Source organism: Streptomyces sp. AgN23, from assembly GCF_001598115.1.
In the GTDB taxonomy this organism is placed as follows: domain Bacteria; phylum Actinomycetota; class Actinomycetes; order Streptomycetales; family Streptomycetaceae; genus Streptomyces; species Streptomyces antimycoticus.
Map to the genome: position 1 here is coordinate 3,668,293 of NZ_CP007153.1, position 55,735 is coordinate 3,724,027.

The 55,735-nt window shown below is 72.3% G+C and carries 55 protein-coding genes, 3 tRNA genes and 1 pseudogene (2 of these 59 running past the window's edge); 28 read left to right on the plus strand and 31 right to left on the minus strand.

From position 1 onward, the window contains the following. Window positions 1-533: the 3' portion of a GNAT family N-acetyltransferase gene (locus AS97_RS16145; protein ID WP_210567224.1), read on the plus strand. It extends 256 nt beyond the left edge of the window; only the last 533 of its 789 coding nucleotides appear in the window; its start codon lies beyond the left edge, outside the window; it ends in the stop codon at window positions 531-533. 86 nt (window positions 534-619) lie between these two features. Here the strand turns inward: AS97_RS16145 and AS97_RS16150 are convergent, their stop codons facing one another. After that, on the minus strand, window positions 620-2,146 hold the full coding sequence (locus tag AS97_RS16150) for an alpha-N-arabinofuranosidase (protein WP_210565161.1): 1,527 nt from the start codon (window positions 2,144-2,146) through the stop codon (window positions 620-622). Window positions 2,147-2,420: 274 nt separating this feature from the next. Further along, window positions 2,421-2,819, minus strand: a complete 399-nt coding sequence (locus AS97_RS16155) for a hypothetical protein (protein ID WP_210565163.1) — start codon at window positions 2,817-2,819, stop codon at window positions 2,421-2,423. Between the two features lie 398 nt (window positions 2,820-3,217). Here AS97_RS16155 and AS97_RS47370 point away from each other — a divergent pair, with 398 nt between their 5' ends. Continuing rightward, window positions 3,218-3,613, plus strand: coding sequence for a hypothetical protein (locus tag AS97_RS47370; protein WP_247204389.1), 396 nt, complete (start codon window positions 3,218-3,220; stop codon window positions 3,611-3,613). Window positions 3,614-3,714: 101 nt separating this feature from the next. On the opposite strand, the gene AS97_RS16165 is transcribed toward AS97_RS47370, so the two are convergent. Further along, on the minus strand, window positions 3,715-4,734 hold the full coding sequence (locus AS97_RS16165; RefSeq protein WP_059147828.1) for an NADP-dependent oxidoreductase: 1,020 nt from the start codon (window positions 4,732-4,734) through the stop codon (window positions 3,715-3,717). Between the two features lie 88 nt (window positions 4,735-4,822). On the opposite strand from AS97_RS16165, the gene AS97_RS16170 reads away from it, so the two are divergent. Then, window positions 4,823-5,251: a MarR family transcriptional regulator gene (locus tag AS97_RS16170; RefSeq protein WP_059147827.1), complete on the plus strand. Its 429-nt coding sequence runs from the start codon at window positions 4,823-4,825 to the stop codon at window positions 5,249-5,251. Window positions 5,252-5,302: 51 nt separating this feature from the next. Here the strand turns inward: AS97_RS16170 and AS97_RS16175 are convergent, their stop codons facing one another. The 3 genes from AS97_RS16175 to AS97_RS16185 form a co-directional block, all read right to left on the minus strand. Continuing rightward, complete coding sequence (locus AS97_RS16175) at window positions 5,303-6,058, minus strand: hypothetical protein (RefSeq protein WP_210565165.1); 756 nt, start codon at window positions 6,056-6,058, stop codon at window positions 5,303-5,305. A 130-nt stretch (window positions 6,059-6,188) separates the two neighbouring features. Continuing rightward, the gene (locus tag AS97_RS16180) at window positions 6,189-7,055 is read right to left on the minus strand and encodes an SMP-30/gluconolactonase/LRE family protein (protein WP_059147825.1); all 867 of its coding nucleotides are present in this window, start codon (window positions 7,053-7,055) and stop codon (window positions 6,189-6,191) included. Then, a complete protein-coding gene (locus AS97_RS16185; RefSeq protein ID WP_059147824.1) occupies window positions 7,052-7,828 on the minus strand; it encodes an IclR family transcriptional regulator in 777 nt (258 codons plus the stop codon). Before AS97_RS16185 ends, AS97_RS16180 begins: the two co-directional genes overlap by 4 nt. 123 nt (window positions 7,829-7,951) lie before the next feature. Between AS97_RS16185 and AS97_RS16190 the strand changes: the two genes are divergently transcribed. Then, window positions 7,952-8,575: a hypothetical protein gene (locus AS97_RS16190; protein WP_086707591.1), complete on the plus strand. Its 624-nt coding sequence runs from the start codon at window positions 7,952-7,954 to the stop codon at window positions 8,573-8,575. Here AS97_RS16190 and AS97_RS16195 read toward each other — a convergent pair. From AS97_RS16195 to AS97_RS16210, 4 genes are all read right to left on the minus strand, one after another. Next, on the minus strand, window positions 8,550-8,975 hold the full coding sequence (locus AS97_RS16195; RefSeq protein WP_059147822.1) for an OsmC family peroxiredoxin: 426 nt from the start codon (window positions 8,973-8,975) through the stop codon (window positions 8,550-8,552). The two genes, AS97_RS16190 and AS97_RS16195, sit on opposite strands and share 26 nt — an antisense overlap. Before the next feature lie 124 nt (window positions 8,976-9,099). Beyond that, window positions 9,100-9,747, minus strand: coding sequence for a histidine phosphatase family protein (locus AS97_RS16200; protein ID WP_125758457.1), 648 nt, complete (start codon window positions 9,745-9,747; stop codon window positions 9,100-9,102). Beyond that, a complete protein-coding gene (gene trxA, locus AS97_RS16205) occupies window positions 9,740-10,180 on the minus strand; it encodes a thioredoxin (protein WP_059147857.1) in 441 nt (146 codons plus the stop codon). Before trxA ends, AS97_RS16200 begins: the two co-directional genes overlap by 8 nt. Before the next feature lie 116 nt (window positions 10,181-10,296). Next, window positions 10,297-10,917, minus strand: a complete 621-nt coding sequence (locus AS97_RS16210; protein ID WP_210565166.1) for a hypothetical protein — start codon at window positions 10,915-10,917, stop codon at window positions 10,297-10,299. A 313-nt stretch (window positions 10,918-11,230) separates the two neighbouring features. Here AS97_RS16210 and AS97_RS16215 point away from each other — a divergent pair, with 313 nt between their 5' ends. After that, on the plus strand, window positions 11,231-11,506 hold the full coding sequence (locus tag AS97_RS16215; protein ID WP_210565169.1) for an SDR family NAD(P)-dependent oxidoreductase: 276 nt from the start codon (window positions 11,231-11,233) through the stop codon (window positions 11,504-11,506). A 9-nt stretch (window positions 11,507-11,515) separates the two neighbouring features. On the opposite strand, the gene AS97_RS16220 is transcribed toward AS97_RS16215, so the two are convergent. After that, a complete protein-coding gene (locus AS97_RS16220) occupies window positions 11,516-14,524 on the minus strand; it encodes a SpoIIE family protein phosphatase (protein WP_210565171.1) in 3,009 nt (1,002 codons plus the stop codon). 430 nt (window positions 14,525-14,954) lie between these two features. After that, window positions 14,955-16,466: an FG-GAP and VCBS repeat-containing protein gene (locus tag AS97_RS16225; protein WP_210565172.1), complete on the minus strand. Its 1,512-nt coding sequence runs from the start codon at window positions 16,464-16,466 to the stop codon at window positions 14,955-14,957. Window positions 16,467-16,748: 282 nt separating this feature from the next. Between AS97_RS16225 and AS97_RS16230 the strand changes: the two genes are divergently transcribed. Beyond that, complete coding sequence (locus AS97_RS16230) at window positions 16,749-17,390, plus strand: CatB-related O-acetyltransferase (protein ID WP_125758461.1); 642 nt, start codon at window positions 16,749-16,751, stop codon at window positions 17,388-17,390. 196 nt (window positions 17,391-17,586) lie between these two features. Here AS97_RS16230 and AS97_RS16235 read toward each other — a convergent pair whose 3' ends face one another. Further along, window positions 17,587-18,342 (minus strand): GNAT family N-acetyltransferase, encoded by a 756-nt coding sequence (locus AS97_RS16235; protein ID WP_059148086.1) that lies wholly within the window; start codon window positions 18,340-18,342, stop codon window positions 17,587-17,589. Window positions 18,343-18,742: 400 nt separating this feature from the next. On the opposite strand from AS97_RS16235, the gene AS97_RS16240 reads away from it, so the two are divergent. Further along, window positions 18,743-19,537: a polysaccharide lyase family 7 protein gene (locus tag AS97_RS16240; protein ID WP_210565174.1), complete on the plus strand. Its 795-nt coding sequence runs from the start codon at window positions 18,743-18,745 to the stop codon at window positions 19,535-19,537. A gap of 44 nt (window positions 19,538-19,581) precedes the next feature. Here AS97_RS16240 and AS97_RS16245 read toward each other — a convergent pair whose 3' ends face one another. Next, window positions 19,582-20,028 carry a protein-tyrosine phosphatase family protein gene (locus tag AS97_RS16245; protein WP_086710215.1) on the minus strand — a complete coding sequence of 149 codons (447 nt, stop codon included), beginning with the start codon at window positions 20,026-20,028 and terminating at the stop codon, window positions 19,582-19,584. A gap of 112 nt (window positions 20,029-20,140) precedes the next feature. Between AS97_RS16245 and AS97_RS16250 the strand changes: the two are divergent. Further along, window positions 20,141-20,251: pseudogene (locus tag AS97_RS16250) on the plus strand (carbohydrate ABC transporter permease); the annotation flags it as partial. A gap of 30 nt (window positions 20,252-20,281) precedes the next feature. Here AS97_RS16250 and secD read toward each other — a convergent pair. From secD to AS97_RS16270, 4 genes are all read right to left on the minus strand, one after another. After that, the gene (secD, locus tag AS97_RS16255; protein WP_210565175.1) at window positions 20,282-22,579 is read right to left on the minus strand and encodes a protein translocase subunit SecD; all 2,298 of its coding nucleotides are present in this window, start codon (window positions 22,577-22,579) and stop codon (window positions 20,282-20,284) included. A gap of 72 nt (window positions 22,580-22,651) precedes the next feature. Continuing rightward, window positions 22,652-23,056, minus strand: a complete 405-nt coding sequence (locus tag AS97_RS16260) for a hypothetical protein (protein WP_086710214.1) — start codon at window positions 23,054-23,056, stop codon at window positions 22,652-22,654. A 121-nt stretch (window positions 23,057-23,177) separates the two neighbouring features. Next, complete coding sequence (locus AS97_RS16265; protein WP_059148081.1) at window positions 23,178-23,885, minus strand: response regulator transcription factor; 708 nt, start codon at window positions 23,883-23,885, stop codon at window positions 23,178-23,180. 2 nt (window positions 23,886-23,887) lie between these two features. Beyond that, window positions 23,888-24,850 carry a HAMP domain-containing sensor histidine kinase gene (locus AS97_RS16270; protein WP_185929895.1) on the minus strand — a complete coding sequence of 321 codons (963 nt, stop codon included), beginning with the start codon at window positions 24,848-24,850 and terminating at the stop codon, window positions 23,888-23,890. 394 nt (window positions 24,851-25,244) lie between these two features. Here AS97_RS16270 and AS97_RS16275 point away from each other — a divergent pair, with 394 nt between their 5' ends. The 6 genes from AS97_RS16275 (at window position 25,245) to AS97_RS16300 (ending at window position 29,195) form a co-directional block, all read left to right on the plus strand. Next, on the plus strand, window positions 25,245-25,574 hold the full coding sequence (locus AS97_RS16275) for a TraR/DksA C4-type zinc finger protein (protein WP_059148079.1): 330 nt from the start codon (window positions 25,245-25,247) through the stop codon (window positions 25,572-25,574). A gap of 51 nt (window positions 25,575-25,625) precedes the next feature. Then, window positions 25,626-25,994 (plus strand): TraR/DksA C4-type zinc finger protein, encoded by a 369-nt coding sequence (locus AS97_RS16280; protein WP_059148078.1) that lies wholly within the window; start codon window positions 25,626-25,628, stop codon window positions 25,992-25,994. Continuing rightward, window positions 25,991-26,830, plus strand: coding sequence for a rod shape-determining protein (locus tag AS97_RS16285; RefSeq protein ID WP_210565177.1), 840 nt, complete (start codon window positions 25,991-25,993; stop codon window positions 26,828-26,830). Before AS97_RS16280 ends, AS97_RS16285 begins: the two co-directional genes overlap by 4 nt. 170 nt (window positions 26,831-27,000) lie before the next feature. Beyond that, window positions 27,001-27,639, plus strand: coding sequence for a DUF3592 domain-containing protein (locus tag AS97_RS16290; RefSeq protein WP_059148076.1), 639 nt, complete (start codon window positions 27,001-27,003; stop codon window positions 27,637-27,639). A 105-nt stretch (window positions 27,640-27,744) separates the two neighbouring features. Beyond that, the gene (locus AS97_RS16295; protein WP_210565179.1) at window positions 27,745-28,602 is read left to right on the plus strand and encodes an NAD(P)-binding domain-containing protein; all 858 of its coding nucleotides are present in this window, start codon (window positions 27,745-27,747) and stop codon (window positions 28,600-28,602) included. A 152-nt stretch (window positions 28,603-28,754) separates the two neighbouring features. Beyond that, complete coding sequence (locus AS97_RS16300) at window positions 28,755-29,195, plus strand: VOC family protein (protein WP_125758466.1); 441 nt, start codon at window positions 28,755-28,757, stop codon at window positions 29,193-29,195. 457 nt (window positions 29,196-29,652) lie between these two features. Here AS97_RS16300 and AS97_RS16305 read toward each other — a convergent pair. The 3 genes from AS97_RS16305 to AS97_RS16315 all read right to left on the minus strand — a co-directional run bounded on the left by AS97_RS16305 (window position 29,653) and on the right by AS97_RS16315 (window position 30,054). Beyond that, window positions 29,653-29,729, minus strand: a tRNA-Ile gene (locus tag AS97_RS16305). 174 nt (window positions 29,730-29,903) lie between these two features. After that, window positions 29,904-29,976, minus strand: a tRNA-Asn gene (locus AS97_RS16310). 5 nt (window positions 29,977-29,981) lie between these two features. Then, window positions 29,982-30,054: transfer RNA gene (locus tag AS97_RS16315), tRNA-Asn, on the minus strand. Between the two features lie 247 nt (window positions 30,055-30,301). On the opposite strand from AS97_RS16315, the gene AS97_RS16320 reads away from it, so the two are divergent. Together AS97_RS16320 and AS97_RS16325 are read left to right on the plus strand one after the other, a co-directional pair. After that, window positions 30,302-30,571: a hypothetical protein gene (locus tag AS97_RS16320; protein ID WP_014060441.1), complete on the plus strand. Its 270-nt coding sequence runs from the start codon at window positions 30,302-30,304 to the stop codon at window positions 30,569-30,571. 25 nt (window positions 30,572-30,596) lie between these two features. Then, entirely contained in the window at window positions 30,597-32,198 is a 1,602-nt protein-coding gene (locus tag AS97_RS16325) for an FGGY family carbohydrate kinase (protein WP_125755731.1), read from the plus strand. 164 nt (window positions 32,199-32,362) lie between these two features. On the opposite strand, the gene AS97_RS16330 is transcribed toward AS97_RS16325, so the two are convergent. The 5 genes from AS97_RS16330 to AS97_RS16350 form a co-directional block, all read right to left on the minus strand. Beyond that, entirely contained in the window at window positions 32,363-33,640 is a 1,278-nt protein-coding gene (locus tag AS97_RS16330; protein WP_210565182.1) for an RNA polymerase sigma factor, read from the minus strand. Between the two features lie 359 nt (window positions 33,641-33,999). Further along, window positions 34,000-35,997: a DNA primase gene (dnaG, locus tag AS97_RS16335; RefSeq protein ID WP_210565184.1), complete on the minus strand. Its 1,998-nt coding sequence runs from the start codon at window positions 35,995-35,997 to the stop codon at window positions 34,000-34,002. A 75-nt stretch (window positions 35,998-36,072) separates the two neighbouring features. Next, complete coding sequence (locus AS97_RS16340) at window positions 36,073-37,368, minus strand: FAD-dependent oxidoreductase (RefSeq protein ID WP_059148070.1); 1,296 nt, start codon at window positions 37,366-37,368, stop codon at window positions 36,073-36,075. Window positions 37,369-37,653: 285 nt separating this feature from the next. Continuing rightward, window positions 37,654-39,012 carry a deoxyguanosinetriphosphate triphosphohydrolase gene (locus AS97_RS16345; protein ID WP_210565185.1) on the minus strand — a complete coding sequence of 453 codons (1,359 nt, stop codon included), beginning with the start codon at window positions 39,010-39,012 and terminating at the stop codon, window positions 37,654-37,656. Further along, complete coding sequence (locus AS97_RS16350) at window positions 39,009-39,968, minus strand: sirohydrochlorin chelatase (protein ID WP_247204390.1); 960 nt, start codon at window positions 39,966-39,968, stop codon at window positions 39,009-39,011. Before AS97_RS16350 ends, AS97_RS16345 begins: the two co-directional genes overlap by 4 nt. Window positions 39,969-40,128: 160 nt before the next feature. Between AS97_RS16350 and AS97_RS16355 the strand changes: the two genes are divergently transcribed. Beyond that, on the plus strand, window positions 40,129-42,348 hold the full coding sequence (locus AS97_RS16355; RefSeq protein WP_210565186.1) for a molybdopterin oxidoreductase family protein: 2,220 nt from the start codon (window positions 40,129-40,131) through the stop codon (window positions 42,346-42,348). A 10-nt stretch (window positions 42,349-42,358) separates the two neighbouring features. Here AS97_RS16355 and AS97_RS16360 read toward each other — a convergent pair whose 3' ends face one another. After that, window positions 42,359-43,348 carry an adenosine deaminase gene (locus tag AS97_RS16360; protein WP_125761969.1) on the minus strand — a complete coding sequence of 330 codons (990 nt, stop codon included), beginning with the start codon at window positions 43,346-43,348 and terminating at the stop codon, window positions 42,359-42,361. Between the two features lie 420 nt (window positions 43,349-43,768). Here AS97_RS16360 and AS97_RS16365 point away from each other — a divergent pair, with 420 nt between their 5' ends. Continuing rightward, window positions 43,769-44,464 (plus strand): ElyC/SanA/YdcF family protein, encoded by a 696-nt coding sequence (locus tag AS97_RS16365; protein ID WP_059148066.1) that lies wholly within the window; start codon window positions 43,769-43,771, stop codon window positions 44,462-44,464. 124 nt (window positions 44,465-44,588) lie between these two features. On the opposite strand, the gene cutA is transcribed toward AS97_RS16365, so the two are convergent. Then, the gene (cutA, locus tag AS97_RS16370) at window positions 44,589-44,912 is read right to left on the minus strand and encodes a divalent-cation tolerance protein CutA (protein ID WP_059148065.1); all 324 of its coding nucleotides are present in this window, start codon (window positions 44,910-44,912) and stop codon (window positions 44,589-44,591) included. 124 nt (window positions 44,913-45,036) lie between these two features. Between cutA and AS97_RS16375 the strand changes: the two genes are divergently transcribed. Then, on the plus strand, window positions 45,037-45,396 hold the full coding sequence (locus AS97_RS16375; RefSeq protein WP_059148064.1) for a hypothetical protein: 360 nt from the start codon (window positions 45,037-45,039) through the stop codon (window positions 45,394-45,396). 84 nt (window positions 45,397-45,480) lie between these two features. On the opposite strand, the gene AS97_RS16380 is transcribed toward AS97_RS16375, so the two are convergent. From AS97_RS16380 to AS97_RS16390, 3 genes are all read right to left on the minus strand, one after another. Next, a complete protein-coding gene (locus AS97_RS16380; protein ID WP_125761499.1) occupies window positions 45,481-45,831 on the minus strand; it encodes a hypothetical protein in 351 nt (116 codons plus the stop codon). A 256-nt stretch (window positions 45,832-46,087) separates the two neighbouring features. After that, on the minus strand, window positions 46,088-46,750 hold the full coding sequence (locus AS97_RS16385) for a 1,4-alpha-glucan branching protein (protein ID WP_086711218.1): 663 nt from the start codon (window positions 46,748-46,750) through the stop codon (window positions 46,088-46,090). A gap of 108 nt (window positions 46,751-46,858) precedes the next feature. Continuing rightward, window positions 46,859-47,470, minus strand: a complete 612-nt coding sequence (locus AS97_RS16390; protein ID WP_125761497.1) for a hypothetical protein — start codon at window positions 47,468-47,470, stop codon at window positions 46,859-46,861. A gap of 172 nt (window positions 47,471-47,642) precedes the next feature. Here AS97_RS16390 and AS97_RS16395 point away from each other — a divergent pair, with 172 nt between their 5' ends. The 9 genes from AS97_RS16395 to AS97_RS16435 all read left to right on the plus strand — a co-directional run. Continuing rightward, complete coding sequence (locus AS97_RS16395) at window positions 47,643-48,320, plus strand: response regulator transcription factor (RefSeq protein WP_086708841.1); 678 nt, start codon at window positions 47,643-47,645, stop codon at window positions 48,318-48,320. A 4-nt stretch (window positions 48,321-48,324) separates the two neighbouring features. Further along, window positions 48,325-49,755, plus strand: a complete 1,431-nt coding sequence (locus AS97_RS16400) for a HAMP domain-containing sensor histidine kinase (RefSeq protein ID WP_125761495.1) — start codon at window positions 48,325-48,327, stop codon at window positions 49,753-49,755. Window positions 49,756-49,872: 117 nt separating this feature from the next. Then, entirely contained in the window at window positions 49,873-51,282 is a 1,410-nt protein-coding gene (locus AS97_RS16405) for an ATP-binding protein (protein ID WP_210565187.1), read from the plus strand. Further along, the gene (locus tag AS97_RS16410; protein WP_059148058.1) at window positions 51,282-51,731 is read left to right on the plus strand and encodes a roadblock/LC7 domain-containing protein; all 450 of its coding nucleotides are present in this window, start codon (window positions 51,282-51,284) and stop codon (window positions 51,729-51,731) included. Before AS97_RS16405 ends, AS97_RS16410 begins: the two co-directional genes overlap by 1 nt. After that, window positions 51,728-52,093 (plus strand): DUF742 domain-containing protein, encoded by a 366-nt coding sequence (locus AS97_RS16415; protein ID WP_059148057.1) that lies wholly within the window; start codon window positions 51,728-51,730, stop codon window positions 52,091-52,093. The genes AS97_RS16410 and AS97_RS16415 overlap by 4 nt, the downstream gene beginning before the upstream one ends. Beyond that, window positions 52,077-52,811, plus strand: coding sequence for an ATP/GTP-binding protein (locus AS97_RS16420; RefSeq protein ID WP_232546411.1), 735 nt, complete (start codon window positions 52,077-52,079; stop codon window positions 52,809-52,811). The genes AS97_RS16415 and AS97_RS16420 overlap by 17 nt, the downstream gene beginning before the upstream one ends. Next, a complete protein-coding gene (locus AS97_RS16425) occupies window positions 52,808-54,169 on the plus strand; it encodes a cytochrome P450 (RefSeq protein WP_059148056.1) in 1,362 nt (453 codons plus the stop codon). Before AS97_RS16420 ends, AS97_RS16425 begins: the two co-directional genes overlap by 4 nt. Beyond that, complete coding sequence (locus tag AS97_RS16430) at window positions 54,166-55,431, plus strand: cytochrome P450 (protein WP_210565188.1); 1,266 nt, start codon at window positions 54,166-54,168, stop codon at window positions 55,429-55,431. The genes AS97_RS16425 and AS97_RS16430 overlap by 4 nt, the downstream gene beginning before the upstream one ends. A gap of 81 nt (window positions 55,432-55,512) precedes the next feature. Then, on the plus strand, window positions 55,513-55,735 hold the beginning of the coding sequence (locus tag AS97_RS16435; protein ID WP_210565189.1) for an FAD-dependent oxidoreductase. Its footprint extends 1,157 nt past the window's final position; 223 of the gene's 1,380 nt are visible here — the first part of the coding sequence; its start codon is at window positions 55,513-55,515; its stop codon lies off the right edge, out of view.

Sequence of the window (55,735 nt, forward strand, 5' to 3'; positions counted from 1 at the left end):
ACCTCGAGAGGCGGCTGACGTCGGCCGGGTTCACGCCCGAGCCGCAGGAGGCAGTGATGGTCGCGCCGGTCCGGGACCTGCCCACAGACGCGGCACTGCCCGAAGGTGTCCACCTGCGTCCGGTGACCGACCCCGCCGGGGTGGACCTCATGGCGGACGTCCACGAGCAGGCCTTCGGCACCAGCAGCGCTCACCTGCGGCAACGGCTGCTCGCCCAGCTCGCCCAGAACTCCGAAACCATCAGCATGGTCGTCGCTATGGCCGGCGACCTGCCCGTGTGCGCGGCGCGGATGGAACTGAACCCAGGCACCGACTTCGCCAGCCTTTGGGGCGGCGGCACCGTGGCTGCCTGGCGAGGCCGGGGCATCTACCGGGCTCTGGTCGCCCACCGCGCCCGGACCGCCGCCGACCTCGGCTACCGCTACCTTCAAGTCGACGCCACCGACCAGAGCCGCCCCATCCTGCAACGACTCGGGTTCACCGTGCTGAGCACCACGACTCCATACATCTACGCCCCCCACCGCGAGGCGTAACCCGAGGACGCGGCTGCCGGACGAACCAAAAGTCACCTACGTCGTCCGTGGCAAGGCGCTCAGGGCAAGGCGCTCAAGCCAAGCGCTCAGGCCAGGCGGATGACGTTCCACGACATCGGCTCGAGCGTGGCGCTCAGGGCGCCGTCCGCGAGCGCCGTGCCCTCGCCGGGGTGCGGGGTGACGCGCTCGGGGTCCGTGAGGGTGTTACGGGCCTCGGGGTCGGCGTCGGCGAGGACGGTGTGCTCGACCACGCGGGTCACCGGCAGGGCGTGCAGGGCGATCTCCAGCGGGAGGGGGCGGTGCTGGTCGCGGTTGACCGCGAAGACCGTCACCGCGCCGGTGGACTCGTCGAGGACGGCGGTGGCGTGCAGCAGCGGGACCGCGCCGTAGACGGCCGTCTCGTACGTCGGGCTGTCGACGTTGACCCGCAGCACCCTCCCGCGCCCGTGGGCCGCTGCCTGCGCGAAGGGGTAGAAGGTGGTCTGCCGCCACGCCGGGCCGCCCGGTTCGGTCATGATCGGGGCGATGACGTTGACCAGTTGGGCGAGGCAGGCGACGGTGACGCGGTCGGCGTGGCGGAGCAGGGCGATCAGCAGCGAGCCGACCACGACGGCGTCGGTGACGGAGTAATTGTCCTCCAGGAGGCGCGGGGCCTCCTCCCAGTTGAGCGGCTCGGCGTGGTGGTAGCGGGTCTGGTACCAGACGTTCCACTCGTCGAAGGACAGGTTGATCTTCTTCTTCGACTTCAGCCGCGCGCCGATGTGATCGCAGGTGGCGACGACGTTCTCGATGAAGGACTCCATGTCCACGGCCGAGGCGAGGAAGGAGTCGCGGTCGCCGTCGCGCTCCTCGTAGTAGGCGTGCAGGGAGATGTGGTCGACCAGGTCGTACGTCTCCCGCAGGACCGTCGCCTCCCAGGTGGCGAACGTCGGCATCGACTGGTTGGAACTGCCGCAGGCCACCAGCTCCACGTCCGGGTCGATCTGCCGCATCGCGCGGGCGGTCTCGGCGGCGAGCCGTCCGTACTCCTCGGCGGTCTTGTGCCCGGTCTGCCAGGGGCCGTCCATCTCATTGCCCAGACACCACAGCCGGATGCCGTACGGATCCTTGTCGCCGTGGCCGATCCGGAGGTCGGCGAGGGCGGTGCCGGACGGGTGGTTCGCGTACTCCTGCAGCTCAAGGGCGTCCGCGACACCGCGTGTGCCGAGGTTGAGCGCCATCATGGGCTCGCTGTCGACCTTGCGGACGAAGTCGATGTACTCGGAGAGACCGAATCGGTTGGTCTCGGTGGAACGCCACGCGAGATCGAGCCGGCGCGGCCGCTCCTCGACCGGCCCGACGCCGTCCTCCCACTTGTAGCCGGAGACGAAGTTGCCACCGGGATACCGGATGACGCTGACGCCCAGCTCGCGGATCAGCGCGAGGACATCGGTCCGCAGCCCGGCCTCATCGGCGGCCGGGTGGCCGGGCTCATGGATTCCGGTGTAGACGCAACGGCCGAGGTGCTCGACGAACGAGCCGAAGAGGCGGGGGTTGACCTCGCCGACGGCGAAGGCGGGGTCGAGGGTGAACCGGGCGGAGGCGGCGGCGGAGGCGGAAGGGATCTGCGGCATGGCGGCCCATCTCTTCGGGTGCCGCGACTACGCGACGTCGCGGTTTCGTGGCTATTCGGCATATCGACCAGCGCTCGTTTCTTCGAACGCGACCGTAAGATCTCGCCGCCACGTGCGTCAATGGCGGGGCGGGGTGCGTTGTTTGGGGTGGGCGGCTTGGTCGGGCGCGGGTTTCGTCTCGCGCCTTCGGCGCACACAACCACACCGCTCAGCCACACCGCTCAGCCACACCGCCCGACCGCGCCGCCCGGCCGCGCCGCCGACCGAACACCACTCACTCCGGGCGCATCCCCGTGCTGGACAGCCGCAGCCGCAGCTCCCGCTCCTGGTCGCCCGCCACCGCACCCTGCTCGCGGACCTCGAAGGCGCGGGCCAGGACGTCCGCCACCTGTTGCACCTGGCGGGGGCCGCCCTGGAGGTCGGCGGCGACGGGGGCCGTCAGGGAGGCGGGGCGGGGCTCTTCGCGGGGGTCGGCCACCTCGAAGACGGAGGTCCACACCGTGGGCCGCCCCTCCCCCGCGTCCTGCGGAAGGTTCGTGGTCGCCTCGTCGGACTCGTAGCACGTGCGCAGCACACCGAAGACGGCCTCGGCGTCGTAGCGCGAGATTCCGCTCACCGCCACCAGCACCTGCGAGGCGGACTGAGGCTGTTCCGGACCGGCCATCGTGGACATGGGGCCACCTTTCCGTTCGGTCTCTTCCGGCTGTTCCGGCTGTTCCGGTTCTTACGGTTCCGGCGAACGCCGGATCTCCTCGGGTACCCACCACCCCCGGGCACATCACCTCATGAGCGCTCCCCGGTCCCTTGACCCACCCGACCGCCGCCTCTACCCGTGCGGCCGACGTTACGGAAACCAGGCGTTCCAGCGCGCCGCTGTGCCGCACGGCGCGCAGGGCCTGACGCCGCAGCGCCAGCGGGAGGTGCTGGATCTGCTGCTGAACCGCGCCACGGGCGCCGGGTTGAGCATGCTGCGGCTCGGCATCGGCTCGTCCTCCGGCGAGGTCTACGGCCATATGACGTCCATCCAGCCCACCGACCCGGGCGGTCCGGACCCCGTGCCAGGCGGTCGAGGTGGTCAAGGCGATCGGCACCACGGTGCGGCGGGCCGGGATCAATCTGGTGTGCCGCGATGCGGCGGGATGGGACGAGCAGGCGTCGTACTCCGCCGCGATCGAGGCCGACAAGGAAGCGGCGGACCAGGTGGCGGTGCACACCGGCCATCCGTATGTCACCCCCTCCGACCAGCCGTTGCCGACGAGCCGCCGCACCCGGAGGTCGGAGTGGAGCCCCAGCGGGACGGCGTGGAACCAGGCGTGGGACGACCAGAACAAGGCAGCAGCGCGAAGCGCTACGGCCGAGGGTGGTGGTGGGCGACGGGCGGGAGGATACGACGGTTTCGCGGTCGCGGAGGCAGATCACGGGTGCGCGACGGGCGGCTGGCGGTCGAACTGCCGGGGCGTTCGCTGACGACGGTGGTGTTGCGGTAGCCGACCCGCCGACGCCCCCTGCCGACGGGTGGCAGGGGGCGTCGGATCCGTGGCCCGGGTGCTCGCCGGGCCCTCGGTTCGTCAGTCCTCGAAGGCGACGATCATCTTGCCGGTGTTCTCCCCACGGAGCATGCCGAGGAAGGCGTCGACCGCGTTCTCCACACCCTTGATGACGGTCTCGCGGTAGTGCAGCTTGCCCTCGCGGATCCAGCCGCCGACCTCCTCGAAGAACTGCCCCTGCAGAGCCTGGTGGTCCCCGACCAGCATGCCCTGCATCCGCAGCCGCTTGCCGATGACCATCGCGAGGTTGCGCGGGGCGGCGGGCGGCTCGGTGACGTTGTACTGCGAGATCATGCCGCAGACGGTGATCCGGCCGTGCACCTTGAGGCGGCCGATGGCGGCCTCGAGGTGCTCGCCGCCGACGTTGTCGAAGTAGACGTCGATCCCGTCGGGCGCGGCCTCCTTGAGCTGCTCGGCGACCGGGCCGTTCTTGTAGTTGAAGGCCGCGTCGAAGCCGTACTCGTCGAGCAGCAGCCGGACCTTGTCGTCCGAACCGGCGCTGCCGATCACCCGGGAGGCGCCCTTGAGCTTGGCGATCTGGCCGACCTCGCTGCCGACCGCGCCCGCCGCACCCGAGACGAAGACCGCGTCGCCCTCCTTGAAGGACGCGACCTCCAGCAGCCCCGCGTACGCGGTGAGGCCGGGCATGCCGAGCACGCCGAGGTAGGCGGGGAGGGGGGCGACCTCGGGGTCGACCTTGACGGCGCTCTTGGCGCTCACCGTCGCGTACTCACGCCAGCCGCCGAAGTGCAGCACGTGGTCGCCGACGGAGAGCCCCTCCGCGTTGGAGGCGATGACCTTGCCGACCGCGCCGCCTTCCATCGGCTGGTCGAGCTGGAACGGCGGCGCGTACGACTTCACGTCGTTCATGCGCCCGCGCATATACGGGTCCACCGACATGTAGAGATTGCGGACCAGCGCCTGCCCGGGGCCCGGCTCGGAGATCGGGGCCTCGCGCAGCGCGAAGTCCTCCGGCTTCGGCCACCCCTGGGGGCGGGCGACCAGGTGCCATTCACGGCCGGTGGTGGGGATGACGGACATGGAAGGTGCCTCTCATACGTTTCAGCAGATGAAACAATCATGCTGCTGAATATTTCATGCTGTCAAGTAAATGGGTACTCTGGTAGGCATGACGTCCCGCATCGACCCGCTGACCCTCGAGGTCGTCGAACTCATCGGCACCATCGTGGCCCGTTATCACGAGGAATACGAGGAGGCCGCGGCCAAGCATTCCCTGACCGGGGCACAGGCCCGGGTGCTGGGCCTGCTGTCCCGCGGCCCGACGCCGATGCGCCGGCTCGCCCAGCAGCTGAAGTGCGAGCCGTCGAACGTCACCGGGATCGTGGACCGCCTGGAGTCGCGCGGCTTCGCCGAGCGCCGCCTCGACCCGGCCGACCGGCGGGTCAAGCTGGCCGCCGCCACCGAGGCGGGCCGGGAGACCGCCGAACGGCTCCGGGGCTCGCTCGACTTCGCGCGCGAACCGCTGGCGGAGCTCTCGGACGAGGAGCGTACGGTGCTGCGCGATCTGCTCAAGCGGATGCTGGGCGTCGCGCCGTAGCGAAAGCGGAGCCGTCGCGAAAGCGGAGCCGTCGCGCGCCGGGATGCCGGGCTAGGTGCACCACCACAGGAAGCGATCGCAGGTCTCCGAGGGCGACGGGGTCGGCGTCGGTGCGACGGTCGCCGGGGCGGTGGGCCCCGGATGCGACGGCGTGGTGGGCCCCTGGGTCGTACCCGGGCCGCCCGGGGCCGAGGAGGTGGCGTCCGACGGATCCGAGGACGAGTCCCCGTCCGGATCGGACGAGGTGTCGTCCTTGTCGTCCTCGGACTTCCCGTCGTCCTTGCCCTTGTCCCTGGACGCGTCCTTGTCCTCGCCCTGGCCGCCGTCCGATGCCGAAGGGGGCTCGCTCGGGCCGGATGTGTCCTGGGTGACCGGGTCGTCGGAATCCGGCACCCCGCCGCTGCGGTCGGCCACCGGCTCCTGCCGACTGGGCGACGGGGAGGACTCCCGCCAGTGCCCCTCGGTGGCCAGCTCGGCCACGAACACCGCGGCCAGCACCGGGCCGAGCACCGCCGCCATGATCGTCACCCGGCGGCCACGCCCCCGGCGGGCCCGACGGGCGCGGCTGCCGATAAGGCGGGGCTTGGGCTTGCGGCGCGAGGCCCGGGTGGCGCCGGAGGCGGGGGACGTCTCCCTCGCGCGCCGGCCGGCTCTCCGCTCCGCACGGGGCGCGGGCGTGTCGGCCCCGCCCTCCTGTGCCGTGTCCGATGTGGCGGAGGGCAGGCCGAGATCCTCAGCGGGCGTCCCGCAGCCGGGGCAGGAGACGGCACCGTTGAGATGGCGGCGGCAGGGAGAGCAGTAATCCATTTCGCCGGGCAGGTTATGTGACCAACGGGTAGGTCAGTAGGACGCGGGGTGTGAGGATCCTGTGCAAAGACCGTACGAAAGCCCTCGTCAGGCCGTACCCCGCCAGCAGTTGGCGTCCGCCCGGCCCCGCTCAGCCGGCGAAGGCCGGCTGCGCCAGACCCTGCCCCGCACCCTCGATGACCAGCAGCGACCCGGCGAGCGGCGGCGCAAAGGCGCCGAGTCCGGCCCGTGCCGAGGTCAGATACAGATCGGTGAGGTCCGCCCCGCCGAAGGCACACGCGGTGGGGCGCGGGAAGGGAAGCTCCACCACCCGATCGAGTGTCCCGTCGGGGGCGTAGCGACGGATCGCGGCGCCGTCCCACAGGGCGACCCACACCGCGCCGTCGGCGTCCACGCACAGCCCGTCCGGGAAGCCCGCGCCCTTCTCGACCTCGGCGAACGGCCTCCGGCTGGCGACCACCGGGCCATCGGCGCCGTCCACGTCGAAGACGTCGATACGGCGGGTGGGGGTGTCGATGTAGTACATGAGGCGGCCGTCGGGGCTCCAGCCGATGCCGTTGCTGACCGTCACCTCCGGCAGGAACTCCGCAGGGGAGCCGTCGGCTCCGATCCGGGAGAGCGTGCCGCCACCGGCCGTCTCGTCGTAGCGCATGGTGCCCGCCCACAGCGCGCCGTCCGGCGCCACCGCGGCGTCGTTGCCACGGCGGCCGGGGACCGCCTCGCGCAGCAGCCAGTCGAAGCCGCCGTCGGCACCGTACATCCCGATGCCGTCGCGGAGGTTGACCACCAGACCGCCGCCCGCGCGGGGCTTGGCCGCGCCGACATGCTGCTCGGTGGCCAGGGTGGTGCGGCGGCCGGTGGCGGGGTCGTAGGTGTGGACGCGGGAGGAGAGGATGTCCACCCAGATCAGCCGCCGGGCGGCGGCGTCCCAGGTGGGTCCCTCACCGAGCAGGGCGCTCGCGCGCACCGCGATCTCGAGCGAGGGCCGTGTGCTCATATGTCCCGCCTCCGATGTCCCAGCCGCACCGACAGCTCTCCCGCGCCCTTGGCCGCCAGCTCCGCCAGCTCGGCCTGGCGTTCCTCGCTCCAGCGGATCGTCGGCACCGAGATCGACAGCGCCGCGACCACCTTGCCCGTGGAGTCCCGTACGGGCGCCGCCACGCAGTTCACATCCGGGTTGGACTCCCGCTGCTCGACCGCGAGGCCGCGCTCGCGCACGGTGAGGAGATGGCGGCGCAGTTCGACGGTGGAGGTGATGCTGTTGTCCGTCATCGCGGGCAGCGGCTGCTCGTCGGACAGCCGCGCGTCCAGGGCGTCGTCGGTCAGGGAGGCGAGCAGCATCTTGCCGACCGAGGTGCAGTGGGCGGGGAGCCGGCGGCCCGCGGCGGAGACCATGCGGACGGCGTGGGTGGAGTCGACCTTGGCGATATAGATGACGTCCATGCCCTCGAGAATCGCGACATGCACGGTCTCGTCGCAGGTCTCCGCGACGCTCCGGGCCACCTGCTGGCCCTCGGCGGCCAGGTCGAGCTGCTCGGCGTAGCGGCTGCCGAGCTGATACGGCCGTACCCCGAGCCGATAGCGGCCGGGCTGGTCGGGTACCTGGACCAGATAGGAACGGGCGGCCAGAGTGGTCACCAGCTCATGGACGGTCGTACGGGGCAGGCCGAGCCGGCGGGTGATCTCGGGTGCGGAGAGGGTGCCGTCTCCGTCCAGGAAGAGCTCGAGTATGTCCAGAGCCCGTGTCACCGCGGGTACCAGGCGTCCCATAGTGCTCGCCCTCCCCTTCTGGTCAGATGGCAGGCGTTCGAGATTCCGGCTGGCGGCCGGTATCGCGAACACAGATTATGCGGAACGGACTTCCCCCGGCAATGGTCCGGCAAAGTAGGAGCCATGGATTCCGCGCCCGGCCCGTTCCTCCAGCCCGACTCATTTCCCACCCCCTTCCCCTTCGTCCTCGTACTGCTGCGGCGGATGGCCGACCATCAGCCGGGGCTGGTCGAGGACGCACTGCGCGAGCTGGGCTTCGGGCGTGCGGTGATGCGTGAGGCCAACCGCCGCTGGCAGGCCATGCAGCGCTCGCCACGGCGGCGCTCGGCGGTCGCCCGCTACCGCTCCGTGCTGGGCCCGCCCCAGTCCACCTCCGCCCGCCGGATCGGCGATCTGACGAGCGAGGCGCTGAGCTGGTCCGTGCCGCTGTGGCCGGATCTGCGGTTCGAGGTGCTCACCGCGCCGAACGGAGCGGTGTGGAACGAGTGGCTGGTGCGCGCTCCGGGCGCGCCCGGGCCGCGGCTGCGGACGGCCGCCGACCTCGTGCCCTGGTCCTGCACGGTGGACGAGGTGGCGCGCGCCTTCGCACCCGCGCGGCCCATGGAGGGCTCGGCGCCCACCCGCTGGCGGCTGGCCTTCGACGCGCCGGAGGCGGAGAACGGTGAACTCCGCCACTATGTGGCGGAGTTCACCTGGGGACTGCTGCAGCGTGTGGAGAACGTCAGGCCAGCTTCGCCGACAGCGTGATCTCCGTACCGGCGAGCGCCTGGCTCACCGGGCAGTTCTTCTTGGCGTCCTCGGCCGCCGCGGTGAACGCGGCCTCGTCCAGGCCCTCCACCGTGCCCTCGACGGTGAGGTGGATGCCGGTGATCCCGGTGCCGGGCTGGAAGGTGACGTCGGCCTGGGTGGTGAGCTGGGTGGGCGGGTTGCCCGCCTGGGTGAGGCCGTGCGAGAGCGCCATCGAGAAGCAGCTGGAGTGGGCCGCCGCGATCAGCTCCTCGGGGCTGGTCTTGCCGTTGGCCTGCTCGGCGCGGGACGGCCAGGAGACCTGCTGCTCGCCGATGCCGGAGGAGTCGAAGGTGACGGTCCCCTGTCCCTGGGCCAGATTGCCCTGCCAGACGGTGTGCGCGGTACGCGTCGTAGCCATGCTCGCTGTTCCCTGCTTCCTGTCGGTGGCGTCCACCCGTCGGTGGTGGAGCGCCGAACGAGACGTATGCGTAGACCGAGACGTCTAGGTAGACCGAGACGGATACGTAGACGGTCGGACGTGATCACCTGGCAGGGGTGCCACCGCTTCCGGTCGCCCCCTGCCCGGAGATCGACTCCGAGCCTACGTTCCAGGCGACCACGACCGGGCGACCATGCTCAGTTCCGAGTCGACTCACGGTCGCGGTGTCCAGCCGGAAGAGCGCGCCGGCGGACGGTGGCAGGCCCAGCCGACGGGCGGTGAGCACCCGCAGTACGTGGGCGTGCGCCACCAGCACCACATCGGCGCCGTCCTCCGCCGCCAGCTCGGCGGCGATCCGGTCGAGCACCCGGTCCACGCGGGCCCCGATCCGCTCGGGCGACTCCCCGGGGTGGTCGGGACCGCCCGGCGGGACGCCGTCGGTCCACAGGTCCCAGTCGGGGCGGGTGCGGTGGATCTCGGTGGTGGTGACGCCCTCGTAGCCGCCGTAGTCCCATTCGCGCAGCTCGGGCTCGACAGTGAGGTCTTCCAGCCCGGCGAGCCGAGCGGTGCTCATGGCCCGCGCCATCGGGCTGACCAGGGTGAGCCCGATCTTCCGCGCGGCGAGCGGCGAGCGCAGGGCGCGGGCCTGCTCCTCACCACGCGGGGTCAGGGGCGCATCGGTCCAGCTGGTGTGCTTGCGCGACCGGCTCCACTCGGTTTCGCCGTGCCGGATCAGCACCAGCTCAGCCACGGTTGCCGGATGCATTCTCGTCGCCGGCGGCGGCCTGCTCCTTCTCCTCGTCGATGGCCCGCTTCTCGTTCGACGCGGCGGCGATGGACGCCCGCACGCTGTCCATGTCGAGGTCGCGGGCCTGGCCGATGACGTCCTCCAGGGCCGGCTCGGGGAGGGCGCCGGGCTGGGCGAAGACCGCGATGTTCTCCCGCACGATCATCAGCGTGGGGATCGACTGGATGTCGAAGGCGGCGGCCAGTTCGGGCTGCGCCTCGGTGTCGACCTTGGCGAACAGCAGATCCTGATGGCGCTCGGCGGCCTTCTCGTAGATGGGCGCGAACATCCGGCACGGCCCGCACCAGGAGGCCCAGAAGTCGATCAGGACGAATTCGCTACCGGACACGATCTCGTCGAAGTTGTCCTTGGTGAGCTCGACGGTGCTAGTGCTCATGCCTGCGTTACCCGCTTCCGTACATCGGCAGATGCCACATGCACCGTAACCCCGCCACCGCCCGCCGTTATTCCGGGCCGGTGGCGGGGTCGCGGCCGCGCGGAAGGCTGGCCAGGTCACGTCGACGACCGGTTTGCCGGGGTGTCGACTGTGCGTGAAGGTTCGCACGAACGTCCTCGGGAGGTGCTCGAAGCCTGGGACAACGGTCTACGGGGGGGGGCGATCTCCTTGTCCCGGATCAGGGCGGCGAGGTGTTCCTCGGCCTCGTGGGCGGGGTTCATGTGGTCGAGCACGATGAACCCCTGCGTCGTAACGCGCTTGGTGAGCAGCATCCCGAAGTTCGACGGCCCGGGTGGCCGGTGGGGCAGGTTGTAGCCGTCGATGAGGCCGCAGAGGGCGATGCGCGCGTGGTCGTTCAGGAGCGCGATGGTCGCGTCGAACACGGGGCCCCGGCGTTCTCGAAGACACGGTCGATGCCGTCGGGCGCCGCCGCGGCCAGGTGGTCGCGCCAGTCGTCGGCACGCCGGTCGACGGCCGCGTCCAGACTCGGAGCGAGTGGTGAGCAGGTCGCACTTCTCGGCGCCGCCCACCGTGCCGATGACGCGGGCACCGGCCCGCTTGGCGAGCTGAGCGACGAGGGAGCCGACCGCGTCGACCGCCGCGGAAACCAGGACGGTGTCGCCCACCGACGGCCGCAGGATGTCGTACACGCCGATCCACGCCGTGAGGCCGGTCATGCCCAGGGCGCCCAGCCAGGTTTCGAGGGGGACCCCGGCTTCGGCGTGACTTTCCCACTCCGCTCCGGGAATCGACACTGCTATCACAGTCAGGACCCGACGACGCCGATCTGTTCTCCGTGCACGGCCGGACGGCCGTGGTGACCGGCGGTTCCCGCGGGATCGGCGCCATGATCGCGCAGGGCCTCGCACGGGCCCTCCGGGGAGGAGAGGCCGGCCGGTATGGCGGTGCAGTGGCCCCGGGCCCCGGAGGCGTTGATCGCCTCGGCCGCGGCACGACACTGATCGGCCTTCCTGCTCGCGATGACCACCTGTGCGCCGTCCGGGCTGCCAACGGCTAGCGGCCTGGCTCGCCGAGCACCACGACAGCGTGGACATCCTGGTCAACAACGCGGGGACGACCTGGGGCGCTCCGCTGGAGGCGTTCCCCACAGCGGGCTGGACGAAGGTACTCGGCACCAACCTCATCGCTCCCTTCGACCTGACCGTAGGGAATCTGCCGCTGCTGCGACGAGCAGGGCGGGCCGGCGCCTACGTCACTGCCGCGGTCATCCCCCTCGACGGGGGAATCACGGGGTGCTCGGGCTGAGTGCGTGGGTCACGGCGCGGTGGCCACCGGCGAGATGTCCATGCGGGCCCAAACGCATTTCCCACCCTCCGTGTAGCGGGCGCCCCAGCCGTCGGAGGACAACGCCACCAGTTGCAGACCGCGGCCGAATTCGTCGGTGAGGGCGGGATGCCGCACCCGTGGCGTCGCCTCGGAGCCGTCATACACCTCGCACACCACGCGGGTCCCCAGATGCAGGAGCCGCAGGCGCACCACGCCGGAGGAGTGACTCTGGTCGTTCTGGGAGTTCTGCGCGTTCTGGTCGGGCAGGCCGGAGGCGTGGCGGACAGTGTTCCCGATCAGCTCGCTCACGATGAGCTGGAGGGGGTCGACCAGGGAGGTGAGGGCCCAGCCGGCAAGGCGGTCGGTCACCAGGGCGCGGGCGCTGCGGGCGGACTCCGCGGCGCAGGGCAGGTCCCAGGCCGCGATGTGCCCCGCGGGGACGCGGCCGGTGGACAGGACCAGGAGCGCGGCGTCATCCCGGCGGTCGGACGTGGTGGGCGAGCCGGTGACAATCGCCTGGCACAGCCCCTCCAGCCAGGCTGTGTCCGGGGCCCGCCCGCCTGTGCTGGGGTGGGCGGCGGCATAGGCGGTCGCGGCCTCGGCCAGCGGCCCCGGGCGGGTGGTGTCCGCGCCGAGCAGGCCGTTGGTGTAGAGGATCAGAACGCTGCCGGGCTCCACGTCCACTTGGGTGACGGTAGGCGGTACCCCGGCCGCGTCGTCGGTGACGCCGAGCGGAGGGCTGGGGGGGACGTCCAGGGTCTGCGGCGGTTCCTGGCCGTCGGGGTGGAGGATCAACGGCGGCGGGTGACCGGCGTTGACGATGCGGCAGCTGCCGGCCGTGGGGTCGTACAGGACGATCAGGGCGGTGGCGTACGAGGGGGCGTCGGACGTGCGGCGCTCGAGGCGGGCCGCGACATCGCCGAGGTGGGCCATGATGTCCTCGGCGGGCATGTCCAGGGTGGCCATCACCAGGACCGCGTGACGGATGATGCCCATGATGATGGCCTGTTCCAGGCCGTGGCCCATCACGTCGCCGATGACGGCCAGGACCCGGCCGCCGGGCAGGGGGACGGTATCGTACCAGTCCCCGCCCACGTCCTGCCCGGCAGCGGCCCGGTAGCGGGCGGCGGCGGTCACGCCGACCAGGCCGGGCAGCTCGCCCGGTAGCAGTTCACGCTGGAGGCGCTCCGCGCGGGCCCGCGTCTGCTCGTACAGCCGGGCGTTGCTCAGAGCCTGGGCGATGAAGGTCGCGACGGTCTCCAGTAGGGTCCGTTCCTCCGCACGGAACGGCCGCGGATCGGCCCAGCTGATGACGCAGGACCCGACACGCCGCTCCCCGACAAGCAGCGGCAGTACGGCCCAGGCGTGCTTGCGGCCGAGGCGGGCCAAGGACTCCAGCCTGGGCCAGCGGCGCGCGAACTCCTCCGTCGAGGAGACGTACTGCGGCGCGCTCACGGCGGTGATCTCCACCGGAGGACGGGTGGAGTGCTCCAGCCGCTTCAGCTCATCGAGGAACTTCTCCGGGTAGCCGACCGCGCCGACGACGCGGGGACCGGGACCGGTCTGGTCGTGCATGACCAGACCGGTCGCGCCGAACAACGGCAGCATGTGCTCGGTGACGGCATTCGCCACATCGGCGGTCTCCAGGGCCATTGCCAGAGCGGCGTTCAGGTCCGCGACCCGCTGTGTCCGTTCCGCCGCGGCCCGCTCGGCCCGACGCTGTTCGGTGACATCCGCCCGCTGGACGGCGACGTGGCCGCCGACCTCCACGGCTCGCACCTGGTAATAGGCCGAAGCGCCGTGATCTTCCGCTGGCAGCTCCATCTCCAGAAAGGCCACGGATCCCGGCGCGGTCCTGGCGCGGTCGACGAGCTGGGGCAGGCCACGACCGCGCATACCGGGCAGAGCTTCCCACGGCACGGCGCCCACGATCTGTGTGCCCTTCTCGGCGGCCATCCCTCGGCTCGCCCGGTTGGCCCAGGCCACGCGGTTGTCGGCGTCCAGCACATCGATGGGCTCGGGGTGCAGCTCCAGCAGCCCGGCGAGCCACTCGTGCTGGGAGCGCCGTGCGGTGATGTCCAGGACGGTGCCGGTCATCCGCGCCAGACGGCCGGCCTTGTCGTACTCGCCCTTCCCCCGCGCCTCCATCCAGGAGATCCGCCCATCCTCCCCGACGACGCGGTACTCCATCGCGTACAACTGGTCGGTTTCCAGCGCCCGCTCGGCTTCGGCGTCGACCGCCGGGCGGTCATCGGGGTGCACGCGGGAAAACCAGGCATCGATCCGGCTTGCCCATCTGTCCGGGGGCAGCCCCGCGCCGCGGATCACCTCCTCGGCGACCTGGTCGATGTCCAACCGTCCCGTGGCCAGGTCCCAGGCCCACGTGCCCAGTCTGACCGGCTGCACCTCCCGGGGGCGCGCGGGCTCCTGCCACCACGGGGCCAGGGCGACGCGCCATCGCCTCGCGCGCAGGAGTTGCCGACTGGTCGTCCCCGCCAGACCGGCCAGGAACGCGCATCGGGCCGCGTCCGGAACGCGGCTCGTCAGCACTGACAGCGCACCGACCGGGGTGCCCCCCGCGCTGATCGGGACGGACAGTACCCCCACCTTGGTTTCCCACCCCCCGGGGAACCCGGCGCGGCGTTCGGGTGGCAGCGGGGGCGGGGACCACGTCACCTCGGGCCGCGCCATGGTCTCGGTCACCGCCCCGGCCAGGGCCGGGGTGTCCACGCGGGAGACGCGCTCCCACGCCTGGGCCAGGGGCGCGGGTAGTCCGGCCGCCGCGGCCAGCAGCAGCGTGTTTTCTTCCGGCCCTGCCAGATGCACCAGTCCGGCCAGCCCGCCGACGCCGGCCACGGCCTGCTGAGCGGCGAGACGCAGCACGTCCACGTCGGCCAATCCCTCAGCCGCTGCTGCCAGTTCCAGCCGGAGGGCATCCACCGCGGCTTCCGCGTCGCCCGTATCCTCCGGCCGACCACCGGCAGGACTGGCGGTCATTCCGTCTCCTAGCTCCTCGTGTCCGAACCGCACCTCAAGGGCCTTATGTGGTGCGGACGGCGAGCGCGCATCGCGCTATGGACCGGAGCGGCAAATTCCACCTTTGGGATATGCGGGCGCCGGCACCCACCAGCGGCGGCAAGCTCCATCACGTGTCCGAGGCTCGTCCAGCCGCAGGCGCTGCCGACCTCGGTGACGTCAGGCCGAAGCGGTCGATACCGGCTCACCGTCCCTCTGCAAGCGTACGCCTGGCACCACCCGTTCCGCAGAGGGCAGGCGAGCCCGGGACACCCGTACCGCGGGGCCGGTCACTTCTCTTCCGCTCAGGCGGGCCCGGCGATCAGCTCGGCGATGTCCTTGCGGCGCCCGGTGAAGAAGGGCACCTCTTCACGCCTGACACCTGGCCCAAGACATCGGACTTACTCGTCTTCTAGGCCGTACGGAAGCGTATGCCCAGGTCGGCGGCGGTGAAACGGTGTACGTCCCTGGGGGACAGCCCGCGGTCGGTCCCCCGGAAGACCCAGAAGCCGCCCGTCCGGCCGTGGCCGTAGCCGGGCGCGGCGGCGATCACCTCGTGGTGTCCGTCCCCGTCGACGTCGAGCAGCGGGGGCTGGGGGGCGAAGGCGTCGAAGCCGTACGGAGTGTGCCGGCCGGGCACTCCCGGGGTGTCCAGGTCCAGGGTCTGCTCCCCGCCGTTCCCCTCGTGCGCGCTCGCGGCCGGGTCGTACTCGCCGCCGTGCCCGCGCCGTGCCCCGGGCAGCAGGGTGAGCCGGCCGTTGCCGTAGTTCTTCTCCGGGGTGGACACCACCAGGTCGGGGCGGCCGTCGCCGGTGATGTCGCCGACGGACGGGGAGCCGCCGAAGCCATCGCCGCGCCGTGCGTCGCCGGGCAGACCCGGCCCCGACGGATCGACCGTGAGATCCGAACGCCCCCGGCCCAGACCGGACCTGGCGCCGTGGACGACGGTCAGCCGCCCGGCGCCGGAGTGCCGCCCGGGGCCGAGGGTCCCCTGGCCGGGCGCGAGCAGATCGTCGATCCCGTCGTGGTCGGCGTCCCCGGCCGCGGGCTCGCGCGGGCCGTCCTCCGTGCCCAGGGCGTGGGCCAGACGCGCCTCGGGCCGCTTGTCCCGCACCAGGCCGTTGGGGCCGCCGCGGTAGTGGGCGACGGGGGTGTCGAGGGGGGCGGTGTCGTCGGGTTCCGGCTGGTCGGGCTGGTCGGACCGGTCCGGCTGCGCGAGGTCGTAGCGGTAGGTCACCACCACATCGGTGCGACGGTCGCCGTCGAAGTCCCCGGCGGTGGCGGTGGCGGGCGCCGCGCGGCGGACCCGGCCGGTGGGGAGCGGGGTGGTGCGAGCGGGGCCCGCCTTGGTGCCGAACGGTCCGTACAGCACCCGGACCGCACCCCGGCCGTCGGCCGCCGAGGCCAGCAGGTCGGCCGCGCCGTCCCCATCGAAGTCCCCCACGGCCAGCGCCAGGAATCCGGCCGCGCCACCCCGGAGCGGGCGCGGCGCGGCCAGCCCGCGGGGGCCGCCGCGCAGCATCACCGTCTCCCCCGCCCGCTCGCCCCGCGGCGAACTCGTGTGCCGGAAGCGCGCCGTCACCAGGTCGGTGAAGCCGTCGCCGTCGAGATCGGTGCGCAGCAGGGGCCCGACGTAGTCGTCCTCGGCGCCGTCGACGACGAGGCGGTGCCGCGGGTCGAGGCCGTGTGCCGAGCCGTAGACCACCGCCAGCCGGGCGGGCAGCGGCCCCCGGGAGGCGCTGGTGGGGCGGATGGCGGTGGCGAAGTCGTCGTAACCGTCACCGTTGAAGTCCCCGAGCGAGGCACCGGCCGTCCCCTTCGTGATGCCCTCGATCGGCTTCGGGGCCCTGTGGCCGCCCTCGCTGCACCCGGCGAGCAGCAGCACGGACACGGTCACGGCGGCGACGGGAACGGACGAACGCACGCTGGCACCTCGCGAGGCGGATCGAGCGGTCACGGACAAGGGTCGGGGCGAACGGACGGCGGCCAGGGACAAGGGCACGGACAACGGGCACGGCTACGGACACGGCTACGGACACGAACGCGGATGCGAACGAAGGCTTCACCGCTCAAGGACTCCAGGAAGCACGATCGGGTTGCCTCGCGGACGTCCCCGCCGACGCCCCCGCGGAATGCACGCGACACCGGGCACCGAGGTTGCGATCATGGCGAGAAAACCTCTCCGGACGAGGAAGGGCGATGCCCGATGACGGCCATACCCGCCGACCCGAACGTGCTGCACCCGATGCCCGAGCAGCCGCGCGTGGTGCTGCTGAAGCCGCTGATCACCTCGCCGCTGATCGAGGTCGGGGAGTTCTCGTACTACGACGACCCGGATGACCCCACCGCGTTCGAGACCCGCAATGTGCTGTACCACTACGGGCCCGAGCGGCTGGTCATCGGGAAGTTCTGCGCGCTGGGCGAAGGGGCGCGGTTCATCATGAACGGCGCCAACCACCGCATGGACGGCCCCTCCACCTTCCCCTTCCCCATCATGGGCGGCTCGTGGGCCGACCACTTCGACCTGATCACCGGCCTGCCGGGCCGGGGCGACACCGTGGTGGGCCATGACGTCTGGTTCGGATACCGGACGATGGTGATGCCCGGGGTCCGCATCGGCCACGGCGCGGTCATCGCCTCCGGTTCCGTGGTGGTGGACGACGTCCCCGACTACGGCATCGTCGGCGGCAACCCGGCCAAGCTCATCCGCCGCCGCTACGACGACGCGGACATCGCCCGGCTGCTGGACCTGGCCTGGTGGGACTGGCCGATCGAGCACCTCACCGCCCATATCCGCACGATCATGTCCGGAAGCGTGGACGAGCTGGAGGCGGCGGCCCCGCGTTAGGGGGTGTCCGGCGGGTCTTGACGCCTGCGGATGGTGACGCCTGCGGCGGGCTGCTCCCCTCCCCGCCCCTTCCCGACACCTGACGATATGCGGCTCCGCCGCGTGGGGGCTCCGCCCCGGACTCCGGGTCCAGGGGTGAAGCCCCTGGCAGCGGGAAGGGGCGGGGAGGGGAAAGATCCGCCTCCCGGCCCCCACATCAGCTCTCGAGACTCATGTACAGACGAGTGCCCCGCGGCTGAAAACCGACGCGTTCGTAGACGCGGCGGGAGCCCGCACCCGAGTACTCCAGCCAGACCGACTGGGCTCCTCGGGCGAACATCGTCTCGGTCAGCGCGGCGGTGACCGCGGCGGCGATGCCCTGGCCGCGGAAGGCGGGCCGGGTGCCCACGCCCGCCAGTTCCGCGGTGCCCACGGCGGGCGCCGAGCAGGTGGCCCCGCCGGCGCAGCCCCCGTCGGGCGCCCGGACGAACCGGACCGCGCCCCCGTCCTCCTGGATCCGGCGCAGCCGGGCCGCCCCCTCCGGGGAGGAGGCGAACTCACCGGCGAACGCCTCGGACAGCGCGGCGTCGATCGCCCGGTAGTCCTCGTCCGTGGCCGGAACCGCCACCGGAACGGCCGCCGTGCCCCGCGGAACGGCGAGCCGTTCCGGAGTGCACACCAGATACGTGTGCGTGGCCTCCACACCGAACCCCGCCTCCCGCAGCGCGGGCTCCACGCGTGGCGCGGCGTCCGGCGCGAACTCGAGCCGGGGCTTGAGGTCGCGTACCCGGAACGCCTCGATCAGCTCCTTGACGTCCCGGGCGGTGGGCCGAGTGCCGGGGAGCGGGGTCGCGTAGTTGATGTACGGGCTGGTGGTGCCGGGATCGAAGCCCGCCACAAAGCCCCCGGTTTCGACCAGCACGGGGCGGCGGCGGAGGTTGGCTACGGCAAAGCTCTGGACGTCGGTGCCCATGGTGATGTGACCTCACGAAGAAGCGCGGCGGAGGGCGCCGCGAAAGGAATGGCGTGCGGATACGTGGGGCCGCCGTGAGGAGACGCGTGTGGCACCGATCGTTCAGTGCCGACGGCGGCCGCTGGGGGACGCCGAGTCCATGGGCTTCAGTCCTTCGACAGGTAGCAGGCAGGAGAAATCGCCATCGGCGAACCTATCCCACGGCGTGGCCGAGTGACAGTTCGTTTTTTGGGGGCGGCGGCACGATCGGCGGCCCGCGCCCGGCCTTTTACCGTTCAGAGGATTGACGCGGACACGCCACGACCTTACCTTCTCGACAGGTCTCGTCGTTCACAAAGAAACATGGTCTTCATGTATGTGGACACGCGCCTATCCCCACCCCCCACGGGAAGGCATTCCCATGCGCATCCGTACGCTGCTCGCCTCGCTGGCGACCGTGACCGCCGTCATCGGTGGCCTGGCCCTCGCGATGCCCGCCGGCGCCACCACCGCGGCCGCTCCCTTCGCCGACCCGTCGAAGGCGCCGGGCGGCAACTTCGACCTCTCGGTGTGGCAACTCCAGGAGCCGGTCGGCTCCCCCAGCAAGCCGACGACCATCCCGTCGTCCCGGCTTCAGGGCTCGAACGGATTTCAGGACGATTACTTCTACACCGACAAGCGCGACGGGGCGATGACGTTCTGGGCGCCGGAGAAGGGCGTCACCACGCCGAACTCCCACTACGCCCGCTCCGAACTGCGCGAGATGAACCGCGACGGCGGCGCCGCGGACTGGTCGCTCGGCGGCTCGCACAAGCTTCAGGCGACGCTGCGCGTGGTGTCGGTGACCAAGAACGTCTGCGTCGGCCAGATCCACCTCGGCTCGGGCGGATCCTCCACAAAGCCGCTGGTGGAGCTGTACTACCGCGCGAACGGCGACATCGTCCTCGGAACGGAGAACTCGCCCGAGGGCGGCCAGACGCTGCACAACGTGGGCCATGTGTCGGTCGGCAAGACCTGGAACTACACGATCGCCGTCTCCGGCGGCGACACCATCGACCTCACCGTCAACGGCAGCACGACGCACTACGACATCCCGTCGTCCTTCTTCCAGTACAAGCAGTACTTCAAGGCCGGCTCCTACAACCAGTCGTCCTCCGACAGCACCACGAACGGAGCGCGCGTCGGCTTCTACGGCCTGACCGTCTCCCACAGCTGAGCACCTGGGACCCGGCGGCCGAGGGGGCCGCCGGGTCGTCGGCGTCAGCTGACCGGAAACCGAGCCACCCAGCGCCGCTGCCAAGGGGTCTCGACGGCCCGGTGATGATGGTGCGCGCGCGTCCAGGCGACAGCGTCCGTGGGCGCCACCCCGGCCATGATGGCCAGGCAGGCGATGACGGTCCCGGTGCGCCCGACACCGCCCCCGCAGGCGACTTCGACGGGCGTGCCCGCCCGTGCCCGCTGGTGCAGCGCGCGGATCTGCCGCACGGCCAGGTCACGGTCACGCGGCAGCAGGAAATCGGGCCACTCGATCCACGCCCGCTCCCACTCCAGCCCCCCGTCATGCCGGTGGCGCAGCCGGGCGGACCCCAGATAGAGGCCGAAGCCGGGCAGCGGCCCGTTCGGTCGTGGGTGGCGCAGACCACGGCCACGGACCCAGGAGCCATCCGGAAGCCGGAGCGCGCCCGGCAGTGGTGCTTCGTCACTCATCGACGGATGATACGTCGCACCACGAACGCTCGTCCGTCGAAGTGACGTCGGCGCCGGGGAAAGCAACGTGCTAGGACGGGTGGCCGCCGAAGACCGCGGTGACAGGACGGCCTCCGTGCCGGCCGCCGCGTCCATCATCGCCGCCCTGCCCGTCGTCGCCTCGTACGTCTTCCTGCAACGGCACTTCATCTCCGGCATGCTCTCCGGCGCGGTGAAGGGCTGAACGAGCGGGCCCCGACGCCGGGTCAACCGGCTACGACCGTGACGGCTTCCGGTCCGAACCCAGCTCGATGGTGAGTGCGGCGGCGATGAAGATGGAGGAGTAGGTGCCGACCGCCAGGCCGATGAGCAGGGCGAGGGCGAAGTCGGCGAGGGTGTCGTCGGCGATCAGGGCGAGGGCGGTGAGGATGAGTGCCGCGCCCATACCGGTGTTGACGGTCCGTGGCAGGGTTTGCAGGATCGCCTTGTTCGTCAGCCGGCCGAGCGACGTTCCGCGGTCGCGGCCGAGCAGTTCGCGGACCCGGTCGAAGAGGACGACGGAGTCGTTGACCGAGTAGCCGATGACGGTCAGCAGGGCGGCCAGGAAGACCCCGTCGATGGGTTTGCCGAGCCAGGCGAAGACACCGATGAGGATCACCACATCGTGGGCGAGCGCGGCCACGGCCGAGGTCCCGAAGATCCAGCGGAAGCGGACCGCGAGGTACAGCAGTTGTGCGCCCAGGGCGAGAGAGAGGGCGATGAGCGCGTTGCGGCGCAGCTCATCGCCCATGCTGGGGCCGATCAGCTCATCGCGGACCTTCTTCGTCTCACCGCCGAGGCCGCTGATGGTCTCGGTGACGGTGGCCTCTTCGGTATGGGTCAGCTTCTCGGCGCGCACCGTGAGCCCGGTGTCGCCGGAGGACTGTACGACCGCGCGGGGGAACCCGGCGTCGGTGAGGGCGGTGCGGGCCCGGTCGGGGTCGACGGGGCTGCTGGTGGCGTACTCGATCAGTCGGCCGCCGGTGAACTCGATGCCGAAGTCCAGGCCGCGTACGACTATGCCCGATGCGGCCAGGACGGCGAGTGCGGCGGAGGCGGCCAGCCAGCGGCGCGGACGGCGCAGCGGCATCGGGTCGCGGCGCAGCAGCCGGTCGCGCACCCATCCGGTGCTCGCGATCCCGGTCATACGAGGCCGCCGGAAGACCGCGGGGCGGCTGACCGCGTACTCGGCGAGCACACGGCTGATCACCAGGGCGCTGATCATCGAGGCGAGGACGCCGATGCCCAGGGTGATGCCGAAGCCGCGTACCGGACCGGAGGCGAAGGCGAACAGCAGGCCCGCGGCGATCAGCGTCGTGATGTTGGAGTCGGCAATCGCGCTGAGGGCACCGCGGAACCCGGCCTTCAACGCCGAGCGGGGGCCGGGGCGGCTGCGGGCCGCGTACTCCTCCCGGGCCCGTTCGAAGACCAGGACGTTGGCGTCCACGGCCATCCCGATCGCCAGGACGAACCCGGCGAGGCCCGGCAGGGTCAGTGTGGCGCCCAGCGCGGCCAGCGCGGCGTAGGAGATGAGGCCGTAGCAGGCCAGGGCCACGGTCGCGAGCAGGCCGAGCAACCGGTAGACGGCGATGATGAACAGCGCGGTCAGCGCGGTGCCGACGACGGCGGCCCAGGCCGCGGCCTCGATGGCCGCATCGCCGAGCGTGGCGCCGATGGTGCGCTGTTCGACGGTCTCGACCGGTACGGGCAGGGCGCCACCGGAGATCAGCAGGGCCAGTTCGCGGGCTTCGCCGTCGTCGAAGGAGCCGGTGATCTGGGTGGTGCCGCCCGGGATACCGGCCCCGCACCCCACGGAGGGGTCGACCTGCGGCGCGGAAATGATCTTGTTGTCGAGGACGATGGCAACCCGGCGCCGCGGATCACCGGCCGGATGACAGGCGGCGTCCGCGGTGACCTTCCGCCATCGGTCCTGGCCGGTCTTGGTGAAGTCCACCGTGACATGCCATCCGGCACCGCCCTGCTGGTCGAAGCCGGCGTCGGCGCCCTTGACGTGTTGTCCGGTCAGATCGGCGGCCCCCAGTCGCAGGGGCTGTCCGGACTCGTCCGACAGTACGCGCTCCTTGGCCGGATCGGCCGGCGGGGCGGCGGGGCGGTCGGACTTCCCGGCCGGGCCGAGGACCGGATGGACGGTGAGCTGCGCGGTGCGGCCCAGCACGTCGGCGGCCCTCTTCGGATCGTGCACGCCGGGCAGCTCGACCAGGATGCGGTGGTCGCCGGAGCGGACGAGGGTCGGTTCGGCGACGCCGAGCGCGTCGATACGGCCGCGCAGCACCTCCACGGTGCGGTCGGTGGCCGCGCTGTCGGCCTTGGTGGTGGGGGTGGAGCGGGTCTCCAGCATGATCTGGGTGCCGCCGCGCAGATCGAGGCCGAGGCGGACGGGCGTGGTGAGGGCGATGGCCAGCGATCCGGCGATCACGACGAGGGTGAGCAGCACCCGAAGGCGCAGCGACTTGTTCCGGCTGTTCTGTTTGTTCCGGCTGTTCCCGGTGTTCCGGCTGTTCCGGCGTTTCAACACGAGCCTCCGGCAGGCATGCCGCGGCGGCGGCGCACGCGGCCGCGACGGAAGAAAGGGTGATGGGTTGCGTCAGGTGCCGGGGTACGCCGGAGGTGCCCGGCCGCGCTGCTGGGCCCACCGGCCGGAAGGGACGGGTGCACATGCGCAAGGCCCTGCTGTGCGGGTGCCGACAGCCGGGCCGGTATCCGTACCGCGAGCGTGGGTGGCGTGGTGATCGGGTAGGGAGGGGCGCTCGCCGAGGTGGTCGTGCCGGGCCCTGGCCTGGACCGCGCGGGCGGCCCACGCGTCGTCCGCGTGGGGAGCGGTGTCCGTGCGCTCGGCGCTCGTGGCCGCCGGGGCCGGGTGGGGCGCCGGAGCGGAGGCGGCGCGCGCGGTATCAGCGGGAACCAGCGCCAGCAGGACGGCGAGGAGCACGACGAGCGTGCCCGCGAGCCAGTGGCCGACGGGCGGAATGGTGCGGGGTGCCGGGCGCATCCACCGTCCCTTTCCTGCTGGGTGCTCGACTTTCCGCTGAGTGCTCGACGCGGGGTGCCGGTCCGGGGCCCCGGCCGGGGAGTAGGCGATCGGAGCCCCGGACGCTCATGGGGGGCGGGGGTCAGGGTTCGATGAGACCTGCGCGGATGGCGTAGCGGGTCAGCTCCAGCCGGTCGTGCAGACCGAGTTTGTGCAGGATGTTGGAGCGGTGGCGGTGCACGGTCTTGACGCTGATGAACAGGATCTCGGCGATCTCCTTGGAGGAGTGCCCTTCGGCGACGAGTTTGACGACCTCCTCCTCGCGGGGGGTGAGGAACTGGTCGGGGTCTTCCTCGCCGTGCCGGACGCGCTCCAGGTAGTTGCGGATGAGGGCGGTGACCGCGCCGGGGTAGAGGAACGGCTCGTTGCGCATCGCGGCCCGGCAGGCGGCGACCAGGTCGCGGTCGGCGACCGACTTCAGCACATAGCCGCAGGCCCCGGCCTTGAGCGCCTGGAACAGATACTGCTCGTTGTCGTGCATCGTCAGCATCAGGATGCGCAGGCCCGGCTTGAGCGCCGCCAGTTCGCGGGTGGCCTGAAGACCGGTCAGGCGCGGCATGGCGATGTCCAGCACGGCCAGGTCGATCTCCTGGTTCCGGGCCGCCTCGATGGCCTCGGCGCCGTCCCCGGCCTCGGCGACGACCTCCAGGTCGGGTTCCCGGTCGAGGATCAGGCGCACACCGCGGCGTACCAGAGCGTGGTCGTCGGCGAGCAGGATACGGATCGGCGCGGCGGTCCCGGGAGAGGGTGCCGGGGCCGCGGTGGGCTCGGTCGGGGTGGGATCGTGCATGGTCAGGGCTGCTTCCTGGGGACGGGTGTGATGAGGCGGATCCGGGTGCCGGTGCCGGGTGTCGAGGTGATGTCGAGGGTGGCCCCGGCGAGCAGGGCCCGTTCGCGCATGCCGCGGATCCCGGCGCCTTCACAAGCGGCCTCGATGCCGCGGCCGTCGTCGGTTATCTCCAGCACCACCGCCTCGCCGGAGCGGTGCAGGCTCACCTCGACCCGGTGCGCGTCCGCATGGCGGGCCACATTGGTCAGGCTCTCCTGGGCCACCCGGTACAGCACGAGCTCGCTCTCCGGATCGAGGGCGGGCAGATCGGCGTCGAGGCGGCGCACGACACGCAGCCCGGTGTGGGTGGCGAAGTCCTGCGTGAGCGAGGTCAGCGCGCTGACCAGACCCAGGTCGTCCAGGACGCCGGGGCGCAGACGGCGCACCAGGCGGCGGACCTCGTCCAGGCTCTCCCTGGTGATCTCCTGGGCCTGCTGGAGGTCCTCGCGCAGCGGTTCGGGGGCGTCGTCCGCGGCGCGCTTGAGCACCAGCAGGATCGCGGTCATGCTCTGCCCGACCTCGTCGTGCAGTTCCTGGGCGATACGGCGGCGTTCCGCCTCCTGGGCCAGCAGCACCCGGGCGCTGGCCGTGGCGCGTTCATGCTCCAGCCGGTCGAGCATGGCGTTGAAGGTGCGGATCAGCTCGGACACCTCGCTACCGCCGCCGGCGCCGGGCACGGGCAGCCGCTGGCCTGGGCGCAGCAGGTCGACGGTGGTCATCAGCCTGGTCAGCCGGTCCAGCGGGGCCAGGCCCCAGCGCAGCAGGGTGCCGTTGGCGACCAGCATCACGGCGAGACCGCCGACCAGGATGATCGCCTCGGTCAGCAGCACCGGCACCGAGACGGTCACCGGCGCCCACAGCAGCAGCGCCGTAGCGGTGCCCAGCACCACGGCGTTCAGCCCGAAGATCCGCCAGAACAGCGACACTGGGACAACTCCTCCTTCTGCGTACCGACTGTGATCAGTTCTACTCTCGGTCATCGCATCCGGGCGGAGCTGCGGCAACTGGTCACGACAGATTCCGGCCCAGCCTGCCTCCCGTACGGCGCGCGGTCGATGGGGTCCGGCCCCCATATCCGAGGTGGCCGGGTACCCATCCGCCGTTCCCCGCCGGCGCCGTGTGGTCACCACTGCCCAGGGCAAATGGGGTCTGTGCCCGATGGGCTTCCGGCGCCGGGTCGAGCAGAGTCGTAGGTGACCGAGCCGCCCGGTTCGGCCGATTCGTGGTCGGGGAGACCGCGGCCGGCGGAACCGGGCGGCCACTGCTGCGCCCGGTGCGCTCCGATGCCCCGCCGGGCGCGCTGAGAGAAAGGACCTCATCGTGTCGCTCGACACCGCCGAGACCGGTCCCCGCCCCGGGCGGCTGACCGCCCACGAGGCCCGCCAGCGCCTCGAGCACGCCCGCAACAGCCGCCTGGCCCAGCTGCGAGCCCTCAAGGAAACCGGCCAGAGCACGGACGACCATCTGGTGTCCGCGCAGACGGAGGCGATCCAGCGGGTCCTCACCGAGATCGACGAGGCGTTCGCCCGCGTCGACGACGGCTCCTACGGCACCTGCGAGGGCTGCTCCAAGCCCGTCCCCGCCGAACGCCTGGAGATCCTCCCCTACACCCGGCACTGCGTGGCCTGCCAGCGCCGCGCCGCCGCCTGACCGGCGCCCCGTCCCACCCGTCTTCGTCTCCGCCCTGCTCAAAGGGGTGAAGTGGTGAACCACCAGACCATCGGCGACCGTGCCGCGCACCTGTCGCCCGAGGATCTCGCCGCACTGCGGGAGAACCTGCATGAACAGCGCCTGTTCCGCCAGGAACAGCTGCGGCGGATCGACTCGGCGCCCCGCGCCGAGGACCTGCTCCGGCGCCGCACCGCGGCCCAGGCCGAAGTGCACGTCAAACTCGCCGCCTCCGCGCGTATGGTCCTCGCCGATGTGGAGGCGGCGCTGCGACGCATCGCCGAAGGCAGCTACGGCGCCTGCCATCTGTGCCGGCGCCCCGTCGAACGGGAACGCCTGATGATCGTTCCGCAGGCCCGCTACTGCGCACGGTGCCAGCAGGTACGGGAGGCCGGGCGATGACCGTCATCCGGCGCCTCCGGGCCGGCTCCCCCATCAGGCACCGGCACCGGCCCTGGCCGTTGTGCCGACGCTGCTGCGGCCTCGCCCTCGACATGGGCAGCGCCCGCACCCGCGCCTGGATCGCCGGCCGCAAAACGATCATCGACGTACCCACCATCACCTTCCCCGGTGCCGGGGCGGTCCACCCGATCCAGCGCGGTGCCATCGTGGACGTACCGGGGACGGCCCGGATGCTCGACCAGCTGCTCAGCCGCCGGCTGCCCCGCCTCACCCGGCCGCTGGTGGTGGTCACCGCGCCGGTGCTGGACGGCCCCGCCTACCGGGAACGCGCCCGCACCGCCGTGGAGGTGCTGCGGCCGCGCGCGGTCCTGACCGTGCCCACCGCGCGGGCCATCGCCCTGGCCGCGGGCGCCGACCTCTCGCTGCCGCTGCTGGTGGTGGACATAGGCGCCCACCTCACCGAAGTGGTGCTCCTCGTCGACGGCATCGTCTTCGACGCCCGCCGCACCGCCCTGGGCACCACCGACCTCGCCGACGCCGGTGCCACGGCGGAGATCAGCGAGGCCATCACCGACATGATCACCTCGATGCTGCGGCAGGACCGTACGTCTCTCACCGCCGATGCCCTGAGCCGGGGAGCCCTTCTGGCCGGCGGCGGCGCCCTGCGCCCCAACCTCACCCGCCGGCTCGTCGGCGGACTGCACGCGCCGCTGCGGGCAGTCCCGGCACCGCATACCGCCGCGGTCCGTGGCGCCGCCAAGATCCTGCAAGCCGCACACGCCCATCCCTCGGCGGGCGGCACCTCCCCGCCCGGACCCGGCCCGCTCTCCCGCTGAGCCGGTCCCTCTCGGCTTTTCCCTCACCACACCGGCCACGCGCCGGTCGCGGTCCCACGCCCACATCTGTCCGGATCCTGATCCGGCTTCTGATCCGATTTCCGTCCGGCTTCTGATCCGATTTCTGTCCGGCTTCTGATCCGATTTCTGTCCAGGAAAGGAGAACCACAGTGTCCGGCGTGATACCTCATGCGCAGCCGCCCCCCGACCCCCGGCACGACAAGCCCGTCCATCCCCAGTCGCTGTGGCGCTGGCGGCACAATCCGCTGTACCGGTACACCGACCGTCTCCAGGGCTGGATCGCCCTGGCGCTGCTGCTGCTCGTACCGGTCCTGGGGCTCGGTGCCATGTTCATCGCCGGTGGCGCCGCCCAGCACCACTACCGCGCGGCCGCCGAGCACCGGAAGGAGACCCTGCACCGCACCACAGCCGTGCTCACCCATGACGCCCCGGGCCACCCGGAGCCCGGATCGGCGGAGGCGAGAGAGACCCGCTACCCGGCCACGGTCCGCTTCACCGATCCGGACGGGCGGACCCGCACCGCCAAGACCGACGTCCCGCCCGGCCTGGGCGCGGGGCGCTCCGTCCACGTCTGGGTCGACAAGGACGGGGCGATCGCCGAACCGCCCATGCCCGATGCGCAGATCCGCAGCCGCACCATGGGCTGGGCGCTCATCGCCTTCGTGACCGTCACCCTCGCCGGTGCCGCCGCCTACCGCTGCGCCACCGTGGTCCTGCGCCGGCGCAATCTCGCCGAGTGGGACACCGAGTGGGCCGAGACCGCACCACGCTGGACCACCTCCCCCTGAGCCCCCGGCTCCGCGCTCGGGACAGCGACTGGTTGCGACCCCGTCGAAGCTGAGCTACGCAGGACGAGAGCCCGGTAAGGCCCCATAAGGAGGGAGAGTCCAGAAATGTCGACTGTAGCGGTCGTCGGGATCGGTGACATGGGCACCGAGATAGTGCCGCATCTGGTCTCGGCCGGCTTTGACGTGAAGGCATTCGACATCGTCTCCGAACGACTCGACAGGGCCTGTGCCGCCGGAGCGCGGGGCGCCTCGTCAGCGGCGGACGCGGCACGGGGCGCCGATGTGGTCCTGGGCCTGGTGATGTCCGAGGACATCCCGACCGCGTACCTCGGGACCGACGGCATCCTGGCGGGGACCGGCGACGGAACCGTTGTCCTGATCGGCTCGACGACCACTCCGTCGGCCGTGGAGGAGGTCAGCGCCCAGGCGCCGGACGGTGTCACCGTTGTCGACGCCCCGATGGTCGGTGGCGTGCGGTACGCCCGGGAGAAGTCGCTCACCTTCCTCGTCGGGGGACCCGGGCCGGTCGTCGACGCCATCGAACCGGTGCTCACCCCCCTGGGCAAGGTCCGGCATGTGGGTGAGTTCGGATCGGGAGTGGCCTACAAGCTGATCACCAATGTGGCGATCATGGCAGCCGAAGCCGGAATCAGGGAAGCGCTGGATCTGGCCGACATCCTGGGCAAGGACTATGACACCGCTCTGGAGCTCATGTCGGCCGGGCCCCTGAGCGCGGTGGTCTCCCGTGCCCTGGACACCACCAATCCCCGGCCACTGCGCCGCTCGGCCGAGGACGACGACACCCTGACGACCGCTGTCGACGATCCCGCCACGTCGCTGCCGATCTCGACAGCGGGGCGCGAGCGGCTGTGGGAGGCCGTTGACGCCGCCCCGGATGACGAACCCGATTTCGTCGACCTGACCCGCAAAACCACCTCGCGCCGCCCATACCGGCCCCGGTAGCCCGAACCGGCCCCGGTCATCCGAACCGGCCCCGGTCATCCGTTCCGCCGCCCGCGCATATCGCACTCCCGCCGGGTTACCCAGGGAACACCAGCCGGACCTGAGGCATGTCGCTCGGCCCGGCTCTCCACCAGCGAGAAGGGACCACGGCGATGACGGCTCCCCGCGATGTGCCCGCACCTGAGCAGGGGCTCCTTCTCACCCACTTTCTGACCGTGCGCGACGTCGCGAGATCGAGGCGCTTCTACGCGGACATCCTCGGCGGCGAGGTCGTACTGGAGGAGAATCCGGCCATCGTGAAGGTGGCCAACAGCTGGATCATCATGAACCCCGGAGGCGGCCCCACCCCGGACAAGCCCGGCATCACCCTCGTACCACCGGACGACGGTGACACCGTGTCCAGTTTTCTGAACGTCCGTGTCGCCGACATCAGCGCCTTCTACGCCGCCGCCGTGGCCAAAGGAGCGGAGTTCCTGACCGAGCCCCTGGACCGCAAGGCCGAGCTGCGCTGCTATCTGCGCGACCCCGACGGTTACCTCATCGAGGTCGGGCAGGCCACCGGCCTGCTCCGGGGGGTGTTCGCCGACCGTTAGCCGCGCGCGATCTGCCGCCCCGGCGTCCGCGCCCACTCCCCCACCGCATCCGCCGCCGTCCGCGGCAACCCTGAGGTCCACGTCAGGGGCAAGAGTGAGCGGGCGCCCGAACCCCTGGAGCTGGTCCGGGTCGAGAACTTCATCGACCGGTACCCGCAGGAGCGGCGAGCGGCCCTCTCGCTCACGCGCTTCACCATCGCCCGGACCGAGTCCCCGGACCTGGACGGCTGGGCGTCGCTGATAGGGGCGCCGCCAGCGGCGTCCCGGACCCCCCGCCTAGCTCCGAATGGGCGCCGGAAGGCAAGGGGACGGCTCTCCGTCCCCTGAACCGGTTCCGTGTCCACTACGTGTCCACTGGATCTTCGTCTGAACGGATGAACGGGAGTCCCCGCATCGGCGCGGCGACTCCCGTTCCTGCGTCTGCGCAGGTCAGGATGGGTCTGCCCGCGTAGTGCCCTGGTGGGGCGGGTGGGACTCGAACCCACGGCCGACGGATTATGAGTCCGCTGCTCTAACCGGCTGAGCTACCGCCCCGTAACGGCGCGTCGTACACATCTGCGCGCGCCGTCTGCCGCAGCATAGCCGCTCATACGATCTGCTGCTTCGAAGGGCCGGTGGTGGGAGCCCCCCTGGCTTCGATCATGGCGTAGATCACGTCCATAGGGGCCCGGATATGAAAAAGGACCCCTCAGGGGGTCCTCCTCACTGCTCCCCCGACTGGACTCGAACCAGTAACCCTCCGGTTAACAGCCGAATGCTCTGCCAATTGAGCTACAGGGGACCGAGCTCCCCCGACTGGACTCGAACCAGTAACCTGCCGGTTAACAGCCGGCTGCTCTGCCAATTGAGCTACAGGGGATTGCTCCGTGTGCCGCGACCGTGACCCCGCCCGGGGCTTCCGGACGGCGTGCGCTCGCTGCGACACATACATTAGCGCAAGCAGGGGGGTGCTCCGCCAATCGGTTCGCCGCGTCCGCCCTCGGGCGATCCGCGGCCGATCCAGGGATGATCTTCTACGTGATCGTGGGTGATCTGCGGCGCGGGCGGGTAGGCGCGCAGCACGACCCCGGGGTCCGGACGTGAAGGACAGCGAGAAGGGCAGGTCGATGCGCTACCGGCTGACGTTCATCACTGGGATGGCTGTGGGTTACGTGCTGGGCACGCGAGCGGGCCATGAGCGGTACGAGCAGTTGCGCGCCTGTGCGCAGAAGTTCGCGCGGAATCCGGCCGTCCGCAATACCGCCGAGTCGGCCGCGCAAGGAGGCCGACTGGCCGCCGTGCGCGCGCTGGACAAGGTCCGGCCGCTGCGCGAGAAGATCGGGCAGCGCGACGCCCGCGCGGTGGGCGAGGACGACTGGGGCACCAGCAACACCTAGCCGCGGCGGTGGCATGATCTGATCCATGGGGATAGTCGCCGGGTTGGACAGTTCGTCCGAGAGCACACGAATCGTCGTCTGTGACACCGATACGGGTGCCGTGATCAAACAGGGGTACGCCCCGCACCCGGTCGGCGGCAGCGGCGATGTGGATCCACAGGCGTGGCTGATGTCCCTCGGCGAGGCCGCCGAGGGTGGGCTGCTCGAAGGGGTCCAGGCCATCGGCGTCTCGGCGCAGCAGCACGGGCTGCTGGCGCTGGACGCGGGCGGGGTGCTGGTGCGCCCCGCGCTGATGGGCAACGACAAGCGCGCCCAGTCCGCGGCCGCCGACCTCACCGAGGCGCTCGGCGGCCGCACCGCGTGGGCCCAGGCGGTCGGCGCCGTGCCGACCGCCTCGCAGCCGGTGGCCAAGCTGCGCTGGCTGGCGCGGAGCGAGCCGGACTCGGCGCACCGCGTGGCCGAGCTGATGCAGCCGCACGACTGGCTGGTGTGGCAGCTGCTGGGGCGGCCGATGCGGCGTACGACCGACCGCGGCACGGCCTCCAGCAGCGGCTACTGGTCGGCGGCGAACGGATCCTGGCGCCCCGACCTGGTCCAGCTGGCCCTCGGTCACCAGGTGCGGCTGCCGGAGGTCATCGGCCCGGCCGACGCCGCCGGGCACACCCCCGAGGGGCTGCTGATCTCCGCCGGTACGGGCGAGACCATGGCCGCCGCCTTCGGGCTCGGGGTCGGGGTCGGCGACGCGGTGATCTCCCTGGGCGCCTCCGGCTCGGTCTTCTCCATCCACCACGAGGCGCTGGCCGATCCGACCGGCACGATCCTCTCGTACGCGGACGCCACCGGAATGCATCTGCCAGTGGTGCATACGCTCAACGCGGTACGGACGCTGCGCGGTACGGCGGAGCTGCTCGGTACGGATCTCGACGGGCTCTCCGCCCTCGCGATGAAGTCCACCCCGGGGTCGTACGGCCTGGTGCTGCTGCCCTATCTGGAGGGTGAGCGGACCCCGCATCTGCCGCATACGGCCGGCTCGCTGACCGGGCTGCGGCGCGAGTCGATGAAGCCCGAACATCTGGCGCGGGCCTCGTTCGAGGGGATGCTGTGCGGGCTCGCGGACGCGCTGGACGTGCTGCGCGGGCGCGGCGTCCAGGTGCGGCGCGTCTTCCTGCTCGGTCCCGCGGCCGATCTGCAGGCCGTCCGCGCGATCGCGCCCGCGCTGCTGGGGGTGCAGGTCGTGGTGCCCCAGCCCGCCGACTACGCCGCCCTGGGCGCGGCCCGCCAGGCCGCGTGGGCGCTGGGCGTCTCGCACGGCACCCAGTCGCCGCACGAGCCGCCGCGCTGGCCGGCCGCGGCGAGCCAGGTCTTCGAGCCGGGCGAGGAGCTGCCGGTGGGGCAGGCGGTGCGGCAGCAGTACGTGGCGGTCCGGGAACAGACCCACCCCGGGGCCTTCGAGCCCGGGGCCTTCGAGTCCGGGATCGTCGAGTCCGGGACCGTCGAGCCGGGAGCCCAGGAGACCGTGGGCCAGGCGGCGGGCGGCGGGTACGAGGCCGGGGGGTACGAGACCGGGGGGTACGAGACCGGGAGTGCCCATGATCATGGGGCAACCGGAGGGTACGGGGCCATGTGAGGCCCTAAGGTCTCTGGGACGCGATCGAGGCCCTTGGGGTTTCAGGACAGGTGTGAGCGCCCCTGCGGTCCGAGGACTCTCGGGTTTCGGCCAGGCGTGAGCCCCGGGTTTCGGCAGGGCGGGGCTCGGTCCGGCCTTGCCTGCCTGGGGGCGGGGTCGGTCCGCTAGTCCAGATAGCCGCGGAGTTGGTCGGCGAAGGCGTGGTCGCGGAGCTTGTTGAGCGTCTTCGACTCGATCTGGCGGATCCGCTCCCGCGTCACCCCGAAGATCCGGCCGATCTCCTCCAGCGTGCGGGGGCGGCCGTCGGCCAGTCCGTACCGCAGCTGCACCACCTTGCGTTCGCGCTCGCCGAGCGTCGACAGCACGGCCTCCAGGTGCTCGCGGAGCAGCAGGAAGGCCGCGGACTCCACGGGTGAGGCCGCGTCGCCGTCCTCGATGAGGTCGCCGAGGGCCACATCGTCCTCCTCGCCCACCGGGGCGTGGAGCGACACCGGCTCCTGGGCCAGCCGCAGCACCTCGCTCACCCGCTCCGGGAGGAGGTCGAGATGGGCGGCGACCTCCTCGGGGGTGGGTTCGTAGCCGCGCTCCTGGAGCATCCGGCGCTGGACCCGGACCACCCGGTTGATCAGCTCGACGACATGCACCGGGACCCGGATCGTCCGGGCCTGGTCGGCCAGGGCGCGGGACATGGCCTGGCGGATCCACCAGGTGGCGTACGTGGAGAACTTGTACCCACGGGCGTAGTCGAACTTCTCGACCGCGCGGATCAGGCCGAGGTTGCCCTCCTGGACCAGGTCGAGCATGGTCAGGCCGCGGCCGATATAGCGCTTGGCGACGGAGACGACGAGGCGGAGGTTGGCCTCGATCAGCCGGCGCTTGGCCATCCGGCCCAGGACCACCAACCGGTCGAGGTCCACGGCGAGTTGGGAGTCGAGGTCGGGGGTGTTGCCGAGCTTCTCCTCGGCGAAGAGACCCGCCTCGACCCGGCGGGCCAGCTCGACCTCCTCGACCGCTGAGAGCAGCGGTATCCGCCCGATCTCGCGGAGGTACTGGCGGAAGAGGTCGGCGGAGGGGCCGCTGGTGTCGGCGCGGGCGGGCGGCTCGATCGGCTCGATGGGCTCGATGGGCTCGATGGGCTCGATGGGCTCGATGGGCTCTACGACGGTATCGACGCTCTCGACCGGCTCGACGGGCTCGACCGGCTCGACCGGCTCGACGGATTCCGCTTCGGGGGAGCCGTCGGGGTCGGGGTCGGGGTCGGCAGCCAGGTCGGCCATGGCGTCCGGTGCGGCGTCCTGGTCGCTCTCCGGTGCACCCTCCGGGGCGAGGTCCGCCGGGTCCTCGGGCACGGCCGGCGCTACCGGTGCGGCGCCGGGCGGGCGGGTGGACACGGGGTGCGGCGAGGCCGCGAGGGCCGCGTCGGTGAGGGTCTGGGTCTGCACGGGGGCGACCTCCAGGGTGATCGCTGCTGAGGGGGCAGAACGATCGGGCACGGCACGGCGGCCGCGCCGCCGTCCGTCCCGTACATCATGAGCGGATCTGCGGGGGATTCCGGCCCTACCTGACCAACACCGCCGCGCTCCGAGGACTCAGGCACCGCTCCCCAGTGTGGAGTACGACACAGGCCCGCCACGAGGGGCGTGCGGGCACTTTTTGCTCAGCGGCCCGTGACCGTACGACTACCCGGCGGCTACAGCGACCCCTCCGGCCCGCCCGCCGAGGCATGAACGGGCTGGCCGGAACCCATCCGTCGGCCCCCTGCCGCCCTTACCGCCCTCGCTGCCCTGAGCGCCCGCTCGCTCTACAGCGCCGCCGCGCCCCGGTCCCGGAGGGACTGGCCGTACTGCTGCAACACCCACAGCTCGTTCTGCACGGCGGCGAGGTGGGCGGGGTCCGCGTGCGGCCCCAGGCGCTGGAGGGCGCCCCGCACCTCGGTCACGCGCTGATTCACGGCTGCCAGCCGTACGGCCACCAGCTGCACGCCCGCGTACACCTCGTCCGGGTCGCGGCGGGTGTGCGGCGGCTCGACGGCGAGCTCGGTGACCATCGCCCGGACCGTGTCGTCGGGCGCCACCTCCCGGACCCGAGCGAGATAGTCGGCGTCCGCGGCGGCCGTACCGCCCGCGTCCTCGATGGCGCGGCGCACCGCCGCGTACGGCGGGGCGGTGAACTCGTCGATGCCGTAGGCGTCGAAGGCCGGGGAGACCAGGTCCGGATGCTGAAGCGCCAGCTTGAGCAGCTCGCGCTCGACGCGGTGGGCGGGGCTGCGCAGATTCAGCGCCGGGCCGCGCGGGACCGGCGGCGCACCGCCGGCGCCCGGGCCTCCGGGCCCGCCCTGGCCCCCCGGACCGCCATGGCCGCCGCCCCGCTGGTCACCTCGGCCGCCGTACCGGGACCCGCCCGGACCGCCGCCGCGCTGATCGCCGCGGCCACCGTGCTCCGGGCCACCCGGGCCGCCGTTCTGCCTGCTGCGGGCCAGCCCGCGCACCCGGCGGATGATCGACTGCTCCTCCGCCTGGGTGGCGATGCCGACCATTCCGATCAGCCGGATCGCATAGCGGTCGCGCAGCCCGGGGTTCTTGATCGCCGCGACGACCGGCACCGCCTCGTCGACGGCGGCGATGCGCCCCTCCTCGGTGTCCAGGTTGTACCGGGAGACGATCGACTTCAGCGCGAAGGCGAACAGCGGCGTACGGCTGTCGACCAGGGACGCCACGGCCTCGTCGCCGCGGGCCAGCCGCAGTTCGCACGGGTCCATCCCGTCGGGCGTGATCGCGATGGAGGTCTCGGCGGCGAACCGCTGGTCGTCCTCGAAGGCGCGCAGGGCCGCCTTCTGCCCGGCCGCGTCGCCGTCGAAGGTGAAGACGACCTCCGCGCCCGCGTTGTCCATCAGCAGCCGTCGGAGGATCTTGATGTGGTCGCCGCCGAAGGCGGTGCCACAGGTGGCGATGGCGGTGGTGACCCCCGCGAGATGGCAGGCCATGACGTCCGTATAGCCCTCGACCACCACCGCCCGGCTGGCCTTGGCGATGTCCTTCTTGGCGAGGTCGATCCCGTAGAGGACCTGGGACTTGCGGTAGAGCGGGGTCTCGGGAGTGTTGAGGTACTTCGGGCCGTTGTCGTCGTCGCGCAGCTTCCGGGCGCCGAAGCCGACGACCTCGCCGGAGATGTCGCGGATCGGCCACATCAGCCGGCCCCGGAAGCGGTCGATGGGGCCGCGCCGGCCCTCCTGGACGAGCCCGGAGAGGATCAGCTCCTTGTCGGTGAAACCGCGGCCGCGCAGATAGCGGACGAGGTGGTCCCAGCCGGCCGGGCTGTAGCCGACGCTGAAGTGCTGCGCGGCGGCCTGGTCGAAGCCGCGCTCGGCCAGGAAGGTGCGGCCGATCTCCGCCTCGGGGCGCTCCAACTGCTCGACATAGAACTGCGCGGCCGCCTTATGGGCCTCGACCAGCCGGGTGCGCTCGCCCTGCTGACGGCCGGGCGTGTAGCCGCCCTCCTCGTAGCGCAGGGTGATGCCGGCCTGGGAGGCCAGCCGCTCGATCGTCTCGGCGAAGGAGAGGTGGTCGATCTTCATGACGAAGTCGACGGTGTCGCCGCCCGCCTGGCAGCCGAAGCAGTAGTAGAGCCCCTTGCTGGGGCTGACCTGGAAGGACGGGGACTTCTCGTCATGGAAGGGGCACAGGCCCTTGAGATTGCCACCCCCCGCGTTGCGCAGCTGGAGGTATTCGGACACGACGGCGTCGATCGGGACCGCTGCCCGCACCGCTTTCACGTCGTCATCGTTGATCCTGCCTGCCACGCCCGAATTCTACGGCCGGGGTCCGACATGGCTGTCCGTCGCCTGCCGTACCCCGGCGGGAGCGTGCCCGAGGGCCTACGGGAGCAGCGAGGCCAGCGGGACGGACGGGTCGGCCAGGGCCGCCGGGTCGAGCTGGTCGCCGCCGCGGATGAGCCGTTGGATCGATTCGGTGACGTCCCAGACGTTGACGTTCATCCCCGCGAGGAGACGGCCGTCGTTCAGCCAGAAGGCGATGAACTGCCGCTTGCCGACGTCGCCGCGCACCAGCACCTGGTCGTAACTGCCGGGCGGGGCGTAGCCGGAGTACTCCAGGCCGACGTCGTACTGGTCGGAGAAGAAGTACGGCACCCGGTCGTACGCGACGTCCTGGCCGAGCATGGCGCGGGCCGCCGCCGGGCCGCCGTTCAGCGCGTTGGCCCAGTGCTCGACGCGCAGCCGGGCGCTGGGCGGCAGTGCGGCCCGTACGGGGGTGCCCTCGAGGAAGCCGAGCGGGGCGGAGGCGACGTCGCCCGCCGCGAAGATGTCCGGGTCGCTGGTGCGCAGCGCGGTGTCGACCGCGATGCCGCCGCCCGCCGCGCGGTCCACCACCTCCAGGCCCGCGGCCTCGGCGAGGGCGGTGCGCGGGGCGGCGCCGATGGCGGCCAGGACGCTGTGGGCGGGGTGCTCCTCGCCGTCGTCGGTGAGGGCGGCCAGCACCATGCCGTCCTGGCCGGTGATCTCGGTAAGGCGGGCACCGAAGTGGAGGCGGACGCCGTGGTCGCCGTGGAGGTCGGCGAAGAGGGCGCCCAGCTCGGGCCCGAGGACGGGGTGGAGCGGGGTGGGTTCGGGCTCGACGATGGTCACCTCGGCGCCGTAGCCACGCGCGGCGGCCGCGACTTCGAGACCGATCCAGCCGGCGCCCGCGATGACCAGCTGGCCGTTGTCCCGGCCGAGGGTGGTGAGGACGCCCTTGAGCCGCTCGGCGTGGGCGAGCCGGCGCAGGTGGTGGACCCCGGCCAGATCGGTGCCGGGGATGTCGAGGCGGCGCGGCTCGGCGCCGGTGGCCAGCAGCAGCCGGTCGTAGTGGACCCGGGCGCCGTCGCCCAGCGTCACGGCCTTGGCGGCGCGGTCCAGGTGGACGGCGGGCAGGCCGAGGTGGAGCTCGATATCGGCCTGGGCGTACCAGGCGGGCTCATGGACGAAGACGCTGTCGCGCTCCTGGCTGCCGATGAGGAAGCCCTTGGACAGCGGGGGCCGCTCATAGGGGTGGTCGCGCTCGTCACCGATGAGGATCACCCGCCCGGTGAAGCCCTCCGCTCGCAGGGTTTCCGCGGCTTTCGCCCCGGCCAGACCCCCTCCGACGATGACGAATGTCTGGTGTGCGTCGACCACTTGTGTCCTCCTCGCTGCCGAGCAGTGCCGAGCAGTGCCTCTATCAGTGCCTTACCCGGTCGCGTCAGGTCGTGCTCTCCGCAAGCGGTGCACATGCCGCGCCCATGGCCGTGCCAGAGGCTGTGCCGAAACTCCGTGCCCGAAACCTGTGCCGAAGGTGCGCCGAAAGCTGTGCGGCAACCTGTTCCGAAAGCTGTGTCACAGGGGAGCCTCCCGCACCGCGCGTGCGTCGGGAAGGGCCCGTACGCCGGACGTGTGCGCGAGCCGGATCCGGCGGGCGGCGGTTCACGCGGTGAGCCGGGCATGGAGCCACCGGGCCGAGGTGTCGGTCAGGGAGGCGATCTGGTCGACGATCGCCCGCAGCCGGCCCCGGTCGTCCCCCGCCGCGTCGAAGAGCGCGCGGAACTGGGGGTCCAGGCCGACGGGGGCGCGGGCGATCAGGGCGTCGCCCAGCTCGGCGATGACGACGCGCTGATCGGCCCGGAGCAGCTCCTGGTCGGCGCGCTGGATGACATACCGGTCGGCGACCGCCTTGAGGACCGCGCACTCCAGGCGGGCGGCGCGCGGGACGACCAGCTCGGCGTGGTAGCGGGTGAAGCGGCCCGTGCCGTACGCCGCGCGGGTGGCGCCCTCGGCGGCCAGGCAGAAGCGGCCGATGAGCTGGCTGGTGGCGTCCTTGAGGCGGGCCTGGGCGACGGACGAGCCGTCGTAGCGGTGCGGCCACCACTCCTGGCCCAGCAACCGGTCCAGCGCCTCGGCCAGCTCCCCGGGCTCGGCCCCCGGAGCGTAGCGATCGGCGACGGCGAAGACCTCGCGGCGCTCGGGCTCGGCGAGCAGGCTCGCGGGGTCGAGATGGCCCGCGTGCAGCCCGTCCTCGACGTCGTGCACCGAGTAGGCGACATCGTCGGCCCAGTCCATGACCTGGGCCTCGAAGGTCGTACGGCCGTCGGGGGCGCCCTGCCGGTACCAGGCGAAGATGGGGAGGTCGTCCTCGTAGACCCCGAATTTCGGGGAGCGGGGGCTGTACGGATGGCGGCCGCGCGGCCAGGGGTACTTGGTGGCGGCGTCCAGCGCGGCGCGGGTGAGGTTGAGGCCGACGCTCACCGGCTCACCGGCCTCCGGGCCGGGCACGAACCGCTTCGGTTCGAGCCGGGCCAGCAGCCGCAGCGACTGCGCGTTTCCCTCGAAGCCGCCGCAGGGCTCGGCGATCTCGTTGAGCACCCGCTCCCCGTTGTGCCCGAACGGCGGATGGCCGAGGTCATGGGCGAGGCAGGCGGTCTCCACCAGATCCGGGTCGCAGCCGAGGGCGGCCCCCAGCTCACGGCCCACCTGGGCGCACTCCAGGGAGTGGGTCAGCCGGGTGCGGGGCGTGGCGTCGAAGGCCAGGGCGCGCCCGGCCGGGCCGGGATCGGCGGCCGGTGCGGCGGGCACCACCTGGGTCTTCCCGGCCAGTCTGCGCAGCGCGGCGGAGTGCAGCACCCGCGCCCGGTCCCGCTGGAAGGCGGTCCGGCCCGGCCGCTTGTCGGGCTCGGGCGCCCAGCGCTCGAGGTCCGCCGGGGCATAGCCGGGGACGTGGCCGGTGTCGGCCTCGGCGGCACCGGTCGGAGGGGCCGGATCCGGTTCAGGCGGTGCGCTGCGACTCATACACCGACGGTAGCCGCCGGGGGTGACAAGGGCGCAGAGGCGATGGCCTGTTCGTAACGGCGCACTACGAGGCGCGCCACCGCCGGATGGGCGCCGAGCGGGGCGGCCGCGACCCCGGGGGTGGTGTGCGCGGCCTGGGTGGCGTTCGCGCACTGGGTGGCGAAGCGGCCGGGCGCGGTGAAGTAGGAGGCGACCGCGATCCGGTCATGGCCGAGCGCGGCCAGGGCCCGTACGGCCTCGGGCACGGTGGGCCCGGAGCCGGAGGCGTAGCCGGGCAGGACGGGCACACCGCCGAGCCGGGCACTGAGCAGGGCGGCGGTCCGGGCCACGTCGACGGCCGCGTCCGGGTCGCGAGAGCCCGCCGCGGCCAGGACGACGCCCGCCCGGTGCGGAGCCGCGGCGCCCGCGGCTCCTGTCCCGTACGGAGCCCCTGCGCCTGTCCCGTACGGAGCCCCTGCGCGGCGGCCTGCCTCCGCCAGCCGGGCGTGCAGTGCCTCGGCGAGCAGCGGGTCCGGGCCGAGCGGGGCGGCGATCCGGGCGGCGAGGTGGGGCGCGGCGGCGACGGCGTCCGGGATGTCCTGTTCGGTGTGGTAGCCACGGCTCAGGAGCAGCGGGACGAGCACGGCCTCACCGCGCAGCGCGGCCAGCGTGTCGGCCAGCAGCGGCTGGTTGAGCTCGATATGGCCGAGCCGTACGGGCAGTCCGGGGCGGAGCGCGCGGACGCGGTCCAGGAGTGCGGTCACGGTGCGCAGCGCCTCGGGGTCCCGGCTGCCGTGGGCGACGGCGACGAGCGTCGGCGGCCGGTCGCGGCGGCCCTGGCGGCTGCCGGAGCGGTCGCCCTGGCCCAGCCGGTCGAGCTGGGTGGTGAGCTGTGCGGTGAACCGGGTCATGAGCCGCTGGGCACTGTCGAAGTCCGTCGTGCTGTCGGGGCCAGGCGAACCGGAAGGGGGCGTCATGGCCAGAGCCTGGCAGCGGCAGATTGCGCCGCCGTTGCGCGGCCGTGACGGGTGATTGCGCCGATATCACCGGCCGCCGGACCCCGTGCTGAGGTCCGCTTCCCGCAGGCGTAATCCGAGGTGACGCGGGCCGTAACACGGCCGTAGCACCCTCCTTGGCATGGTGCATGTTCCCGGGGAGCACTCCCCCGCCCCCGACCCCGCCCCCGTCGACACGCACTGCCCTTACTGTTCACTGCAGTGCGGGATGACGCTGCGCCCCACGCCGCCGGACCGCGGGTCCGGCGGCACACCGGGCAGCGTCGAGGTCATCGAACGCACCGCCTTCCCCGTCAACCGCGGCGCGCTCTGCGGTAAGGGCCGCACCGCGCCCGCTGTGCTCTCCTCCCGGGTGCGTCTGACCGAGCCGCTGGTCCGCCGCCCTGACTCCGGTCGGCTCGAACCGGCCACCTGGGAGGAGGCCCTCGACCGGATCGCCGAGGGCCTGGAGGCCACCGGCCGGGCGCACGGCCGCGACGCCGTGGGGGTCTTCGGCGGCGGCGGGCTGACGAACGAGAAGGCGTACGCGCTGGGGAAGTTCGCCCGGGTGGTGCTCGGCACCTCGCAGATCGACTACAACGGCCGGTTCTGCATGTCCTCGGCCGCCGCCGCCCATCAGCGGGCCTTCGGGCTGGACCGCGGGCTGCCGTTCCCGCTGGCGGATGTGGCCCGCACCGGATGCGTCGTCCTGGTCGGCTCGAACCTGGCCGAGACCATGCCGCCCGCGCTGCGCTATCTGACCGAGCTGAAGGAGGCGGGCGGCCGGCTGATCGTGGTCGATCCCCGGCGTACCCGTACGGCGGAGCAGGCGGATCTGCATCTGGCGCCGCGGCCCGGTACCGATCTCGCGCTCGCGCTGGGGCTGCTGCACCTGGTGGTCGCGGAGGGCCGGGTGGACGAGGAGTTCGTCGAACGGCGCACCAGCGGCTGGCCCGAGGCGCGGGCCGCCGCGATGGCCCACTGGCCGGAGCTGGTGGAGCGGATCACGGGCGTCCCCGTCCCTGACCTCCGTAAGGCGGTCACGATGTTCTGCGACGCCGAGAACTCGATGGTGCTGACGGCGCGGGGCCCCGAGCAGCAGTCCAAGGGCACCGACACCGTCGGCGCGTGGATCAACCTGTGCCTGGCCACCGGCCGCGCGGGCCGCCCGCTCTCCGGCTACGGCTGCCTGACCGGCCAGGGCAACGGCCAGGGCGGCCGCGAACACGGCCAGAAGGCCGATCAGCTGCCCGGCTACCGCAAGCTAGCCGACCCGGCCGCGCGCGCCCATGTGGCGGCCGTATGGGGCGTGGAGCCCGACGCCCTCCCCGGGCCCGGGCGCAGCGCGTACGAACTCCTGGACGCGCTCGGACAGGACGTCCGGGCGCTGCTGCTGATGGGCTCCAACCCGCTGGTCTCCGCCCCGCGCGCGGCCCATGTGGAGTCCCGGCTGCGGTCGCTGGACTTCCTGGCGGTCGCCGACGTCGTGCTCTCGGAGACCGCCGCGCTCGCCGATGTGGTCCTGCCGGTGGCCCAGTGGGCCGAGGAGACCGGGACCATGACCAACCTGGAGGGCCGGGTCATCCTCCGCCGGGCGGCGCTCACCCCGCCGCCGGGCGTCCGGACGGATCTGTCGGTGCTGAGCGGGCTCGCGGCCCGGCTCGGCTGGGAGAAGGGGTTCCCGGCCGACGCGGAGGAGGTCTTCGAGGAGCTGCGGCGGGCCTCGGCCGGGGGCCCGGCGGACTACTCGGGCATCACGTACCGGAGGATCGCGGAGGAGGACGGGGTGTTCTGGCCCTGTCCGGAGAGCGCGGAGGAGAGCGCCGGTACGGGCACAGAGGGGACCCCCAAGGAGGCCGAGGGGGCCCATTCGGAGGGCGCCGAACGGCCCGGTCCGCATCCCGGCACCCCCCGCCTCTTCCTCGACCGGTTCGCCACCGACGACGGGCGGGCCCGCTTCGTCCCCGTCAGCCATCGCCCGGCCGCCGAGGAGCCGGACGCCACGTATCCGGTGCTGCTGACGACGGGCCGGGTGCTGGCCCAGTACCAGTCGGGCGCCCAGACCCGGCGGGTCGCCGAGCTCAACGAGGCCGCGCCCGGCCCCTACGTCCAGCTCCATCCGCTGCTCGCCGAGCGGCTGGGGGCGGTCGAGGGCGCGCCGATCGCGGTGGTCTCCCGGCGCGGCCGCGCCGTGGCCCCGGCCCGCATCAGCCGGGACATCCGGCCGGACACGGTGTTCATGCCGTTCCACTGGGCGGGGCCGGGTCGGGCCAACACGGTGACGAATCCGGCGCTGGATCCGGTGTCGCGGATGCCGGAGTTCAAGGTGTGCGCGGTGCGGCTGGAGCTGGCCGAGGGCTGACCGCCTCCGGTCACCCCCGGCTCCAGCTCTCGACCTCCTTCAGGTACGCCGCCCGGGTCCCCTCGTCCAGGAAGGCGGCCTGGAAGGAGTTGCGGGCCAGGGTGCGCAGGGTGGCCTCGTCGAGGCCGAGCGCGTCCCGTACGGCGGTGTAGTTGTCGCCCACGTAGCCGCCGAAGTAGGCGGGGTCGTCGGAGTTGACCGTCACCAGCAGACCGGCGTCCAGCATCGCGGGCAGCGGATGGTCCTCGAGCCGGTCCACGACGCGCAGCCGGACGTTCGACAGGGGGCAGACGGTCAGCGGGGTCCGGTCCGCGACCAGCCGGGCCACCAGCGCCTCGTCCTCCAGGGAGCGCACCCCGTGGTCGACGCGGTCCACGCCGAGGACGTCCAGCGCCTCCCACACATACGCGGGCGGCCCCTCCTCCCCCGCGTGCGCGACACACTTCAGCCCGGCCTGCCGCGCCCGCGCGTACACCTCGCGGAACTTCGACGGCGGATTCCCGACCTCCGCCGAGTCCAGGCCGACGGCGGCGATCCGGTCCAGGTGGGGCCGGGCCGACTCGAAGGTGGCCAGGGCCGACTCGGCACTCTCGTCGCGCAGGAAGCACATGATCAGGCGCGTGGTGATGCCGTACGCGCGCGGCGCGGCGTCCAGCGCGCGGCCGATGCCACGGATGACCGTGTCGATCTCCACACCGCGCGCGGTGTGCGCCTGCGGGTCGAAGAAGATCTCCGCATGCCGTACCCCCTGCGCCCGGGCGCGGGCCAGATACGCGTTGGTGAGATCGGCGAAGTCGTCCTCGGTGCGCAGCACGGTCATCAGCGCGTAGTAGAGGTCCAGGAAGTCCTGGAGGTCACCGAAGGAGTACGCGGCCCGCAGCTCCTCCTCGGTGGCGAACGGCAGCTCGACCCCGTTGCGCCCGGCGAGCGCGAAGGCCAGATCGGGCTCCAGGGTGCCCTCGATATGGAGATGGAGTTCTGCGGTGGGAATCGGGGGCATGGCGTGGATCACCTGTTGGTTTTCGGTGGCGGGAGGACCGTTCAAGGCTATGCGGGAGCGGACGCATCACCCTTGTGGGGGTAATGCGAACGGAAGACGGATACCGCCGGGGGCCCGTCGCTGCGGTGAGCGAGACAGTACGCTCCGTAGCGGATGGCGGACGCGGTGACCGCGATAGTGAAGCGGCCGAGATCACGGCTTTCTGGGACCCTTCGGACCACGGCTATCCCGCCCGTATGACGGTCCCGTTCGGCAAGCCGCTGCCCATCCCCGCGCCGTTCGGCATCGAGCTCGAGACCACCGACTTCGTGGATGAGCCCGAAGGGGACCAGGAGGAAACCGCCGAGCCCGACGCAACCGCCACCCCCTCTCCCACATCCCACAGCGCGACCGGATCGGTGACGCGAAGAGGGGGAGCGCATGCTGGGGTGGGCGCGGAGGCGGTTGCCGCGGACGCGGCGGGGGTGGCGGCGGGTGGTGCAGGGGGGCGTCCTCGTCTGCGTACTGGCCCTGCTCCCGGCGACCTGGCTGCGGCTGAGCACGGACGACCGGATCCATACGGTCGCCGATGTGCCCTCGGCCCCGGTCGGGGTGGTCTTCGGGGCGGGGCTGTGGAACGGGGAGCCGTCGCCGTATCTGGCGCACCGGCTGGACGCCGCCGTACGGCTCTACCAGGACGGCAGGGTTCGTGCGCTGCTGGTCACCGGGGACAACAGCCGCCATGACTACGACGAACCGGACGCGATGCGCGCCTATCTCGTCAAGCACGGGGTCCCGGACCGGCGGATCGTGAGCGACTTCGCGGGGTTCGACACGTGGGACTCCTGCAGCCGGGCCCGGCGGGTCTTCGGGGTGCACAAGGCGGTGCTGGTGAGCCAGGGGTTCCATGTGCGGCGGGCGCTGGCGCTGTGCGGGGCGGCGGGGATCGACGCGTACGGGGTCGCGGTCGACGAGCCGCACGATGTGACCTGGTACTTCGGTGGGACGCGGGAGGTCGTGGCGGCGGGCAAGGCGGCCCTGGACGCGGCGTTCGAGCCGGATCCGCACTTTCTGGGGCCGCGGGAGCGGGGGATCGAGCGGGCCCTGGCGGGGCGGGGGGCCTCCGGCTCCCGCTGAGCCCTCGCCCCCTCGACCGTCGCCCCTCGCCCCCTCAACCGTCGGCCCCTCGGCCCCTCAACCGTCGGCCCCTCGGCCCTCAGCCCTCGCCCCCTCGGCCCTCGTCCCCGGCCACAGGTCGCCGTCAGCCGATCGTGGTCTCCGACACCACCCACGCCAGATAGTCCTCGCTGCCGCTCACGATGGGCATCGCGATGACCTCGGGCGTCTCGTAGTCGTGCGCCTCGCGGATATGGGCCTCCAGCTCGTCGTAGCGCGCGGCGGTGGTCTTGAACAGCACCTGCCACTCGGCCGCCGTCTCGACCTCCCCCTCCCACCGGTACACGGATGTCACGGGCTGGCTGATCTGCGCACAGGCCGCCAGCCGGGCCTCGATCGCCCCGCGGGCCAGCGCCTCGGCCTTCTCGGGGGTGTCGGTGGTGGTCAGTACGGTCAGGTAGTCGGCCACTGCTGCGGTACCTCTCTCCACGGCGCGGTCGTACGGCGCGGCTGCGAACTGGCGCCCACCACGCTAGCCGGTGAGGATTGAGGGAACCCGCCAACGATCAGACCGGACCGATCGAGGGGCACTCATGGATGACCTCACCACGCTCGCGCGCCACCATCTGGACCAGGCCAAGGCCGATCCGCACGGGCGCAGCGCACACCTGTTCCTGCACAACGGTCCGCTGCGGCAGAGCGTGATCGCCATGGTCTCCGGCTGCGAGCTCGATGAGCACAACGCTCCTCCGGCGGCCAGTCTCCAGGTGCTGCACGGGCATGTACGGCTGACCGGCGGCGGCGACCGGATGGATCTCATCGCGGGCCAGGTGCAGGAGATCCCGCATGAGCGGCACGGGTTGCGGGCGTTGGAGGACTCGGTGGTACTGCTGACCGCCGTGACCGCCACACAGGGCTGTCCCACCCCGTACGAGGACCCGGCCACCGCCTGACGGCGACCTAGTCGCTGCCGCCCCCGGCCGCCGTGGCGGCCGCCACCGTAGCCACCGCCATGGCCTCCGCCGCCATGGCCTCCGCTATGGCCTCCGCTGCGGTCGTCGCCCCACGAGTGCGTCTCGTAGAAGGACGCGTGGTCGGGGTAGCCGGGGTCGCGCGATGAGGGTGTGCCGCTCCCAGTAGGCCGGATCGCCGTTCGGGATGGGGATCGCCGCGCTGACGGCCTTGCGCCGCGCCGGCTCCGGGAGGACGACTGGGCCGTGGAAGACGTACGAGGGGAGCGCCCCCTCCCGCACGGCCGCCTTCACGCGGCGCCGGCCCGTGCGGGTAGGGCGGCCCCGGAGACGGGTGAGCAGACCGCTGGAGGCGAGCCGGTCCCGGATCGCCTCCAGCTCGGGTCCGCCGAGCAGCGTGGGGACCACGTGGTCCACCGGCTTCGAGCGGGGGCACAGCGCGATGAGCGCGTGTCGACCGGGTGCGACGGCGGCGACGGTGCCTCCGAAGGCGGCGCCAAGGGGGGCGCGCCGAGGGAGGCGCCAAGGGCGCGCCGAGGGGGCGAGGACGGCCGCGACGGCGGCGCATCCGGGGGCCTTGCGGGCGGTCCGGGTGCGTAAGCGTACGTATGAGCGCGGCGGGAGCACCGGCCACCGCCGACGCTCCCGCCGCGCTCATGAGCCCAACGGTGCGTCAGGACACCGTGTCGTACAGGACGGCGAACCGGCCGCGGGTCTCGTCGTCCTCCGACAGCCGCCAGCCCGCGCTGACATGGCCCCGGACGCCAGCCGTCTGCGCACCGGACTCCGGACGCAGAACGCGCGTCACCTGGAGGGCAACCCCGTCGCCCAGCAGCAGACGGGTGCCGTCCGGCCCGTTGGCGACGGCCGACGCCTCGGCGGCCCCGGCCGGGACCTCGAACCCGGCCCCGGCCACCTCGGCGATGACGGAAGGGTCGGGGGTGTCGGACACGCTCTGCGCCTGCGGCTCGGCGCGGCCCTGGAGGAGTGCGAACAACTGGCCCACGAGCACCGGGTCGTGCGCCCCGTCGTAGATCCACCGCTGCCCCAGCACCCCGTGCTCGGTCGTGCCGATGAGGGCCTGCTCGGCTCCGTCGAGCGGCGCCGCGCGGTAGGTCATCGGTACGTGGTACCAGGCGGGCCGATCACCGGCGTCATCCCGCACCACCATGAACTCGATGCCCACCTCGCCCTCCGGGTCGTCGAGCCGGAAGCCACCGGCCCGCGACAGCTCGGGCGCGCGCTGCGCGGCGGCGTACCACGGTTGCCCCGGCAGCCAGGCCGTGAGCAGTTCCACCTTGGTCGGACTCATCGTGGTCTTGTGAATGATCGACATGACGGGAGAACGCCTCGCCCCGGCGTGTGCTTCCCACGGAACGCGCGAGGGCCCGGCGCGCCCTGCGCGCCGGGCCGCTGGCCGATCCCCCACGGGCCGGCCAGTGGTTCAGGAGCGGGTCGCCCCGACCGCCGCGCTCGTCGCGTCCGCGGACCGGTCGTCGGCGCGGTGACCCTCCTTGACCACCACGATCTCGCAGGTCTTGGACGGCTTACCGGGCTTGCTCGGCTCACCGGGCGTGGTCGGCTTGCCCGGCTTGGTCGGCGTCGTGGGGCGGGCGGGGACGGCGGAGTCGTCGCCCTCGGTCCCGGCCTTGCCCTTGATGATGACGACCGTGCACACCTTGCCGGGCTTGCCCGGGAAGGCGGGGATGGTGGGGGCGGTGGGGGTGACGCAGACGTCGCCGTGCCCGCGGGCACCGTCCTTCGGCGCCACGGTGACCCTCTTGCCGTCGGCCTTGACCCCCGCGGTGGCCTTGCCCACCTCGGTCAGCTCGACCGACTTCGCGGGCTTGGCGGGCTTGGCGCCGTGCACCACCCGGCAGGTGACGGTGTTGCTGAGCTTCGACTTCGCGTTGGAGGCGGAGGCGGAGGCCGACGCCGAGGAGGAGGACGAGGCCGAGGCGGGTACCGCGGCACCCAGCGCCAGGGCACCGGCCGCCATGGCGAGCACGACACCGCGCCGCTTGGCAGACGTGGCACGAGGCAGGAAGTGAGACATGGGCACAGCTCTCCTTCGTTCGGGGAGTGGAACTGGCTGCCGAAGGACCCTTGATCCGTCGGCGCACCCACCGTGGCGCACCGATGCTGAGTCCTCGCTGAACCCCCTGAGGCCCCGCTGAAGCCGGTGGCGGTTCAGCGGGGCCTCAGCTTGCCCATGCCATCCTGACCGCGTGCGCATACTGGTGGTGGAAGACGACGCCCGGCTCCGCGAACTGCTCACCGAGGGCCTGGAGCAGGAGGGTTTCACCATCGAGACGGCGGCGGACGGGCCCGGCGGCCTGGCGCTCGCCCGCTCCGGCGGATACGCGGCGATCGTGCTGGACGTGATGCTCCCCGGATGCTCCGGCTATCAGCTCTGCTCGCGGCTGCGCGAACAGGGCGACTGGACGCCGATCCTGATGCTCACCGCCAAGGACGGCGAGTACGACGAGGCCGATGGGCTCGACGTGGGGGCTGACGACTATCTGACCAAGCCGTTCTCCTTCGTCGTCCTGATCGCGCGGGTGCGGGCCCTGGTGCGGCGCGGCGGGCTGGACCGGCCCGATGTGCTGGAGCTGGGCGATCTGCGGCTGGAGCCCGCCGCGTTGGCCTGTGCGCGGGGGAAGGAGGAGGTCACGCTCACGGCCAAGGAGTTCGCCGTGCTGGAGTACCTCGCCCGGCGCGCGGGCCAGGTGGTCTCCAAGTCCGAGATCGTGCAGAGCGTGTGGGACACCGCGTACGACGGCGGGGCCAATCTCGTCGAGGTCTATATCCGGAGCCTGCGCCGGAAGATCGATGTGCCGTACGGACGGCAGTCGATCCGCACGATACGGGGCGCGGGCTATCTGCTGGCCCGCGACGGAGGGTGAGACGGTGGGGCACATCAGCGCGGACGCGGGGCGCGTCCCGGATGTCGGAGGACAGGACATCGGGCACACGGCCGACGGTGAGCCCCCAGAGCACACAGGACGCCGCCGCCCGCACCTGACGTCCGGACTGAGCGTGCGCGCCAAGGCCGTGCTGGCGGCCGCCGGGACTGTGGCCTTCGCGATCGGGCTGTGCATGCTGGCCCTGGTGCTGGCCCTGCAGCACAACCTCCGGGCCAGCGCCGATCTGGACGCCAGGAACGCCGCGACGGCGATCAAGGGCCAACTGGCGCTGACCGACCCCGCGCCGCGGCGGGCGCTCATCGTCGCCCCCGGCGCGGTGACGATCAAGGACGTCTCCGGCCGGACGGTCACCCCCACCATGCCGACCGAGACCGGTTCGCAGCAGCCGGAGGCCACCCCGCAGGACTCGGCCGGTTCCACGACACGCCCGGCCGAGCCCGGCAAGCCCATCCAGGCCGGGCAGCCGTACAGCGTGAAGGTCAGCCCCTCGACCACCGCCGTCGACAACGCCACCGGTCTGCTGCTGCGCCAGGCCGCCCCCGCGGCCGCCGGTCTGGTGCTGTTCGTGGCGGGGCTCACCTGGCTGCTCGTGGGGCGCGCCCTGCGCCCGGTCGCCGCGATGCGGCAGGAGTTCACCGAGATCACCGAGCGCGATCTGCATCGCCGGGTGCCGGTGCCCCGGGCGCGGGACGAGATCCACCGGCTGGCCCGCACCATGAACGCCACGCTGGACCGGCTGCACCGGGCCATGACCCGGCAGCGGCAGTTCGTGGCCGACGCCTCGCATGAGCTGCGCAGCCCCATCGCGGCCGTGCGCGCCCAGCTCGAACTGGTCCTGGCCCGCCCGTCGCGTACCGACTGGCCGGCCGCCGTGCACAAGGCGCTGCGGGACACCGACCGGCTGCAGGCCGTCGCCTCCGATCTGCTGCTGCTCGCCCGGCTGGACGCGCAGGAGGCGCCGCGCACCGCGGCGGTGGATCTCGGCGCGCTGGCGGCCGAGGAGGTACGGCGCCACCCGGGCGCGCTCACGTTGGCCGGGGAGCAGGCGCGGGCGGCCGTGGTGACCGGCAGCCGGGTGCAGCTCTCCCGGCTGCTCACCAACCTGGCCGACAACGCCCGCCGGCACACCCGTACCGCCGTCTCGATCACCGTGGCGGTCCGCGACGGCCTGGTCGAACTGGCCGTGGACGACGACGGTCCGGGCATCCCCGAGGCCGACCGCGAGCGCGTCTTCGAGCGGTTCACCCGGCTGGACGACGCCCGGGCCCGCCAGGACGGCGGCACCGGTCTCGGGCTCGCCATCGCCAATGACATCGCTCACGCCCACGGTGGCACCCTTACGGTGCTCACCAGCCCGCGGGGCGGGGCTCGCCTGCTGTTGTGTCTGCCGCGGACGGACCTCGCCCACCCCTGACCCCGGTGCGGACGCGGCGTCTCCCTCGTGAGAGTTTGGCAACTACCGGACCAGACTGATCAGTTGGTCAGTAGTATCTGCCCTTTCCTGGCCGTGTCCCAGATGGAGGTGTCAAAGGTGCTGTCGGGGACGGAGGCCGTCGTCGTGGCCGCGTCCGCGGTGCTGGTACTGGTGCTGTCGCTGTGCCTCACCTGGGTGGTCAGACTCCGTCGCGCGCTGGCTGACGCGCGTGCGGCGACCGAGCGAGAACGAGCCGTTTCCGAACGGGAACGAGCCAATGCCGCGCGCGAGCGCGCGCTGGCGGCCGAGCGCGGCGAAGAGGTCGCGCGGCTGGCCGCCGTACAGAGCGACCTGGACGAGGCGGCGCGCCGGGAGCGGAGGCTGCGCGACTCCGTCCAGGCGTCGTTCGAGTCCGTGGCCCGCAATATGCACGCCATGTCGATGGTGCAGCAGCAGGTCCTCGACGGTCTTGAGCAGCATGTCGAGGACGCGCGGCTGATGGGCGAGGTGATGAAGGCGGACCACGCGGCCGCCCAGATGACCCGTAAGGCCCAGACTCTGCTGGTGATGTGCGGGATCTGGCCCGCGCGGCGGGAGACCCGGCCGGTGTCGCTCTTCGACTGTGTGCGCGGCGCGCAGTCGCGCATCGTGGAGTTCGGCCGGGTGGACGTCCACGGCGGGCAGACCCTCTACGCGGTGGCACCCGCCGTGGAGGGTCTGATGCACGCGGTGGCCGAACTCCTGGAGAACGCCACGGTCTTCTCCCCCTCCCGCACCCAGGTCGCGGTCGCCGTCCGGGAGGTCGCGGCGGGCGCCGTCATCGAGATCGACGACGCGGGGCTCGGCATGCCGCCGGACGTGCTGGAAAAGGCCGTGGGCCAGCTGCGGGACGGTCTGGACCTGGCCCAGCTGGGCGCCGTGCCGCGGCTGGGGCTCGCCTGTGTCGGGCGCTGGTCGCGGGAGCTGGGCTTCGGGGTGGAGCTGTCGACGGCGTCGGCCTACGGCGGGACGCGGGTGGTGGTCTTCGTACCGCACCGGCTGCTGACCGAGCCGACGAGCGCCGTCCGGGCCGCGGACCAAAGGCCGGTGGTCGTGGAGCCCGTGACCGTCGGCACGGTGAGCCACGACGCGGGCGGCACCGGCCTCGGCCCGGCCGCCGCGGACCCGGCCGGGGGCGGCTCGCTCAACGGCCTGTCCGCTGATGACGCCCCCGAGGCCCCCGACTCCCCCGACGCCCCCGCCCCGCTCGGCACCGGGCTGCCCCGGCGCCGCAACCGCCGCCGCCCGGCCTCCGGTACCGCCCCGGCCGACACGGCCGATATGGCCACCGCCTCCGGCGCCCCGGCCCGCGCCGCGCCCACCCCGCACACCGGCGCCTCCTGGACGCCGGAGGCCGCCCGCGCCTCCATCACCAGCGTCGTCTCCGGCACCCGCCGCGGGCGGGTGGAGGCGGAGGACGCGGCCGTACCGCTGACGGAGGAGAAGAGTCCGGACCGAGAAGACCGAGACCGAGAAGGAGGCCGGTAGTGGCCGGAACCATATCCAAGTTGCCCGATGTTGGATGGATGCTGCGTCCGCTGACGGGGATCCCCGGGGTGCGGCATGCCGTCGTCGTCTCGGAGGACGGTCTGCGCATGGGCCACGACTCCGCCGAGGGGTTGTCCGGCGAGGTGTCCCGGCTCGGTGTGGACGAGGCCGAGTCGCTGGCCGCCGCCTGCGCCGCGCTGACGGTGACCAGCCAGTCCACCGTGTCGCTGCTGTTCGGCGACGAGGCGGGGGTGCGGCAACTGATGATCGAATCCGATAGCGGGTTCGTGCTGTTCACCTCGGCCGGTCAGGGCGCCTCGCTGGGGGTGGCCACCGGCGCCGAGACGGATGTCGGCCTGGTGGCCCAGCAGATGCAATTACTGGTCGCGAAGATCGGTGCCCATCTGAGCAGTCAGCCGCGGGACCCGATGGGCCGCCCGGCGTCATGAGCTCGCCCGGCGAGGAACGCACGACGGCCGCGGTGCGCCCCTATGTGATCACACGGGGGCGCGCCGGTTCCTCACGGGATGCTCTGCCGCTGGAAACGCTCGTCATGGCGTCCGGGAGCGCGCTGCCGCCGCATCTGCAGCCCGAGTACCGGCGGATCGCCGACCACTGCCAGGGGCTGCTGTCGGTGGCGGAGGTCGCCGCCCATCTCGGTCAGCCGCCGGCCGTGGTGCAGGTGCTGCTCGCGGACCTCATCGACTGGGGGCACATCGTGGCGCGTCCGCCGATCCGGGTGGTCAAGCGAAAACGTGCCGATTTGGACTTGCTGAGGAAGGTGCTCGATGGGCTTGAGAGCAAGCTCTGAGATCTCGATGGCCGGTACGGACGGCACAACGCAGACGAACCCCACGGCCCGCCAGGGCGACGCGGACCGCACGACCCGCACAGACCACACCAACGAGACAGGCGAGACGGGCGATACGGACGACATGGACGACATGGACGACACCCCCGTCATGTACGTGCAGTCCAGCGTGGCCGGGGCCGCCAAGATCCTGGTGGTCGGCCCGATGGGCGTCGGCAAGACCACGCTGATCGGCACGGTGTCGGAGATCAAGCCGCTCTCCACCGAGGCGACGATGAGCCAGGCCGGGGCCCGGCTCGACACCAAGGTGCGGCCGTCGAAGACCACGACCACCGTCGCGCTGGACTTCGGGCGGATCACCCTGGGCGGCGAGCTGGTGCTGTATCTCTTCGGCACCCCCGGCCAGCAGCGGTTCCTCCCGGCCTGGAAGGACCTGGCGCGCGGCGCGCTGGGCGCGCTCGCGCTGGTCGACACCCGCGATCTGGAGGCGTCCTTCGACGCCATCGGGCATCTGGAGGACCTGGATGTGCCGTTCTCCGTCGCGGTCAACGCCTTCCCGGACAGCAAGCCGCACAGCGAGGACGATCTGCGCTCCGCGCTCGATCTGCTCCCGCACACCCCGCTGGTGATCTGTGACGCCCGGGAGCACCAGTCCTCGGTCAAGGCGCTGATCTCGCTCGTCTCGCATCTGATCGAGACACTCACGGAGGCGTCATGACCGCCCCGGCCCCCACCCGGGTGCCGCTGTACGGAACCGCGCTCGACGGTCCGCTGACCGACCTGTACGAGCGGATGCGGCGCGACCACGGTCCGGTGGTCCCGGTGGAGATCGCGCCCCGGGTCGAGGCATGGCTGGTCATCGGCCACCGCGAGCTGCTCCATCTCACCCGCGACGAGCAGTACTTCTCCCATGACCCGCGCCGCTGGAGCCCGCTGCGCGAGGGCCGGGTGGCCGCCGACTCCCCGCTGATGCCGCTCGTGGGCTGGCGCCCGGCGCTGCTGTTCGCCGACGGCGCGGCGCACCGCCGGATGCGCTCGGCGGTGGCCGACGCGCTGGGGCGGGTCAACGGCCATGAGCTGATCCGTACGGTGCGGGCCACCGCGGAGCGGCTGGTCGCCGGGTTCGCCGACCGGCACGCGGCGGATCTGGTGGAGAGCTACGCGCGTCTCCTGCCGCTGCAGGTCGTCACCGAACTGCTGGGGCTCGACGAGGAGAACGGGGCGCGGCTGGTCGAGACGCTCACCACGATCGTCGCCCCGACCGTGGCCGCCACCGGCGCCAACAGGCGGATGGGCCAGATCCTGCTGGAGCTGATCGCCGGGAAGAAGCGGCGGCCGGGCGCGGATCTGACGTCCTGGCTGCTGGAGCACCCCGCCGGGCTCAGCGACGATGAGGTGCTGCACAACCTCGTGGTGATCATCGTCGCGGGGAACAACACCACCGTGAACTGGATCGCCTCCACAATCCAGATCCTGCTCACCGACCCCGCGTTCCGCTCCTCGCTCACCCACGGCCATCTCACCGTCGACGACGCCCTGGACCTGGTGCTGTGGCGCCAGCCGCCCACCCAGAACTTCCCCGGCCGCTACGCCACCCGCGATCTGCGCTTCGGCGGCCAGGACATCCGCGCCGGGGACATGCTCATCCTGGGCCTCGCCGGCGCCAACGCCGATCCGGAGGTGCTGCCCGAGGACGGACGGCCGGTGGTCGGCAACCGCTCCTACCTCGCCTTCGGCGCGGGCCCGCACACCTGCCCGGCGCGGGACCCGGCCCGGCTGATCACCCGTACCGCCGTGGACACCCTGCGCCACCGGCTGCCGGATATGGAGATCGCGGTGCCGGAGGAGCAGCTTCCGTGGATCACCTCGCCGTGGTCCAAGGGGCTGGCCAAGCTGCCGGTGCGGTTCTCGGCGCCGCAGCTCGCCGCCGACTCGCCGTCTCCGGCCTCCGATTCCCCGGCCCGGCCCTCCGATTCCCCGTCCCAGACCTCCGGCTCCCCGGCCCGGCCCTCCGATTCCCCGGCTCCGGCCCCCGCCTCCCCGGCCCCCGACTCCCCCGCAGGAGACCGCAGATGACCGATGGCCGATGCCCCGTGTCGCACGCCGACCTCGCACCGCACCGCCTGGACCCCACCGGGGCACGCCAGCACGCGGTCAACGAAGAGCTGCGCGCCCGCGGGGCCGCGGTCCCGGTCCTGCTGCCCGGTGACGTACCGGGGTACGCCATCACCCGGCACGAGGAGCTGAAGGACTTCGTCACCCACCCCGACGTGGCCAAGAACGCCTGCCACTTCGCCGCCCTGCAGCGGGACGAGCTCCCGCCCGGCTGGCCGATGCGGACCTTCGCCACCGTCCGGGGCATGATCACCGCGGACGGCGAGGACCACAAGCGGCTGCGGTCCCTGGTGACCCGGGCGTTCACCCCGCGCCGGGTGGAGGCGCTGCGCCCGGTGGTCCATGAGCTGACCGGCACGCTGCTGGACCGGCTGGCCGGGGCCGTCGCCGCCGATCCGGACGGGGTGGCCGACCTGCGCCGTCACTTCGCGCTGCCGCTGCCGATGAGCGTGATCTGCCGGCTCCTGGGCGTCGACGACCAGCACCAGGACCGGCTGCACGAGCTGTCCAACGAGATCGTCTCCACCCACACCGCCCCGGAACGGGTCCCGGACGCCAACCGTGAGATGGTCGCGATCCTCGGCCAGGTGGCGGCGGCCCGGGCGAAGGATCCCGGGGACGATCTGACCAGCGCGCTGATAGCGGCCCGTGAGGAGGACGGGGACCGGCTCGCCGAGGAGGAGCTGATCGGCACCCTGATGCTGACGATCATCGCCGGGCACGAGACCACGCTCAACCTGATCACCAACGCGGTGCGGGCGCTGTGCAACCACCGCGACCAGTTGGACCTTGTTCGCTCCGGTGCCGCGACCTGGGGCGATGTGGTCGAGGAGACGCTGCGGTACGACGGCCCGGTGAGCTACTTCCCGTTCCGCTACCCCACCAGGGACCTTCCGGTCGGGGACACGGTCATCCCCAAGGGCGCGCCGGTGCTCGTCTCGTACACCGCCGCCGGGCGCGACGAGCGGGCGTACGGCCCGGACGCCGGCCGCTTCGACGTCACCCGGGGCGCCCGCCATCTGTCCTTCGGCCACGGCGCCCACTTCTGCCTGGGCGCCCCGCTGGCCCGGATGGAGGCCATGATCGCCCTCGAGGCCCTCTTCACCCGCTTCCCCGACCTCGATCTGGCCGTCCCGGACGAGGAGCTGGTCCCGCACCCCAGCTTCGTCGGCAACAGCCCGCAGCGGCTCCCCATCCGGCTCGGGGCGGCTCACAGCGCCTGAGCCGGTGCGCTGAGGGCAGCGTTGCCTCCGGGAAACGGCGGGGATGCGGTGGGGTAACAGGCACCCCGCACGCTTCCTGGCATGGAGTCGAACAGGGAGCCGGGAAGCCCGCAGCGGCGGGTGGTGATCGTCGGCGGCGGGATGGCGGGCACGAGGCTGGCGCGGCAGCTCGTCGTAAGCGCGGGCGAGGCCACCCTCGACGTCACGGTCATCGGCGAGGAGCCGCACCTCGCGTACAACCGGGTGCTGCTCGCCGAGGTCCTCGCCGGGCGGTACGCCCCGGAGGTCATCGCCCTCCCCGCCC

What these genes read in the sequence shown, in the direction of transcription:
- AS97_RS16350 (WP_247204390.1), bottom strand. Translation starts at nt 39,968, where the DNA reads ATGACGCCCCCTTCCGGTTCGCCTGGCCCCGACAGCACGACGGACTTC.
- AS97_RS16415 (WP_059148057.1), top strand. Translation starts at nt 51,728, where the DNA reads ATGAGCTCGCCCGGCGAGGAACGCACGACGGCCGCGGTGCGCCCCTAT.
- AS97_RS16385 (WP_086711218.1), bottom strand. Translation starts at nt 46,750, where the DNA reads ATGTCGATCATTCACAAGACCACGATGAGTCCGACCAAGGTGGAACTG.
- AS97_RS16155 (WP_210565163.1), bottom strand. Translation starts at nt 2,819, where the DNA reads ATGTCCACGATGGCCGGTCCGGAACAGCCTCAGTCCGCCTCGCAGGTG.
- AS97_RS16320 (WP_014060441.1), top strand. Translation starts at nt 30,302, where the DNA reads ATGCGCTACCGGCTGACGTTCATCACTGGGATGGCTGTGGGTTACGTG.
- AS97_RS16150 (WP_210565161.1), bottom strand. Translation starts at nt 2,146, where the DNA reads ATGCCGCAGATCCCTTCCGCCTCCGCCGCCGCCTCCGCCCGGTTCACC.
- AS97_RS16175 (WP_210565165.1), bottom strand. Translation starts at nt 6,058, where the DNA reads ATGGATTACTGCTCTCCCTGCCGCCGCCATCTCAACGGTGCCGTCTCC.
- AS97_RS16220 (WP_210565171.1), bottom strand. Translation starts at nt 14,524, where the DNA reads ATGACCGCCAGTCCTGCCGGTGGTCGGCCGGAGGATACGGGCGACGCG.
- AS97_RS16170 (WP_059147827.1), top strand. Translation starts at nt 4,823, where the DNA reads ATGACGTCCCGCATCGACCCGCTGACCCTCGAGGTCGTCGAACTCATC.
- AS97_RS16190 (WP_086707591.1), top strand. Translation starts at nt 7,952, where the DNA reads ATGGATTCCGCGCCCGGCCCGTTCCTCCAGCCCGACTCATTTCCCACC.
- AS97_RS16240 (WP_210565174.1), top strand. Translation starts at nt 18,743, where the DNA reads ATGCGCATCCGTACGCTGCTCGCCTCGCTGGCGACCGTGACCGCCGTC.
- AS97_RS16360 (WP_125761969.1), bottom strand. Translation starts at nt 43,348, where the DNA reads ATGCCCCCGATTCCCACCGCAGAACTCCATCTCCATATCGAGGGCACC.
- AS97_RS16300 (WP_125758466.1), top strand. Translation starts at nt 28,755, where the DNA reads ATGACGGCTCCCCGCGATGTGCCCGCACCTGAGCAGGGGCTCCTTCTC.
- AS97_RS16260 (WP_086710214.1), bottom strand. Translation starts at nt 23,056, where the DNA reads ATGCGCCCGGCACCCCGCACCATTCCGCCCGTCGGCCACTGGCTCGCG.
- AS97_RS16210 (WP_210565166.1), bottom strand. Translation starts at nt 10,917, where the DNA reads ATGACCGGCCTCACGGCGTGGATCGGCGTGTACGACATCCTGCGGCCG.
- AS97_RS16425 (WP_059148056.1), top strand. Translation starts at nt 52,808, where the DNA reads ATGACCGCCCCGGCCCCCACCCGGGTGCCGCTGTACGGAACCGCGCTC.
- AS97_RS16355 (WP_210565186.1), top strand. Translation starts at nt 40,129, where the DNA reads ATGGTGCATGTTCCCGGGGAGCACTCCCCCGCCCCCGACCCCGCCCCC.
- AS97_RS16180 (WP_059147825.1), bottom strand. Translation starts at nt 7,055, where the DNA reads ATGAGCACACGGCCCTCGCTCGAGATCGCGGTGCGCGCGAGCGCCCTG.
- AS97_RS16285 (WP_210565177.1), top strand. Translation starts at nt 25,991, where the DNA reads ATGACCGTCATCCGGCGCCTCCGGGCCGGCTCCCCCATCAGGCACCGG.
- AS97_RS16365 (WP_059148066.1), top strand. Translation starts at nt 43,769, where the DNA reads ATGCTGGGGTGGGCGCGGAGGCGGTTGCCGCGGACGCGGCGGGGGTGG.
- AS97_RS16165 (WP_059147828.1), bottom strand. Translation starts at nt 4,734, where the DNA reads ATGTCCGTCATCCCCACCACCGGCCGTGAATGGCACCTGGTCGCCCGC.
- AS97_RS16195 (WP_059147822.1), bottom strand. Translation starts at nt 8,975, where the DNA reads ATGGCTACGACGCGTACCGCGCACACCGTCTGGCAGGGCAATCTGGCC.
- AS97_RS16235 (WP_059148086.1), bottom strand. Translation starts at nt 18,342, where the DNA reads ATGGGCACCGACGTCCAGAGCTTTGCCGTAGCCAACCTCCGCCGCCGC.
- AS97_RS16245 (WP_086710215.1), bottom strand. Translation starts at nt 20,028, where the DNA reads ATGAGTGACGAAGCACCACTGCCGGGCGCGCTCCGGCTTCCGGATGGC.
- AS97_RS16185 (WP_059147824.1), bottom strand. Translation starts at nt 7,828, where the DNA reads ATGGGACGCCTGGTACCCGCGGTGACACGGGCTCTGGACATACTCGAG.
- AS97_RS16295 (WP_210565179.1), top strand. Translation starts at nt 27,745, where the DNA reads ATGTCGACTGTAGCGGTCGTCGGGATCGGTGACATGGGCACCGAGATA.
- AS97_RS16430 (WP_210565188.1), top strand. Translation starts at nt 54,166, where the DNA reads ATGACCGATGGCCGATGCCCCGTGTCGCACGCCGACCTCGCACCGCAC.
- AS97_RS16230 (WP_125758461.1), top strand. Translation starts at nt 16,749, where the DNA reads ATGACGGCCATACCCGCCGACCCGAACGTGCTGCACCCGATGCCCGAG.
- AS97_RS16375 (WP_059148064.1), top strand. Translation starts at nt 45,037, where the DNA reads ATGGATGACCTCACCACGCTCGCGCGCCACCATCTGGACCAGGCCAAG.
- trxA (WP_059147857.1), bottom strand. Translation starts at nt 10,180, where the DNA reads ATGAGCACTAGCACCGTCGAGCTCACCAAGGACAACTTCGACGAGATC.
- AS97_RS16325 (WP_125755731.1), top strand. Translation starts at nt 30,597, where the DNA reads ATGGGGATAGTCGCCGGGTTGGACAGTTCGTCCGAGAGCACACGAATC.
- AS97_RS16345 (WP_210565185.1), bottom strand. Translation starts at nt 39,012, where the DNA reads ATGAGTCGCAGCGCACCGCCTGAACCGGATCCGGCCCCTCCGACCGGT.
- AS97_RS16265 (WP_059148081.1), bottom strand. Translation starts at nt 23,885, where the DNA reads ATGCACGATCCCACCCCGACCGAGCCCACCGCGGCCCCGGCACCCTCT.
- AS97_RS16390 (WP_125761497.1), bottom strand. Translation starts at nt 47,470, where the DNA reads ATGTCTCACTTCCTGCCTCGTGCCACGTCTGCCAAGCGGCGCGGTGTC.